This window comes from Actinomadura verrucosospora (assembly GCF_039540335.1).
Lineage (GTDB): Bacteria > Actinomycetota > Actinomycetes > Streptosporangiales > Streptosporangiaceae > Spirillospora > Spirillospora verrucosospora.
In genome coordinates this window covers 1-57,377 of record NZ_BAABEV010000003.1, presented here as the reverse complement: position 1 = coordinate 57,377, position 57,377 = coordinate 1, and the positions used below count along the sequence as shown (strand labels likewise).

General features: G+C 72.3%; 50 protein-coding genes (1 of these 50 running past the window's edge). 20 read left to right on the top strand and 30 right to left on the bottom strand.

Translation table 11 applies throughout. The features are described 5' to 3' along the window. The 8 genes from ABD944_RS04330 to ABD944_RS04295 form a co-directional block, all read right to left on the bottom strand. On the bottom strand, positions 1-277 hold the 5' portion of the coding sequence (locus tag ABD944_RS04330) for a SigE family RNA polymerase sigma factor (RefSeq protein ID WP_345172614.1). Its footprint begins 257 nt before the window's first position; only the first 277 of its 534 coding nucleotides appear in the window; the start codon lies at positions 275-277; its stop codon lies beyond the left edge, outside the window. Next, positions 274-1,728, bottom strand: coding sequence for a glycosyltransferase family 39 protein (locus tag ABD944_RS04325; RefSeq protein ID WP_345172613.1), 1,455 nt, complete (start codon positions 1,726-1,728; stop codon positions 274-276). Before ABD944_RS04325 ends, ABD944_RS04330 begins: the two co-directional genes overlap by 4 nt. Before the next feature lie 264 nt (positions 1,729-1,992). Beyond that, entirely contained in the window at positions 1,993-3,678 is a 1,686-nt protein-coding gene (locus ABD944_RS04320; RefSeq protein WP_345172611.1) for a SulP family inorganic anion transporter, read from the bottom strand. 11 nt (positions 3,679-3,689) lie between these two features. Beyond that, the gene (locus tag ABD944_RS04315; protein WP_345172609.1) at positions 3,690-4,367 is read right to left on the bottom strand and encodes a GAP family protein; all 678 of its coding nucleotides are present in this window, start codon (positions 4,365-4,367) and stop codon (positions 3,690-3,692) included. An 11-nt stretch (positions 4,368-4,378) separates the two neighbouring features. After that, positions 4,379-5,812, bottom strand: coding sequence for a DUF1254 domain-containing protein (locus ABD944_RS04310; protein ID WP_345172607.1), 1,434 nt, complete (start codon positions 5,810-5,812; stop codon positions 4,379-4,381). A 4-nt stretch (positions 5,813-5,816) separates the two neighbouring features. Beyond that, positions 5,817-7,409, bottom strand: a complete 1,593-nt coding sequence (locus ABD944_RS04305) for a DUF1254 domain-containing protein (RefSeq protein WP_345172606.1) — start codon at positions 7,407-7,409, stop codon at positions 5,817-5,819. Between the two features lie 247 nt (positions 7,410-7,656). Beyond that, positions 7,657-7,830 carry a hypothetical protein gene (locus ABD944_RS04300; protein ID WP_345172604.1) on the bottom strand — a complete coding sequence of 58 codons (174 nt, stop codon included), beginning with the start codon at positions 7,828-7,830 and terminating at the stop codon, positions 7,657-7,659. Position 7,831: 1 nt separating this feature from the next. Continuing rightward, positions 7,832-8,131, bottom strand: coding sequence for a hypothetical protein (locus ABD944_RS04295; RefSeq protein WP_345172601.1), 300 nt, complete (start codon positions 8,129-8,131; stop codon positions 7,832-7,834). Between the two features lie 217 nt (positions 8,132-8,348). Here ABD944_RS04295 and ABD944_RS04290 point away from each other — a divergent pair, with 217 nt between their 5' ends. Continuing rightward, positions 8,349-9,293, top strand: coding sequence for a helix-turn-helix domain-containing protein (locus ABD944_RS04290; RefSeq protein WP_345172599.1), 945 nt, complete (start codon positions 8,349-8,351; stop codon positions 9,291-9,293). A gap of 56 nt (positions 9,294-9,349) precedes the next feature. Here ABD944_RS04290 and ABD944_RS04285 read toward each other — a convergent pair whose 3' ends face one another. Then, a complete protein-coding gene (locus ABD944_RS04285; protein ID WP_345172597.1) occupies positions 9,350-10,378 on the bottom strand; it encodes an RNA polymerase subunit sigma-70 in 1,029 nt (342 codons plus the stop codon). Positions 10,379-10,480: 102 nt separating this feature from the next. Then, positions 10,481-11,473, bottom strand: coding sequence for a zinc-binding dehydrogenase (locus ABD944_RS04280; RefSeq protein WP_345172595.1), 993 nt, complete (start codon positions 11,471-11,473; stop codon positions 10,481-10,483). A gap of 229 nt (positions 11,474-11,702) precedes the next feature. Here ABD944_RS04280 and ABD944_RS04275 point away from each other — a divergent pair, with 229 nt between their 5' ends. Then, positions 11,703-13,172 (top strand): serine/threonine-protein kinase, encoded by a 1,470-nt coding sequence (locus ABD944_RS04275; protein ID WP_345172593.1) that lies wholly within the window; start codon positions 11,703-11,705, stop codon positions 13,170-13,172. Here ABD944_RS04275 and ABD944_RS04270 read toward each other — a convergent pair. Beyond that, positions 13,158-14,312, bottom strand: coding sequence for an epoxide hydrolase family protein (locus tag ABD944_RS04270; RefSeq protein ID WP_345172591.1), 1,155 nt, complete (start codon positions 14,310-14,312; stop codon positions 13,158-13,160). The two genes, ABD944_RS04275 and ABD944_RS04270, sit on opposite strands and share 15 nt — an antisense overlap. A 62-nt stretch (positions 14,313-14,374) precedes the next feature. On the opposite strand from ABD944_RS04270, the gene ABD944_RS04265 reads away from it, so the two are divergent. Further along, positions 14,375-15,445: a helix-turn-helix transcriptional regulator gene (locus tag ABD944_RS04265; RefSeq protein ID WP_345172589.1), complete on the top strand. Its 1,071-nt coding sequence runs from the start codon at positions 14,375-14,377 to the stop codon at positions 15,443-15,445. Between the two features lie 70 nt (positions 15,446-15,515). On the opposite strand, the gene msrA is transcribed toward ABD944_RS04265, so the two are convergent. Then, complete coding sequence (gene msrA / locus ABD944_RS04260) at positions 15,516-16,025, bottom strand: peptide-methionine (S)-S-oxide reductase MsrA (RefSeq protein WP_345172587.1); 510 nt, start codon at positions 16,023-16,025, stop codon at positions 15,516-15,518. 73 nt (positions 16,026-16,098) lie between these two features. After that, on the bottom strand, positions 16,099-16,842 hold the full coding sequence (locus ABD944_RS04255) for an SDR family oxidoreductase (protein ID WP_345172585.1): 744 nt from the start codon (positions 16,840-16,842) through the stop codon (positions 16,099-16,101). Between the two features lie 81 nt (positions 16,843-16,923). Here ABD944_RS04255 and ABD944_RS04250 point away from each other — a divergent pair, with 81 nt between their 5' ends. The 3 genes from ABD944_RS04250 to ABD944_RS04240 all read left to right on the top strand — a co-directional run bounded on the left by ABD944_RS04250 (position 16,924) and on the right by ABD944_RS04240 (position 19,554). Continuing rightward, the gene (locus tag ABD944_RS04250; RefSeq protein WP_345172583.1) at positions 16,924-17,397 is read left to right on the top strand and encodes an RrF2 family transcriptional regulator; all 474 of its coding nucleotides are present in this window, start codon (positions 16,924-16,926) and stop codon (positions 17,395-17,397) included. A 61-nt stretch (positions 17,398-17,458) separates the two neighbouring features. Beyond that, the gene (locus tag ABD944_RS04245; protein ID WP_345172581.1) at positions 17,459-18,748 is read left to right on the top strand and encodes a VWA domain-containing protein; all 1,290 of its coding nucleotides are present in this window, start codon (positions 17,459-17,461) and stop codon (positions 18,746-18,748) included. Between the two features lie 2 nt (positions 18,749-18,750). Next, a complete protein-coding gene (locus ABD944_RS04240) occupies positions 18,751-19,554 on the top strand; it encodes a hypothetical protein (protein ID WP_345172579.1) in 804 nt (267 codons plus the stop codon). Positions 19,555-19,616: 62 nt separating this feature from the next. On the opposite strand, the gene ABD944_RS04235 is transcribed toward ABD944_RS04240, so the two are convergent. Then, positions 19,617-20,852 carry an epoxide hydrolase family protein gene (locus ABD944_RS04235; RefSeq protein ID WP_345172577.1) on the bottom strand — a complete coding sequence of 412 codons (1,236 nt, stop codon included), beginning with the start codon at positions 20,850-20,852 and terminating at the stop codon, positions 19,617-19,619. A gap of 72 nt (positions 20,853-20,924) precedes the next feature. After that, a complete protein-coding gene (locus tag ABD944_RS04230) occupies positions 20,925-23,897 on the bottom strand; it encodes an AAA family ATPase (protein ID WP_345172575.1) in 2,973 nt (990 codons plus the stop codon). A 625-nt stretch (positions 23,898-24,522) separates the two neighbouring features. Here ABD944_RS04230 and ABD944_RS04225 point away from each other — a divergent pair. Next, positions 24,523-24,894 (top strand): hypothetical protein, encoded by a 372-nt coding sequence (locus ABD944_RS04225; RefSeq protein WP_345172573.1) that lies wholly within the window; start codon positions 24,523-24,525, stop codon positions 24,892-24,894. A gap of 54 nt (positions 24,895-24,948) precedes the next feature. On the opposite strand, the gene ABD944_RS04220 is transcribed toward ABD944_RS04225, so the two are convergent. The 5 genes from ABD944_RS04220 to blaOXA all read right to left on the bottom strand — a co-directional run bounded on the left by ABD944_RS04220 (position 24,949) and on the right by blaOXA (position 29,261). Beyond that, complete coding sequence (locus tag ABD944_RS04220; protein WP_345172571.1) at positions 24,949-25,734, bottom strand: MerR family transcriptional regulator; 786 nt, start codon at positions 25,732-25,734, stop codon at positions 24,949-24,951. Between the two features lie 12 nt (positions 25,735-25,746). Then, positions 25,747-26,610, bottom strand: a complete 864-nt coding sequence (locus ABD944_RS04215) for an alpha/beta fold hydrolase (RefSeq protein WP_345172569.1) — start codon at positions 26,608-26,610, stop codon at positions 25,747-25,749. A gap of 60 nt (positions 26,611-26,670) precedes the next feature. Further along, positions 26,671-27,201: an isoprenylcysteine carboxyl methyltransferase family protein gene (locus ABD944_RS04210; protein WP_345172567.1), complete on the bottom strand. Its 531-nt coding sequence runs from the start codon at positions 27,199-27,201 to the stop codon at positions 26,671-26,673. Positions 27,202-27,205: 4 nt separating this feature from the next. Beyond that, the gene (locus tag ABD944_RS04205) at positions 27,206-28,267 is read right to left on the bottom strand and encodes a type III polyketide synthase (protein WP_345172565.1); all 1,062 of its coding nucleotides are present in this window, start codon (positions 28,265-28,267) and stop codon (positions 27,206-27,208) included. A gap of 103 nt (positions 28,268-28,370) precedes the next feature. Then, on the bottom strand, positions 28,371-29,261 hold the full coding sequence (gene blaOXA / locus ABD944_RS04200) for a class D beta-lactamase (protein ID WP_345172563.1): 891 nt from the start codon (positions 29,259-29,261) through the stop codon (positions 28,371-28,373). Positions 29,262-29,815: 554 nt separating this feature from the next. On the opposite strand from blaOXA, the gene ABD944_RS04195 reads away from it, so the two are divergent. The 5 genes from ABD944_RS04195 (at position 29,816) to ABD944_RS04175 (ending at position 36,104) form a co-directional block, all read left to right on the top strand. Further along, on the top strand, positions 29,816-30,664 hold the full coding sequence (locus ABD944_RS04195) for a glycoside hydrolase family 26 protein (RefSeq protein WP_345172561.1): 849 nt from the start codon (positions 29,816-29,818) through the stop codon (positions 30,662-30,664). Between the two features lie 300 nt (positions 30,665-30,964). Next, entirely contained in the window at positions 30,965-32,080 is a 1,116-nt protein-coding gene (locus tag ABD944_RS04190) for a glycoside hydrolase family 25 protein (RefSeq protein WP_345172559.1), read from the top strand. Between the two features lie 84 nt (positions 32,081-32,164). Then, positions 32,165-32,323 (top strand): hypothetical protein, encoded by a 159-nt coding sequence (locus ABD944_RS04185; RefSeq protein ID WP_345172557.1) that lies wholly within the window; start codon positions 32,165-32,167, stop codon positions 32,321-32,323. Further along, positions 32,320-33,036 carry a CHAP domain-containing protein gene (locus ABD944_RS04180; RefSeq protein ID WP_345172556.1) on the top strand — a complete coding sequence of 239 codons (717 nt, stop codon included), beginning with the start codon at positions 32,320-32,322 and terminating at the stop codon, positions 33,034-33,036. The genes ABD944_RS04185 and ABD944_RS04180 overlap by 4 nt, the downstream gene beginning before the upstream one ends. A 167-nt stretch (positions 33,037-33,203) precedes the next feature. Further along, the gene (locus ABD944_RS04175) at positions 33,204-36,104 is read left to right on the top strand and encodes a hypothetical protein (protein ID WP_345172554.1); all 2,901 of its coding nucleotides are present in this window, start codon (positions 33,204-33,206) and stop codon (positions 36,102-36,104) included. A 48-nt stretch (positions 36,105-36,152) separates the two neighbouring features. Here ABD944_RS04175 and ABD944_RS04170 read toward each other — a convergent pair whose 3' ends face one another. The 8 genes from ABD944_RS04170 to ABD944_RS04135 all read right to left on the bottom strand — a co-directional run bounded on the left by ABD944_RS04170 (position 36,153) and on the right by ABD944_RS04135 (position 49,040). Continuing rightward, positions 36,153-36,743, bottom strand: a complete 591-nt coding sequence (locus ABD944_RS04170; RefSeq protein WP_345172552.1) for a TetR/AcrR family transcriptional regulator — start codon at positions 36,741-36,743, stop codon at positions 36,153-36,155. 85 nt (positions 36,744-36,828) lie between these two features. Further along, positions 36,829-38,976 carry a hypothetical protein gene (locus ABD944_RS04165; protein ID WP_345172550.1) on the bottom strand — a complete coding sequence of 716 codons (2,148 nt, stop codon included), beginning with the start codon at positions 38,974-38,976 and terminating at the stop codon, positions 36,829-36,831. Between the two features lies 1 nt (position 38,977). Continuing rightward, positions 38,978-41,293 (bottom strand): AAA family ATPase, encoded by a 2,316-nt coding sequence (locus ABD944_RS04160; RefSeq protein ID WP_345172548.1) that lies wholly within the window; start codon positions 41,291-41,293, stop codon positions 38,978-38,980. A gap of 42 nt (positions 41,294-41,335) precedes the next feature. Then, positions 41,336-42,865, bottom strand: coding sequence for a hypothetical protein (locus ABD944_RS04155; RefSeq protein ID WP_345172546.1), 1,530 nt, complete (start codon positions 42,863-42,865; stop codon positions 41,336-41,338). After that, entirely contained in the window at positions 42,843-46,313 is a 3,471-nt protein-coding gene (locus tag ABD944_RS04150; protein WP_345172544.1) for a DEAD/DEAH box helicase, read from the bottom strand. The genes ABD944_RS04155 and ABD944_RS04150 overlap by 23 nt, the downstream gene beginning before the upstream one ends. After that, the gene (locus ABD944_RS04145) at positions 46,310-47,659 is read right to left on the bottom strand and encodes a protein kinase domain-containing protein (RefSeq protein ID WP_345172542.1); all 1,350 of its coding nucleotides are present in this window, start codon (positions 47,657-47,659) and stop codon (positions 46,310-46,312) included. Before ABD944_RS04145 ends, ABD944_RS04150 begins: the two co-directional genes overlap by 4 nt. Before the next feature lie 22 nt (positions 47,660-47,681). Next, positions 47,682-48,359 carry a vWA domain-containing protein gene (locus tag ABD944_RS04140; RefSeq protein ID WP_345172540.1) on the bottom strand — a complete coding sequence of 226 codons (678 nt, stop codon included), beginning with the start codon at positions 48,357-48,359 and terminating at the stop codon, positions 47,682-47,684. Positions 48,360-48,584: 225 nt separating this feature from the next. Further along, positions 48,585-49,040 (bottom strand): DUF6069 family protein, encoded by a 456-nt coding sequence (locus ABD944_RS04135; protein ID WP_345172538.1) that lies wholly within the window; start codon positions 49,038-49,040, stop codon positions 48,585-48,587. A gap of 44 nt (positions 49,041-49,084) precedes the next feature. On the opposite strand from ABD944_RS04135, the gene ABD944_RS04130 reads away from it, so the two are divergent. The 7 genes from ABD944_RS04130 (at position 49,085) to ABD944_RS04100 (ending at position 55,667) form a co-directional block, all read left to right on the top strand. Continuing rightward, positions 49,085-49,510, top strand: coding sequence for a TetR/AcrR family transcriptional regulator C-terminal domain-containing protein (locus tag ABD944_RS04130; RefSeq protein ID WP_345172536.1), 426 nt, complete (start codon positions 49,085-49,087; stop codon positions 49,508-49,510). Beyond that, the gene (locus ABD944_RS04125; protein WP_345172534.1) at positions 49,507-49,899 is read left to right on the top strand and encodes a nuclear transport factor 2 family protein; all 393 of its coding nucleotides are present in this window, start codon (positions 49,507-49,509) and stop codon (positions 49,897-49,899) included. The genes ABD944_RS04130 and ABD944_RS04125 overlap by 4 nt, the downstream gene beginning before the upstream one ends. Positions 49,900-49,989: 90 nt before the next feature. Then, a complete protein-coding gene (locus ABD944_RS04120) occupies positions 49,990-52,398 on the top strand; it encodes a molybdopterin oxidoreductase family protein (RefSeq protein ID WP_345172532.1) in 2,409 nt (802 codons plus the stop codon). After that, positions 52,395-52,880, top strand: coding sequence for a hypothetical protein (locus ABD944_RS04115; protein ID WP_345172530.1), 486 nt, complete (start codon positions 52,395-52,397; stop codon positions 52,878-52,880). The genes ABD944_RS04120 and ABD944_RS04115 overlap by 4 nt, the downstream gene beginning before the upstream one ends. A gap of 87 nt (positions 52,881-52,967) precedes the next feature. Then, on the top strand, positions 52,968-53,903 hold the full coding sequence (locus tag ABD944_RS04110) for a LysR family transcriptional regulator (RefSeq protein ID WP_345172528.1): 936 nt from the start codon (positions 52,968-52,970) through the stop codon (positions 53,901-53,903). 56 nt (positions 53,904-53,959) lie between these two features. Next, positions 53,960-54,502 carry a DapH/DapD/GlmU-related protein gene (locus tag ABD944_RS04105; protein WP_345172526.1) on the top strand — a complete coding sequence of 181 codons (543 nt, stop codon included), beginning with the start codon at positions 53,960-53,962 and terminating at the stop codon, positions 54,500-54,502. A gap of 112 nt (positions 54,503-54,614) precedes the next feature. Beyond that, positions 54,615-55,667, top strand: coding sequence for a sporulation protein (locus tag ABD944_RS04100; RefSeq protein WP_345172523.1), 1,053 nt, complete (start codon positions 54,615-54,617; stop codon positions 55,665-55,667). On the opposite strand, the gene ABD944_RS04095 is transcribed toward ABD944_RS04100, so the two are convergent. After that, positions 55,628-56,206: a phosphatase PAP2 family protein gene (locus tag ABD944_RS04095; RefSeq protein ID WP_345172521.1), complete on the bottom strand. Its 579-nt coding sequence runs from the start codon at positions 56,204-56,206 to the stop codon at positions 55,628-55,630. The two genes, ABD944_RS04100 and ABD944_RS04095, sit on opposite strands and share 40 nt — an antisense overlap. A gap of 106 nt (positions 56,207-56,312) precedes the next feature. Here ABD944_RS04095 and ABD944_RS04090 point away from each other — a divergent pair, with 106 nt between their 5' ends. Beyond that, the gene (locus tag ABD944_RS04090) at positions 56,313-56,774 is read left to right on the top strand and encodes a tellurite resistance TerB family protein (protein WP_425550300.1); all 462 of its coding nucleotides are present in this window, start codon (positions 56,313-56,315) and stop codon (positions 56,772-56,774) included. 16 nt (positions 56,775-56,790) lie between these two features. Here the strand turns inward: ABD944_RS04090 and ABD944_RS04085 are convergent. Continuing rightward, positions 56,791-57,377 (bottom strand): M56 family metallopeptidase (locus ABD944_RS04085; protein WP_345172519.1); only part of this gene is annotated, 587 nt, incomplete at its 5' end.

The following is a 57,377-nucleotide window of genomic DNA, read 5'->3' as shown; positions in this document are numbered from 1 at the left end:
GGCCCCGGCGGCGCAGCACCGACCGGCAGTTGTTGAGCACCGACGACCTCAGGTAGGTGAGGGCCTTGCCGGGGTCCTTCAGCCTGCCCCACCGCTGGTACAGCCCGAGGAAGGAGTCCTGGACGACGTCCTCGGCCGTCGGCCTGTCGCCGACCATCACCAGGGCCAGCCTGACGAGTTCGAGGGCGTGCGCTTCGTACAACTGCGTCACCGCTCTCTCGGGCGAAGGCGCCATCAGGTCCGGGGGGCCGTCCTTGCGGAAGTTGAGGAGGCTCACGGGGAAGAGACGCGTCCGGGGCGCCGATGTTGCACGGCCGGCCGCACTTTTTCCGGGCGGGCCGTCCGCCGCTGGAACAGTGACAGCGTGATGCCGCGGACGCGCCAGACGCCGGCCTGCCGGAAGTGCCGCTGGAGGACGTCGACTTTCGCCTGGTCCCGCGGAACCAGGGACGGCATGCGCCAGGGCCCCTCCAGCAGCCACACCCGGTCCGTCGCGGCGCCGGTCAGCCGGTGGCCGATCTCGGCCGGTTCGAACTCGGTGCCGCCGAAGTTGCCCGCCTGGGCGGGGGTCCGCCGCAGCGCGACGTCGCGCAACCCGCGGAACGCGTCCGGGTACGCCTCGGCGATCGACCGCCGGTCCGCCGTGAGGAAGAGGATCGCGTCCCCCGGCCGGGCCTCCCGCTCGACGACCGCCGCGGCCCCGCGGAGGTCGTCCCACCAGTTCTCCGGACGGCGCTGCTCGACGTGCAGCGGCGCCACCAGGACGGCCATCGCGACGAGCGGCACGAACCACGTCCGGTAGGGCAGCCGGGCGAGACCCGCGGCGGCCAGCAGCGCCATGGCGGGGAGGCTGCCGATCAGGTAGCGGCTCGTGTAGAAGGGATGGAGCTGGGAGACCAGGAGCAGCACCGTCGCGGGCAGCAGCAGCCACGGGACGGCCAGTGCCCGCAGGCCGATCGGGCCGCGGCGCCGCGCCGTGACCAGTCCCACCGCCATGGCGGCGCCGAGCAGGTACGCCACGATCGGGGGGCCGGTGAACGCCTCGGCCAGATAGAGCACGTCGCGCCATCCCGGGCGCGTCAGCCAGTCGAGGGCGTTGCGCTGGGTCACGGCCAGCGCGATCAGCGGGCTCACCGCGAGCACCGCTCCCGCCGTGGCGGCGCACCACCGGCGCAGCATCGTCCTGGTGCGGCGCGCCATCAGCAGGGTCGCCAGATGGGCGGGCAGGACGAGCAGTGCGAACAGATGGACCAGCCCCAGCAGGGCGACGCCCGCGCCGTAGGCGGCGTACCGGCGCCGGGAGCCCCGTTCCGCAAGGTCCACGAACAGCACGGTCAGCCACACGGTGAGCGCCGCGACCAGGGAGTAGGACCGGGCCTCGTGCGCGTAGTGGCTGGCGAACGGGGCCGCGGCGCAGAGCAGCCCGGCGACCAGCCCCACGGGCGCGGACATGATCCTGCGGCCGAGAACGGTGATGCCCGCCGCCGTGGCCGCGAACGCCGCGATCGAGGGGAGCCGCAGCGCGAACTCGCCGGCCCCGAACACCTGCACGACGCAGTGCATGAGCAGGTAGTAGGCGGCGTGGACGGCGTCGATGTGCCACGCGCACCACAGGATGTCGGGGATCGATCGGCGGGCGATCTCGGATGTGATCGCCTCGTCGCGCCACAGCGGCAGCCCTCCGGCGCCCCAGAGGCCCATCCCCAGCGCCAGCAGGGCGGGCGCCAAGGGAAGGAGCCAGGCCCTCCGCCGCTCTCGCCCCGCCTCCCGGCGCCGACCTGCGACTTCGGTGGGCGGGCCGGGACGCCCGGTCGTCGCCCGGCGTTCGCCGGGCAGAAGATCCAGTTTTGAGTTCACGCCAAGAGACGCGAAAAGCCCCGCGATGTTGCATCCCCAAACCCTCGTTCACCATCGCCGCCGCGGGCGCAGCTCCGTCCCGCCTGTCCTCGGCCAGACGGCTTGTGCGCACGGCGCGGCCTTGCCCGGCCAGGGTCAGGTTCCGGTGCTGGACGCGTCGACGGCCGCCTGGACCGTGGGATAGACGTGCCTCAGCTCCGCCCTGGCTCCGGCGGTGCGCAACACGTCCCGGACCTGGCCCACATCGCCGGCCAGCAGGAGCCTGACTCCGCGGGCCTCCAGCTCCTCGGTCAGCTCGTCGAGCATGCGTACCGCGCTGACGTCGACGAAGGGGACCGTCTCGGCGTCGATCACGACGGCCGTCGCCCCCTCCCGGCCGGCGGCGCTCCGCACCGTGGACCGGATCCGCTCGGCGTTGGCGAAGTAGATGCCCGCCTCGACGCGCAGCACGACCACCCCCGGGATCCTGCGGCCGTCCGTGTGCCTGTCGAGCGCGGCGAAGTGCCCGTCCTCCGGCAGCCGCCCCAGCTCGCTGATGACCGGGCGAGACGAGCGGTAGAGGAGCAGCAGCAGCGAGACGCCGATGCCGATGAAGAGGCCGGGCAGCGTGTCGAAGATCATCACGCCGAGCATCGCGGCGACCGCGGTGACGAAGTCGGGCCGCGCGACGACCCCGTAGGCCCGGCCCAGCCTGCGGGTGAAGACGCGGTGGAGGGCGACCAGCGAGGGGATGTCGACCAGCTCGACCACCGCCGCGACCACGACGCCCGCGAGCACCGCCTCGGGGAGCCTCTCGAAGAGGCCGGTGAGGAAGAGCAGCGTGACCAGGGTGAGGAAGGCGACGAAGACCCCGGACAGCTGGGTGCGTGCGCCCGCCGACCAGTTCACGGCGGTCTTCGAGAGGCTGCCGTTGACGACCATGCCGCCGGACAGGCCGGCGCCCAGGCCGGCGGCCCCGAGCCCGATCAGCTCGCGGTCGGCGTCGACCTCGTAGTGGCCGCGGACGGCGTAGCTCTTCGCCGCCGCGAGTCCCTCGGCGAAGGCGACGAGCAGCACGCCGGCACTTCCGGCGGCGAGGCCGCCGAGGGCGTCCACCGAGACGTCGGGGAAGCCGAACGGGGGCGGCCCGGTCTCGATCCCACCGACGACGGCGACACCGCGGTGCTCCAGATCGAAGGCCTTCGCCGCCGTGATCCCCAGCGCCACCGCGAGCAGCGAGCCCGGCACGAACGGGGCGACCCGCCTAAGGACGAGGATCAGAAGGAGGCTGCCCCCGCCGACCAGGAGGGTGAGGCCACTGGTCTGGCCGAGGTCGCCGATCAGGGCCCGGACCTTCTCGAAGAAGTCCCCCGGCGCGGCCTTGACGCCGAACAGCTTCGGCAGCTGTCCCGCGATGATCGTCAGTGCCAGGCCGACGATGAAGCCCTTCAGGACCGGCTCGGAGATGAAGCTCGCGAGGAAGCCGAGGCGCAGCAGTCCGGCGAGGAGCCCCGCGACGCCCACCGTGACGGCCAGGGCCGCCGTCATCGCGGTGTGGGCGTCCGCGCTCGCACCGCCTGCTGCCTCACCGACGATCGCCGCCGAGAGCGCGGCCGTCGCCGCCATCGGCCCGACCACCAGGTGCCTGGAACTGCCGAAGGCTGCGTAGAGGACCAGGGCCGCGGGCGCGGCGTAGAGGCCGACCACGGGCGAGACGCCGGCGATCGTCGCGTAGGCGAGCGCCTCGGGCACGAGGACCGCCCACACCGTCACCCCGGCCAGGGCGTCCCGCCCCAGCCACTGCCGCCGGTATCCCCGCAGCGAGGGGAACAGCCCGAGCATGCTCGGCCTCATCAGGAGGAGAGGTCGCTGATGGCGTTGCCCGCCAGCTTCGCGGCGAGGATCAGGCAGATCACGGTCATGATCGCCGAGTTGTGCCGCTCCATCCAGAGCTTGAGGTCGTCGAGGATGTGCTGGGAGCGCTCCTTGAGGACGAAGTAGAGCACGACCGGCGCTCCGGTCCCGGTCGCCCCGATCACGACGAAGACCGCGAGAGCCGCGGCCTGCGCGCCGGCCGAGGTGTCCGTCCGCGCGATCGCCGCCGCCGCGGCGATCACGAGCAGCAGGTTCTTCGGGTTGACGGCGGACAGCGCGAACCCGAGCGCTCCCGCCTTGACCGGTGTGAACGAGTCGACGGTGCGCATCCACTTCGGCAGCGACACCTGCTCGTCGCCGCGCGGACGGCCGCGCCACTCCCTCACCGCCACCCCCAGCAGCAGCACGCCGAGCGCCAGGTCGAGCGCGCTGACCCAGTCCGCCGGCTGCCCCTGGTCGCCCGGGCCCGCGCCGCCCGAGGCCAGCAGCACGATCGCGCCGACCAGGGACAGGCCCAGGATCCAGCCGAGGAGCAGCGCCGGCCCGTTGGAACGCGCCCGGGGAGTCGCGAGCATCAGCACCACACCGATGATCGGGAACGGGCTCAGCGCCACGCCGACGCCGTACGACAGGATCTGACCGATCGCCTCGCCCACGGCCGCCTACCTCACACCGGTTCGACCTCGCCCGGCCGCCAACTCCGGTCGAACCAGCCTTCGAGCGGGCCGTAGAGGCGCAGGACGACGAACCATCCCTTGCCGGGGACCGTCTGGATCCAGTTCGCCTCCCCGCCCGGCGGCGCGGCCGGGCCGAAGTGGACGACCGTGTCGCCGCGGTCATCGGTCCGCACGGCGTCCGAAAGGCTGTTCACGCTCGGGTAGGGGTCGCCGGTGCGCAGCAGCGACCGAGTCTGGGGGTCGTAGACGTCCACGGCCCAGAAGTCCTTCGCCGGGATGTCCTTGGGAAGGGTGAGCGTGTAGCTCTTCTCGCCGTCGAGCCAGGCGCCGGTGGAGTCCTCCGCCGTGTAGGCGTACTGCGATCCGGCCCCGACCGTCGCCCTCGCCATCGCCGGCGTGATCACGAGCGCACCGTGGTGGAAGACGGCGCGAGCGTCCAGGAGCCGCGCACCCTGCGGTGAGAGGAACTCGTGGCTTCCGGACGGGAACATGTTCTTCCACGAGCTGCCCGAGTAGTAGAAGAAGCCCGGGTCGCGCGGTTTGAAGGTCAGCGTCCGCACGAGGCCCGACCCGACTCGCGCGGCGGTGTCGAGGATCGAGCGCATGCGGTCGTCCGGCCGGAAGGGGCGGCCGGGCACGATGCCGATCGAGGCGAGCTGTCCCGCGCGCTCGGGGTCGAGCGCCTCGGGCGGCTCCTCCTGAACGATCTCGTCGACCTCCTCGAAGAACGAGAAGTCGTTGGCGGGGACCGTGGTGAAGACGGAGTCGGCGAAGTCGACGAAGCGCTGCTCGGGCGGGTCGGCCGCGGCCGAGAGCGGGTACATCCGCGTCTTGAGCAGGCTCTCGACGCCCCCCAGCACGCGGAGCGCCGCCCAGCAGGAGAAGGTCGGCGACCGCGAGACGAAGTAGCCGTCCGGGACGTCGCCGTCGTAGCCGGGGGGCAGGAAGAGGTACCTGCCTCCCTTGCCCGCGTCGGGTCCGGCGATCCCCATGTCGGCGACGTAGCGCTGCCAGAGATCGTCGACGACGCTCAGCGAGCCCTCCGGCGCCTCGATCACCGTCGGGCCGTCCTGGTCGAGCGCCAGGAAGGCCATCCCGTACGTGGTCTCGGTGTTCGCCGTGAGGATCAACGGCGCCGAGCCGCAGCGCGGGGCCGTGTACCCGATCGTGCGGGAGTCGACGCCGAGGCTCCGCAGCCCGCGCCGCATCGCCACCATCGCCGCGCCGGGCAGGCAGTTGAGGAAGACGTCGATCCCGCGCAGCAGGTCGAGCGCGTCATAGCTCCGGGCGACCGTGTCGGGCAGGGGCAGGCCGTCGAAGAAGCCCATCGGACCGAAGACCGAGTCCAGCCGGTCCGGGATGCTGATGGACGCGAGGGTCTCGGCTGATACGCCCGGGCTGGGCGCGTCGCTCAGGTGAGGCATCGCGTCAGCCCGCCGCCTCGACCTCGCCCGGCCGCCAGGTCTTGTCGAAGAACGGCGGCAGCGGGCTGTAGAAGCGCAGGACCACGAACCATCCCTTGCCCGGCACGGTCTGGATCCAGTTGCCCTCAGGCACACCGTCGGGCCGGTCGGGCCCGAAGTGGACCGTGGTCGTGCCATCCGCGTCGGCGACCGCCGCAGGGGTCGGATAGTCCTGGCTGCCCGCCCGGGGGAAGCGCTGCGGCGTGGAGAGCATCGAGCGGGTCTGGTTGTCGTAGACGGTGCACGACCAGAAACGGGCGGCGGGAATGTCCGGCGGAAGCACCAGACGGTAGTGCCTGCCCCCGTCAAGGGCCCGGTCCTCCTGGTCCGCGCACGCGAACAGGTACTGCGAGCCGATGCCGGGCAGGGGCGCGGTGAACGCCGGGCTGATGCCCACGCCCAGGTACCACCACCAGTTCCGCAGGTTGAGCTTGCGGGCGCCGTCGCTCGCACGGAGCTCGACGCCCCGGTCGGTGATGTCCGGGGGCGGGGTCATGAAGTCGTACCCGGCCGGGAGCAGACCGTTGATCCACTGGGAGGACGCCCCGTAGAAGTGCGCCCCCTCGTCCGGACGCAGGCGGCAGGCGAGGGTGCGGGCCGTCGCGTTCCCCACCGCGGCCGCCTCGGCGAGGATCTTCCGCATCCGCGGATCCGGCTGGAAGGGCCGTCCCTTGGCGATCCCGATCGCGGCCAACGCACCGGCGATCTCGGGATCGAGCGCCTCGACCGGCTGATCGTGCACGAGCTCGCTCGCGAGGTCGAAGTACGTCGAGTCCGCGGGCGGGACCGTGTTCACGGCGAACCCGGTGCCCTCGACGAAGCGCGGCGGATCGGGCCTGCGGAGCGCGGCGGTCCACGTCTGAGCGGTCCACGGCGACGGCGGGGCCGCGCCCCCCATGACGATCTCCCCGATGCTCGTCCCGAAGAACCCGGGGGCGTAGCGGTGGATGCGCAGCCCCTCCTTGATGCGCTCGACCGCGGGCCTCGGGTCGTCGTTCTCCAGGAACGCTCGCCCGCCCAGGAGGAGCCGCGTGGTGCGGGTCGGCTGGGGGAAGAAGCCGCCCTCCGGAAGAGGACCCTCATATCCGGGCGGCACGAAGAGGTACTTGCCGCCGGCCCCGCGATCCGGCCCCGCCATTCCCGGATCCGCGACCCAGCGGAACCACATGTCGTTGACGAAACAGAGGGAGAGGGGCGGCATCTCCACGACCAGCGGCCCCTCGGTCAGGTCGAGGAACGTCACGAAGTAGACGGTGTCCGCGTTCCCCGTGAGCACGAGCGTCTCGGGATCCATGAACTCCGAGAAGAGCAGGACGTCGTGGTCCATGACGCCGGCATCGAGGAAGCCCCTGCGCGCCGCCCACACATTGACCCCGGAGTACGCGTCGAGGAAGGCCCGGACGGCGTGCAGATGGTCCAGATGGTCGTAGACGCGCTCGGCGGTCTCGGCGGTGGGCCTGCCCAGCGGGAACTCCAGAGTCCCCAGACCCGTCTCCACCCGCTCGGGCGTCGAGAGCGACTCCATGACCTGTGGCGAGATCCGTCCGGCTTGCTGCAAGGCATCGCTCCGTTCTCGGGAGAGGTCTCCTCTCGCCCACAGGGCCGTACCTGCCGCAGACCGCCATTAAACACAGCGCCCTAATTCATTGTTTTCATATTACTCGGCAGGCCGCGGGGATGCCGGGCCAAAAAGCCTGAGCCAATGATTTCTTCAAAGAAGAACGCTCGGAGTTGACCGGACAGGCCTTGCAGGAAGATGGGTCGGCCAGGGGGATGGTGAGCCACGCCAGGCGGGGTCGGCGCCTTCAGCTCGCCTGGCGCCGCTTCTTCCATTCGGCGACGACGGCCACGACATGTTTGCGGATGTCGTCACTGCGGTCCGCGCTGCCGTTGACCTCACGGCACGCCTCGCCGTACTCGTCCCACAGGACGTCGTCGGCGAGGCGGAACCTGCGTTGCGGGTTGCCCGGTGTAGGCATGTCAGCCGCCGAGCTTCACGACCAGCGAGCGCAGGTGCTGCGTCGCGGCGTTCTCCCGGCCGCGCTTCACCCACGCTGCGATGTGTTCGCTGACCAGCTCGGCGAGGCTCGCACGCTCGTCATCGCTGAGCTCGACCGTGGTCGTGGTGCTGGTCCGGCAGTCGTAAGCCGTGAAGAGGATGTCTCCGACCGCCTGCTCGGCCGCAGGCGGCTTGCGGTTGCGCTGAGCATGCCACCCGGCGCTGCTGTTGACGACGCCCCAGCCATGCAGGGCCTCGTAGTTGGTGAGTTCGAGCCTCATGGGCCGATGCCTCTCGCTGAAAGGGTGTGGCCACACCCTGCTCCTCACCTTACGCGGGTCTGGCCGCAAGACCGGCCGGACGACACGCCCCAGCACGTCCGGGGCCCTCTCACGCGTGCCGGCGCCTCGGGCTTCGTCGCGCCGGCGGTTGCGTCGGCGAGGGCGCCCGGGTGATGCTGCTGGTCGGACCCCGCAGCGTCAACAGTTTTGGTGACTCATGGACTTCGCTTTCTGGCGCGAGATGAGTTCGAAGATGTGGATGCCGCTTGATGCCCGCAGCGAGCCGCATCTGGAAGGCACGTTTCAGGCCCATGTCGCTCTGGGCGGGCTCGGCTCCGTGCAGGCGACCCTGTTGAGTGCGAAGTCGCTGACGATCCAGCGCACGCACAGGCTCATCCGCCAGTCCGACCCGGAGACCTTTTTCGTGACCTGCGTCGTGCGTGGTCACGCCACAGGGGAACAAGCCGATCGGGATGCGGAACTGCGTGCCGGGGATCTGATGCTCCGTGACAGCTCGCGTCCCTACCTGACCAGGTTCGGATCGGCGGACCCTGCGGGCGGCCAACTGCTCTCGTTGCAGTTTCCGCGGTCGGTGCTGCCCCTGCCCGAGCGGGGCCTGCGGGAGCTCAGCGGGGTCCGGATCCGGGGCGATCAGGGTGTCGGCGCGCTGGCTTCGCAGTACCTGCTGGAGCTGGCTCGGCGCCTTGAGCAGTTCAGTGCGGCCGAGGCCCTGCGAGTGTCCGCCCTGACTCTGGACGTCCTGGCCGCCGCGCTGGCCAGCGCGCTGGACGCCGACAGCGACGTACCGCTGGGCAGCCGACGGCGCGCGCTGCTCGCCCAGATCCATGCCTTCATCCGGGCGAACCTGAGCGACGTGCACCTGACCCCGGGGGCGATCGCCGCCGCCCACCACATCTCGTTGAGCTACCTGCACCAGTTGTTCCGGGCCGAAGAGCACACCGTCGCGGGCTGGATCCGCGAGCGCCGCCTGGAGCAGTGCCGCCGCGATCTGAGCGACCCGCTCCTCGCCGCCATGCCGATCGGCGCCATCGCGGCTCGGTGGGGTTTCACCAGTCCGGCCCACTTCAGCCAGGCCTTCCGCGCCGCCTATGGCTTGTCACCCCGTCAGTTCCGCCGAACGGCCGCGATCGGTTCCTCGTAGGCCCCTGCTGTGTCACCGTCCAGGTCGGACGGCCGTGGCCTCGACCTCGGCCGTTCCTACGAGAGGTGGGAGGTCGGCCAGCCGGCGGGGCGGTCCGCGAGCACGTCCGGGAAGCCGAACGCCGCGGCCAGCGCGGGGTCATGGAACTTGACCACGCGGGTGACGCCGGTGGCGGCCGGGGCCAGCACCACGACGCCGTCGGCGCGGAGCGCGCCGTCCCCGTCCCGGTGGTACACGACGGCGGCGGGCTGGCCGTTGGCGGCCGTGGCGATCATCCGCCAGTCGCCCGGTGTGCCCAGCACGTACGCGTCGAGCATGTGCACGCACATCGCCCGGCCCGCCTGCCACTCGCGGAACGGCGTCGCCTCAAGCGTGGCGTCCGCGCGCAGCACCTGCTCCAGCAGGGCGGCGTCGGAGCGTTCGAAGGCCGCGATGTAGCCGTCGAGAAGCGCGCGCGCCCGTTGGTCGGTCGGTTCGAGCAGTTCCTCGGGCTTCGGCTCCAGCTCGTCCAACCGGGCACGGGCGCGCTGCAGACCGCTCTTGACCGCAGCCGTGGTGGTGTCGAGGATCTCCGCGGTCTCGGCCGCCGAGAACGCCAGCACCTCGCGCAGGATGAGGATCGCGCGCTGCCGGGCGGGCAGGTGCTGCAGGCTGGCGATGAGCGCGAGCCGCAGCGACTCGCGTTCGACCGCCACCGCCGCCGGATCGTCGGCGGGCGGGGCGATCCACGCGTCCGGCAGCGGTTCCAGCCACGAGACCTCGCCCGGCGCGGCGGGGCTCGGCGGGCGGTCGGGCCGGTCCTGCGGGCCGCCCAGCCCCGAGGGCAGCACCCGGATCGGGCGCGGCTTCATCGCCGTCAGGCAGACGTTGGTGGCGATCTTGTAGAGCCAGGACCGGACCGACGCCCGGCCCTCGAACCCCGCGTAGGACCGCCACGCCCGCAGATAGCTCTCCTGCACCAGGTCTTCGGCATCGTGCGCCGACCCGACCATGCGGTAGCAGTGCGCCAGCAGCTCCCGGCGGAACCGCTCGGTCTCGGCGGTGAACCGCTCTCGACTCGGTGTCGCCCGCGGATCCGATGTCACGCCACGAGCCTAGTCACGAAGCGCTCTCGGCCTGGTCCGCGTGCCGCCGCCGCCGGGCCCCGCGATCAGATGCGGCGTCACCGGCTCGGTCTGAAGGGTTCTTCACGGCAGCAGAGCCAGCTTTCCGACGGTGGCCCTGGCCTCCAGTTCCGCCAGCGCTTTCGGGCCGTCGGCCAGGTCGTACGCGGTGGGGAGACTGGGGGTGAGCACACCGGCCGCGACCAGCGCGGACAACTCGCCCATCACCTCGCCGAAGATCTGCGGAGCCGCCTGGATCAGCGCGCCGATGTTGAGCCCGATGATCTGAACCTGGTGCTCGTACACCAGCTCCCAGTTCGTGATCGAGGCCTCGCCGCCCGCCATCCCGAAGACGATGACCCGGCCCGTGACCCGCCTGGCCGCGGCGAGGCTGGCGGCGAAGGTGGCACCGCCCGCCGACTCCAGGACCACATCGGCGCCGGCGCCGCCGGTCAGCTCCCTCACCTCGGCGGCGAGGTCGCCGCCGAGGGAGTCCAGGACGTGGTCGGCTCCGAGGGCCCGCACCGTCTCGTGCTTGCCCGGCGAGGCGGTGGCGATGACCGTCGCGCCGTAGTGCTTGGCCATCCTCACCGCGGCCTGGCCGGTCCCGCCCGCCGCGGCGTGGATCAGCACGGCCTGCCCGGCGGCGACACCGCCCAGAGGCCTGAGCGCGGCCAGCGCGGTGGGCCAGTTCACGACCATCCCCAGCGCCTGCTGCTCCGTCCAGCCCGGGGGGACCGGCACCGCCCCGGCCGCGGGCAGGACCATGTACTCGGCGAACGCGCCGTCCCCGACGCCGACGACGCGGGCCCCCGGCCGCGGGCCGGCCGTCGCCTCGCCGACCGCGACGACCTCCCCGGCGGCCTCGAAACCCGCCACGTACGGGGGCCGCGGGCCGTCTCCGAACGTTCCGCGCGCCTTCGAGACGTCGGCGAAGTTGACCCCGGCGGCGGTGACGCGGACCAGGACCTCGCCCTGGCCGGGGGTCGGCACCGGCGCGTCGGTGATCAGACGCATGTCCCGCGGGCCGTTGAAGGTGGTCTGTTGTAGCGCACGCATGGTCGCGGGAACGCTCATCGGCGATCGGCCTTTCCTTCTCGGTGTGCATGGGAGAGACCGACCGGCCCGCCGCGCGGGCCGCGCCTCCCACCATGTAGACCTCGCGCCCCGCCGAAAGGAATCGGCCGAGACTTCGAGTACACCTGGAGGAGGTTCGCGGACGTCCAGGCGCTGTCGCTTCCCGAAGTTCAAGTGAACGTTAGTGTTTTTTAGACGGGCCGTGCGGCTTTTGGGCTACGGTCCTGACGTGGCTGAGGACCTCGGGCGAAGGTTGCTGGGCCGGTACCGGCTCATGGATCCACTGGGACGCGGCGGTATGGGCACCGTCTGGCGCGCGCATGACGAGCGGCTCGGCCGCCAGGTCGCGGTCAAGGAACTGCGGCTGCCCGAGGGTCTGGACGCCGAGGAGCGCGACGCGTGGACGGCGCGGGTCGACCGGGAGGCGCGGGCGGCGGCCCGGCTCCGGCACCCGGGCATCGTCACCGTCCACGACCTCGTCACGACCGATGACGGGCAACCCTGGATCATCATGGAGCTGGTGCCCGGTCCGTCCTTGGCCGATGTGCTCGCCGAGCACGGTCCCCTTCCGCCGGACCGCGCCGCCGCCCTCGGCGCGGGGGTTCTGGACGCGTTGCGCGCGGCCCACCAGGCGGGCATCGTCCATCGCGACATCAAGCCCGCCAACGTGCTGCTGGAAGGTGACCGGGTCGTCCTGACCGACTTCGGCATCGCCGCCGTCGAGGGCGACGCGACCCTGACGCGTTCGGGCGCACTCCTCGGGACCCCCGCCTACATGTCCCCCGAGCAGGTCCGCGGCCTGCCCGCCGGGGCGGAGTCGGACCTGTGGTCGCTGGGGGCGACCTTGCACACCGCGGTGGAAGGCCGTCCGCCTTTCGCGGGCACCAGTCCCGGGGCCGTTCTCGTCGCCGTCGCGACCGAGGAGCCCGCCCCCGCTCCCCACGCCGGTCCCCTCGCACCTGTTCTGCGGGGCCTGATGCGCAAGAGCGCGGCCGAACGCATGCCGCTTGACCAGGCGCAGCGGATGCTGAACTCGCTCGCGTCCCGACCGGCCGGGCCCGCTCCCGCGCCGGTTCCCGGATCCGCGGGCGGCGCCGCACCACCGCCACCGGGCCAGGCCCCCTGGCAGCCGCCGGCGCCCGAACCGGCGACGCGCGTGACGCGCCCGCGCGGACGCCACGGCCGCTGGCCGGGGTTCGTCATCGCAGGCGCGGCGGCACTGCTGATGATCGCGGTGCTGCTGCCCTGGCAGACGGTGACCGTCTCCATCGCGCAACTCCCCCGCGACATGACGGCCACCTCCACCGGAATCGATCTGGTCTGGGGACGGGTGACGCTGCTGTGCGCGGCGGCGGCCGCCGTGCCGGGCGTGCTCGGCGGCGTCCGGTCCAGGGGCCGGCTCGCGGCGACGGCGGCGGCGCCGGCGCTGGTCGGCCTGCTCATGCTGGCCACCGCGGCCGTCCTGCCCAAGATCAGGAAGCCGGCGGTCCCGGAACCGGGAAACCTGCCTCCGGCGCTGCACCAGATGGTGAAGGACCACACCGAGACCTCCGTGGGACTCGGGTGGTACCTGGCGGTGCCGCTGACACTGCTGATCATGGGCCTGAGCATCGTTTCCCTCGTGCTCGCGCTCGACGCGCTGCGGCGGGAGCGGGCCGTGCCCGCTCCCGCCGCGGCCGGGGGTTCAGCCCTTCCGTAGGGCGGCGAAGAAGGTGCGCAGGTCGGAGGTCACCGCTTCGGGCACCTCCAGGGAGGCGTAGTGGCCGCCGGTGGGGAACTCGCTCCAGTGCACGATGTTGGTGTTGTCGCGTTCGGCGAGGGAGCGGATGGTCTGGAAGTCGTCGGCGAAGACCGCGACGCCGGTCGGCGCGGTGTTGATGGCCGGTTCGGCGCCGGAGTGCGCCTCGGCGTAGTGGTAGCGGCCCGCGGTGGCCTGGGTGTTGGTGAGCCAGTACAGCGTGACCTGGGTCAGGATCTGGTCGCGGGTCACCAGGCTCGTGCCGTTGCCGAAGGAGTTGAACAGCTCGCTCCAGGCCAGCTGGCCGACGGGCGAGTCCGCGATGCCGACCGCGACGGTCTGCGGTCGAGAGGCGTTGATCGCGTTGTAGCCGCCGACCGACTGGAACCACTGCATGTGCTCCAGCGCCGCGTACTCCTTGGGGCCGAAGCCGGCGAACTCGTCCGGGTCGCCCGAGGGGAAGGAGAACAGCTGCAGGACGTGCATGCCGAGGTATCCGGGCGGCTTCAGCAGTCCGAGCTCGCGGGAGATCATGGTGCCGGCGTCGCTGCCGTGCGAGCCGTAGGTCTCGTAGCCGAGCCGGCGCATGAGGGCGTCGAAGGTGCGGGCGACGCGCGCCATCGTCCAGTCCCCGTCGGACAGCGGGGTGCTGAAGCCGAAGCCGGGGATCGAGGGGACGACCACGGAGAACGCGTCCTCGGCCCGTCCGCCGTGCGCGACCGGGTCGGTGAGCGGGCCGATCATGTCGAGGAAGTCCACGAACGAGCCGGGGTAGGTGTGGATGAGCAGCAGGGGGGTGGCGTCCGGCTCGGCGGAGGGGACGTGGATGAAGTGGACCTCCTGGCCGTCGATCTCGGTGAGGTAGTGCGGGAACTCGTTCATCCGCGCCTCCTGCTCCCGCCAGTCGAAGCCGTTGCGCCAGTGCTCGACGGTCTCGCGCAGGTAGCTGTTCGGCGTGCCGAGGTCCCAGTTGTCGACCGCGGCGGGGCGGGGCAGCCGGGTGTTGGCCAGCCGCAGGGCGAGGTCGTCGAGCTCGGCCTGCGGGATCTCCACGCGGAAGGGGCGGATCTCGGCGGAAGCGGACTTCTTCGTCGTCGTCATGGCTTCACAGTAGAACCCATATAGGAAGACTTGATTCCTAATGGTGCGGCATCATGCAGACCATGCTGGAAACTTCCGCGAGACTCCTCGCCCTGCTCTCACTCCTGCAGTCGCGACCGTCCTGGCCGGGCTCCGAGCTGGCCGAACGCCTCGGCGTGAGCAGCCGCACGATCCGCAACGACATCGGGCGGCTGCGCGAGCTCGGCTATCCCGTGGAGGCCACGCGCGGCACGACCGGCTCCTACAGCCTCGGTGCCGGCACGAAGCTGCCGCCGCTGCTGGTGGACGACGAGGAGGCCGTCGCCATCGCGATCGGGCTGCGCGCCGGAACCGGCATCAGCGGCATCCAGGAGAGCAGTGCCCGCGCCCTCGCCAAGCTGGAGCAGGTGCTCCCGCACCGGCTGCGCCGCCAGGTCGCGGCGATCCACGAGTCCACCTCCCAGGGGCCCCACAACACCGCCTCCAACGTCGAGGACCCCGAGGTCGACGCGGCGGTCCTGGCGCAGATCGCCACGGCCGTCCGCGACCACGAATGGTTCCGCTTCGACTACACCACCGGGCCCGACGAGCGGGAGGGCGAACTGCCCTCGGGCACGGCGGCGACGTCGGGGCCCAAGCTCGTGGAGCCCTACCGGCTCGTCAGCTGGACGCGCCGCTGGTACCTGGTCGGACGCGATCCGCAGGCCGGCACCTGGGCGACGTTCCGGGTCGACTGGATCACCCCGCGCATGCCCACCCACCGCGTGTTCACCCCCACCCCGTTGCCCGGACTCGACTACACCAGCTTCGTCCTGCGCGACGTCGCCTCGACGGGCTGGAAGGTGCACGCCCGGATCACCGTGTTCGCCCCCGCGGAGGAGGTGCTGTCGCGCATCAACGCCACCGTCGGCGTGGTCGAGTCGGTCAGCGACGAGAAGTGCGTGCTCGTGACGGGAGCCGACAGCCTGGAGACCATCGCGGTGTACATCGGCATGCTCGGACTCGACTTCGAGGTCACCGGACCCGCCGGTCTCGTCGACCACCTCGCTGTCCTGGGCGAACGCTACCTGCGCTCGATCGGCAGGATGAGCAGGAGCAGCGAGGCCGAAGGCGGCGGTGATGCGGGCTCGGTTCGGCCGGGTAGGCCGTCGTAGGACAGGTCGAAGTCGGCAAGGTGCCGGCAGCGCGGACGGCACGCATGGCCGTCCGCGCTCTCCCGCGGGCTCAGGCTTCGGCGGTGCGCTTGGGCAGCTTCCAGCCGGGGCGGGGGAAGTGGCACGTGTAGCCGTTCGGGTACTTCTGCAGGTAGTCCTGGTGCTCGGGCTCGGCTTCCCAGAAATCGCCGGCGGCCGTCACCTCGGTGACGACCTTGCCCGGCCACAGGCCGGAGGCGTCGACGTCCGCGATGGTGTCCTCGGCGACCTTCCGCTGCTCGTCCGATGTGTAGAAGATGGCGGAGCGGTAGCTCGTGCCGATGTCGTTGCCCTGCCGGTTCACCGTCGTGGGGTCGTGGATCTGGAAGAAGAACTCCAGCAGCGCCCGGAAGTCGGTCAGGTCGGGGTCGTAGACGACCTCGATGGTCTCGGCGTGGGACCCGTGGTCGCGGTAGGTGGCGTTGGGCACGTCGCCGCCGCTGTAGCCGACCCGTGTGGAGACCACTCCGGGCTGCCGGCGGAAAAGCTCTTCCATGCCCCAGAAACAGCCGCCCGCGAGCAGGGCCCTCTCGGTTGCCATGTTCACTTCCCCCTCGTGTCCTTCGTCGCTCACTACAGCGGGCGTCGCAGCGGCCTTATTCCATGGGCCGCCCCTACCGCTGTTCGGCGAGCCACTGGTCGAAGGTGGTCGGCATGATGCGGGCGTCCGGGCCGGGCAGCAGCACGTTGCCCGCCGCCTCCGGGCTGAATATCGCCGACCACGTCGGCACCAGCTTCACCGTGCGGCCGCGCGCCTGGCCGGTGCGCCTGGCCATGTCGACCAGGTCCTGCGGTTCGGGCCCGGCGACATCGCGGTAACGCCCCTGCGGCCGGCCCGTCGCGATCTCGGCGAGCACGGCGGCCACGTCCGCGGGCGCGACCGGCCGCACCAGCAGGGGCGCGATCGCGGCGACTCCGTCCCGCTCGGTCCAGCTCGTCACCATCGCGGCGAAGTCGTGGAACTGCGTGGCCGGGACGATCGTCCACGGCACCGGACCGGCGGCCACCAGGCGCTCCTGCTCCCGTTTGCCGGCGTAGTGCGCGTTGCCCTCGATGCGGTCGACCCCCACGATCGACAGCAGCACGTGGTGACCGACGCCGGCCCGCTCCTCGGCGGCGAGCAGGTTCCGCGTGACGGCGCCGAAGTAGGCCACCGTCTCGGCCGGGTCGGCCGCGGTGCTGTTGGTGGCGTCGACGACCGCGTCGACGCCGGCCAGCACGTCGTCGAGGCCCTCGCCGGTCGTCAGGTCCACGCCGAGCGAGCGGCTGATGCCCACGACCTCGTGGCCGTCCCGCTGGAGAGCGGCGGCGGTGAGGGTTCCGATGTTCCCGGTCGCGCCGGCGACGGCGATCCGCATGGTGTCCTCCCATGTCCTGGCGGTCGAGCGGAGAATATCATGGATAAAACAGATCCATGATATCTGCGATACGCTTCGGGTGTGAAACTGCCTGTTAGCACCGAATGGGTCCTGCACTGCGCGACCACGCTGGCCCAGCTGGATCCGGGAGTCAGCGCGTCGACGGCTCAGCTGGCGCAGTACTACGACCTGCCGGCGCCCTATCTCGCCAAGCAACTGAAGGCCCTCGTCAAGGCAGGCTTGCTCACCGCGACCGCGGGCCCGCGCGGAGGGTTCCGTCTCGCGCGGCCGGGCTCCGAGATCACGCTCCTGCAGGTCGTCGAGGCCGTCGACGGCACGTCCTCACCGTACGAGTGCCGCGAGATCCGCCGGCAGGGCCGGGGAGCGCTGCCGGCCGCCGAGTGCCGGAGCACCTGCGTGCTCGCCGCGAAGATGGCGGACGCGCACCGGGCCTGGCGGGACAGCCTCTCCGGCGTCACCCTGGCCGACGTCCTCGACACCCTCCCGCCGTCGGCGCCCTCCCGCACCCGCGCGCGCCTGGCGGAGATCACTTAGCTCGGGAGGAGGCTTTCCGATCTCCGCTCGGGGGGCCTCCGGGCGTCATTAGGATCCCCTGGTGATCTTCAAACGATCGTTCGCGGGCGGCTGTCTGCTCGCCCTGCTCGCCCCCCTGGCGCTGGTCGGCGCACCCCCCGTCTCCGCCGATGACGGCGATCCCGCGGAGCCGCCCAAGGTCGAGCTGGTGCTCGACGTCAGCGGCTCCATGCGCGCCCGCGACATCGACGGGCTCAGCCGGATGGCGGTCGCGCAGCACTCCTTCGGCGCGGTGGTCGACTCCCTGCCCGAGGGGACGCAGCTGGGCATCCGCGTCCTCGGGGCGCGGCACCGGTTCCCCGGCAGCCCCAAGGCCGTCGGATGCACCGACACCCAGCAGCTCTCCCCGGTCGGCCCGGTGGACAAGGCGCGGGCGAAGGCGGCGATCGCGACGCTGCGCCCCACCGGCTGGACGCCGATCGGGCTCGCGCTCCGCGCGGCGACCAGGGACCTGGGCACCGGGGAGACGACACGAAGGATCATCCTCATCACCGACGGCGAGGACACCTGCTCGCCCCCCGACCCCTGCGAGGTGGCGCGCCAGCTCGCCGCCCAGGGCACGCACCTGGTCGTGGACACCCTCGGGCTGACCCTCAACGACAAGGTCCGGCAGCAGCTCACCTGCATCGCCGACGCCACCGGCGGGACCTACACCGCCGTCCAGCACCAGGAGGAGCTGACCGGCCGCCTCAACCAGCTCGTCCAGCGCGCCGGCACCACCTACAAGAGGACTCCGGAGAAGGTCGCCGGGACCGCGGGGTGCGCCGACGCGCCCACGCTCGCGCCCGGCGTGTACACCGACCGGGAGCGGTTCAGCGAGCACCGCTGGTACCGGGTGTCGGTGGCTCCGGGCCAGGAGCTGCGCGCCTCCGTCAGCGTCTCGCTCGACCGGACCCTGAACCCCGACCACGGCGTCCTGCTGCGCGCGGTGTCCGGGGCCGGACAGGAACTCGTCCGCGGCACGGACGCGGGCAGCGGACGCACCGACGTGCAGTCCACCGGCCTGCGCTGGTCGGACCAGCGGACCGGGGCGGACGCCTCCGCCTCGCCGTCGCCGGACGGCGGTTCCGGCGGCACGCCGGTCTGCCTGGTGGTGAGCAACTCCTTCTCCGCCCCGCCCACGGTGCGGACGGCGCCCGGCATGCCGCTGGAGCTGACCGTCGACCTCGTGCCGTCCTCGGACACGCCGGGCGAACCGGACCTCGGCCGCGGCTGGCTGCTGCTCATCGTGCTCGCCGCGACGGGCCTCGTCGCCGGCCTCGCCACCGGATGGCTCGCCCGGTGGCGGGTGGCCGTCTGGAAGGAGAACTGACCATGCGCGCCTCCCTCCTCCTCGCGTCCGCGGCCGCCTGCGCCGTCCTGCCGGCGACCGCCGCGCCGGCCGCCGCGGACCCCTCCCCGAGCCCGCGACCGACGATCGGCACCGCGGGAACGTCCTTCCTGACGGCGACCACCGTGGAACCCGGGCAGCAGGTCCGCGTGCCCGCCTCGACCGGCGACTACCTGTACTGGTCGTTCGCCGCCGCGGCCGGGCAGACCGGGCGGATCGCGGTGACGGTCGCGCTGCCCCCCGCGGCGAGCCGCCACGGCGCCGCGACGTACGGCATCGACGTCTTCGACGGGCTGCGCCGCCGCCAGGCGTGCACGGCCGGTCCGCAGAACGCGACGGCGGCGGCCGGGGCCGCGAGCGTCCGGCTCCGCTGCACGCTGCGGCGGGTCCGGGCGTGGGCCGAGCCGTGGTCCGACGACCCGCTGCCCGGCACCTACTACCTGCGGCTCGCGGCGAGCGGCCTGCCCGAGCAGGACCTCGGCCTGCCGATCCGGGCCGACGTGCGGATCAGCGCGAAGGACGGGGACGCCCGGCCCGCGGGCGCGAAACTGAAGGCGCCGCTGTCCCCGGCCGTCGACCCCGGGGCCACGCTCGCCCCGGGCGCCGCGCCGTCGGCGGGCCCCGTGGACTCGGCGCCGAAGCCGGCGGAGCGGGTCAAGGGCTGGTTCTCCTGGCCGTCCGGCCGGTGGTGGTGGACGATCGGCGGCGGCGTCCTCGCCGCCGTCATGTCCGTGGCGGGCTACAGCCTGACCCGGCATCCGCGCCGCTGGTTCTCCGCGCCGCGCTGAACCGGTCCGGGCCGGGGCCGGGGGGACGCCATGGCGTCCCCCCGGGCCCCGCCGCCGTCGACTCAGGGCCTGCGGCCTCGGAAGGTGCGGCGCAGGTCGCTCACCCAGGCGTCGGGGTTCTCCCAGGGGATGAAGTGGCCGCCGTGGTCGTGGGCGTTGACGTTGACGTGGTTGAACCAGGCGCTCTGCGGGCCCGTCTCGAACGCACGGACGCGCTCTTCGGCGGTGTGGACGCCGGGCGGGTTCTCGTAGGTGACGAAGGTGAGGCCGACCGGGGCCTGCACGACCGGGGTGCGGTCGTGGGCGGGCGTCCAGGGGTAGCGGTTGGCGTTGGCGTAATACCGCATCGACGTGGCGATGGAGTTGTTCACCCAGTAGATCGTGGCGTGGGTGAGCAGGTCGTCCTTGCTGAAGACGGACTCGACGTCGCCGCCGCTGTCGCTCCAGGCGTTCCAGCGCTCCAGCAGCCAGGCGAGCAGTCCGGCGGGCGAGTCGCTCAGGCCGTGGGCCAGGGTCGCGCCGTCGAGCATGTGCACGGTGAGGTGGGACGCCGAGCGGTGGTCCATCTCGATGATGCGGGCGCGGACGTCGGCGGGCTGGTCGTCGGTGAGGGGACGGTTCCGGGCGAAGTCCCAGGCGCGGGGGCCGTTGAAGAAGTCGAGCGGCAGCCCGGAGCCGATGTGGATGCCGTACAGCTCGTCGGCGTACTTGTGGCCGAGCTGGCTGGTGACGATCCCGCCGATGTCGCAGCCCCCGGCGGCGTACTTCTCGTACCCCAGGGTCTCCGTCATCAGCGTGTGCCAGAGATCGGAGACCTTCCAGAAGTTGACGTCCGGGAAGCCGGTGAGCGGGCCGGGGAAACCGAAGCCGGGCAGGGACGGCACGATGACGTCGAACGCGTCGCCGGGGTCACCGCCGAACGCGGCCGGGTCGGCGAGCGGGTCGATCACCTTCGACCAGTGCCAGAACGTCCACGGCCAGCCGTGGGTGAGGATCAGCGGGACCGGACGGGGGCCGCGGCCCGGCTTGCGCATGAAGTGCACCGGCACACCGGAGACGCTCACCTGGTAGTGCTCGTAGGCGTTGATGGCGGCCTCGGCCTTGCGCCAGTCGTAGCCGTCCCGCCAGTAATCGACCAGCCCGCGGAGGTAACCGGCCGGGACGCCGTAGGACCAGTCCTCGTTCCCCTCGTCCAGCGGCGGACGGGTCAATGCGAGACGAGCGCGCAAGTCGTCGAGGGCCTCGTCGGGCACGTGGATCGCCGTCGGTTCCAAGGGGAAGGCGTTCGAGGTGGTCATAGCGTGGTTCCTTACTGGTGGAGGGACAACGACGTGCTGTCCCCGACCTCGCCGTCGAGAATCCTCGGAGGACTAGGTGATGTCCTCGGGGAGGAGGGTGGCGAGTTGTTCGGTGGTGAGTTCGATCCCGGTGTTGGCGAGTTGTTCGGTGCGGCGGGCGTGGGCGGTGATGGCCGACCGGACCAGCTTGTCGACTTCACGGCCGTTTCCTTCGCGGAACCGATCCCGGTGGGCGTTCAGGTAGACGGTCAGAGCCTCGCGAGTGGCCTCGGGGACGCGGTAGTCCGCAGCCTCCGCTTTCTTGACGAAGATGGAGGCCAGACCGTCGACGGGGTAGGGCTGGAAGGTCAGCGTGCGCGCGAACCGGGACGCCAGGCCCGGGTTGGTGGCCAGGAACCCCTCCATCTCGTCGGTGTAGCCGGCGGCGATCACGATGACCTCGTCGCGGTGGTCCTCCATCAGCTTGACCAGCGTGTCGATGGCCTCCTGCCCGAAGTCGTGACCCGACCCGCCCGAGCGCGACAGGGTGTAGGCCTCGTCGATGAACAGCACCCCGCCCCGGGCGCGCTGGAACACCTCGGTGGTCTTGTGCGCGGTGTGCCCCACGTACTGCCCGACCAGATCCACCCGCGCCGCCTCCACCACCTGCCCCTGGGCCAGCACACCCAACGCCGTCAGCAACTCCCCGTACAGGCGCGCGACGGTCGTCTTGCCCGTGCCCGGCGGACCCGCGAAGATCAGATGCCCGGTGAACGGCTCGGCCTCCAACCCCGCCGCCCGGCGCCGCCGCGCCGAGGCCAGCAGGTCGAGCAGGTCCTTGATCTCCCGCTTGACCTCCTCCAGCCCCGTCATCCCCGAAAGGCGCGCCAGCACATCGGTGACCTGACCGGCGTCGCGCGCCTCCCCGAACCGCGCCGCCAACCCCGCGTCCACGTCGAGGTCCTCGGCGACGAGCAGGCTCAACTCCTCACCTGAGGGCAGTTCGGGCAGGTCTGCCAGGCGCTGCGCCTGCCGCTCCACCGCGGCCTCGAACACCTGCCGTGCCGCTCGCCCGTTCCCGAACGTCGCGTCGCGGCGCTGCCCCGCGAAGTGCGCCAGGATCGCCGCGCGCGCGTCATCGGCCAGCCGGTACCCGTCCCTGGTCGCATTCGACTCCACGATCTGGACGAGTTCGGCGGGGCTGTAGTTCTCGAACTCCACCGTGCGCGTGAACCGCGACTTCAGCCCTGGGTTGGCGGCCAGGAAGTCGCGCATCTCCGCCGAGTACCCGGCGGCGATCACCACGACCTCGTCGCGGTGGTCCTCCATCAGCTTCACCAGGGTGTCGATGGCCTCCTGCCCGAAATCGGTCCCCGTCGCCTTACGCGACAACGTGTAGGCCTCATCGATGAACAACACCCCGCCCAGCGCCCGCCGGAACACCTCCGTGGTCCGCAGCGCCGTCCCGCCGACGTTCTCCGACACCAGATCGGCCCGGCTGACCTCCACCACCTGGCCCTTCTCCACCACACCCAGCGCCGCGAGAATCCCGCCGTACAACCGCGCAACCGTCGTCTTGCCCGTCCCCGGCGGACCCGCGAACACCATGTGCCGAACGATCACCGGCCCCGGAGGCAACCCCGCAAGCCGCCGCTGCTCGGCCATCTTCTGCAGACTCGTCACCTTCCGGATCTCACGCTTCACCCCCGCCAGACCCACCATCGCCTCCAACCGGCCCAGCAGCGCGTCCGCCGACCCGTCAACCGGTTCCTTCGCCACGGGCGGCGCGGTCTCGGGTGCGGCCGGCGCCTGTTTCCCGGGCTTGGCCGGCGCGTCCTCGACCGGCTCGGCCGGCGCGCGCTGCTTGGCCTGCGCGGCGGCCAGATCGAAGTCGAACAGATCCGGCCTGCCGTTGCCGACACTCGTCAGGTCTTCGACATGCACGGTCGTACCCAGGCAGGTGAGGATTCCCCGGCCGATATTGTCCGCCAAGGTGCAGCCGCGGATGGCGAGCGTGCCCCCCGGTTCGACGCTCACGCCGCCGAGCTTGCTGCCGGTGACCGTCGTCCCCTCCATCCGGACGCTCGCGCCCCCGTCTATCTCGACGCCGACCCGCCCCGAGTCGGTGACCCGTCCCCGGACGATCGTGACGTTCGAGTCCCGGGCGAGGAACATGGCGTTGCCGGGCGTGTCGGCGACCTCGCAGTCCTCCAGGAGGGCGGTGCCCTTCTCGATGACCACGCCTGCCCGGTGCGGCGCCTCCGTCCTGACCCGCCGAGCGGTCAGCGAGCCGCCGGTCGCCACCCAGATCCCGTCGGTTCCCGCGCCCGTGACCAGGCAGTCGTCCGCGGTGAGACCGCCCTTGTCGACCACGGCGACGGCCGTCTTGCCGGTGCCGCGGATCTCGCAGTCGCGGAGCACGACCTCCGCGCGCTCCTCGATCCGGAGCGCCGAGCTGGCCGGGTCGCTGATCGTGCACCGCTCGAGCACCGGCTTGGACCCCTCGGTCGCCCAGACGGCGTGCCCGCCCGCCTCGCTGATCTGGCACGACCGCAGGGTCACCGTGCTGCCGCTGCGGACCGCCACCGCGTTGCCGCCCGTCCCGGTGACCGAGGTGGCCTCCATGAGCCCGGACGAGGCGCTGTACACGACCGCGCCCTCCTGCACCTCGCAGTTGCGCAGGGTGAGGTTGGCGCCCCTCGACGCCCGCACGGCGAGCCGGCCCCGGGTCATGAACTCGCACCGCTCCGCCACGATGGTGCCCCGGGCGACCTCCAGCGCGAGGCCCTCGTCGCTCCAGTTGCGGACGATGAGCCCCTGCAGCGTCACCTTTCCGCTGACCTCGACCGTGCCGACGGTGCGGCCGTCGAGCGTCACCGAGCCCAGCCCCTCGACGGCCGTCATCACGAAGTCGCTCTTACTGTGGAACCCCGTGTTCGGGTACGAACCCGGCTCGATCAAGATGTGCCGTCCGGGCGGCGCGTTCGCCGGGAGCGGCGCCTTCAGCGCCTCCAGTACCGTTCGAAACGCCCCGGGGGAGGTCAGGGACACGATCAGACGATGCAACGAGACTCCTCACGAATCACCGTAATGGTGGCATGAGCAGACCCGTTCTCGCTTCGGTTGACCTCCTCGTAGTGCGGAGTCCGTTCTGACAGGAGATCTTCGGGGCCTCAGGCAGCCTCGGACGCGGGCGCACCCCACCCGGACACCGGGTCTTCTCCCGATCTTCCGCGGGCCCCGGAAGGCGACCCGCGTGCGGCATGTGCGGGGACGCCCGCCGTCAGGCGTCTTCCCCTGCCCTTCCCTGGCCGCCACAGACTCGGGGGCCCTCACCGGCCGACCCCCGCGCACCCGCCGCAGTACCGGGCAATGGCCGCATTCGATATCTGCGATTTCAGCAGCGGAGCCCCGCGCCTGATGCTGCACAAGCGCTACACCATGTACCAGGTGATCCAGGAGGCCGCCGGTGCCGCCGAGTTGAGCTGGACGGACTGCGAACGCGAGGACCGCGGCGACGGGTTCTTCCTCCTGGCGCCCCCCCGGCTACAGCGTCCACAGTCTGATCATCTCTCTGGCCCCCGAGATCAGCACACGGCTGCGCCAGATCAACAAGGGGCTGCCCGCGAAGCAGCGACTGCGCCTGCGCATGGCGGTCCACGACGGAGAGCCCACTCACGATGATCACGGTGTGGTCAGTCCCGACCTGAACCTTCTGTTCCGGCTGCTCAACGCGCCCGCCCTCCGAGCGCGTTTCGAGCAGGACGACTTCGCCCTGATCGTGTCCGACGACGTCTACGAGCGTGTGATCGAGTGGGACATCGCGATGATCGAACGTAGGGACTTCACGCCACTTCCGGTCGAGCTGACCAACCCTGGGCGGCCCGGGCCGAACGGTAAGGACGAGAAACCGGTCCACGTCGCCTACGCGTCGCCGCCGCCCCAGCCGGATCCCGGGCCCATCGATCGGTCGGCGCATCACGAGGGGCCAGACGTCCATGCCCAACTCGAACAGCTGGTGCAGCGGATGCAGGACCTCCTGGACGATGACCCGCCAAGCTGATCGAGGGAGTCGCGGTGACGACGGCCGGCGCCGCCGGTGCGTTCGCGAGCCGGGTCATCGCCGGTCATCGGTGAGGGGGATGCGCTCCAGCTTGGTCCAGCCGGTCCAGCCTCTCCGCCTCAGCAGCTCGATCAGGCGGCGGGCCTGCGGCACGGTATCGAACACCCGTGCGTCCATCAGCTCGACCAGCGGGGGATCGAGGTCGGTGTCGTCGACGTAGTCCTCGCCCTGTTCGTCGGCCATCTGCGTGATGTAGTCGGCCAGCTCGTCGGTCGCCTCGACCAGCCGCAGGTCGTCGCCGCTCTGGTCGAGGGCCTGGCCGAGCGAGCGGTAGAAGGCGACGAGCCGCGGGTCGTCGATCTGCCGGCGCTTGCGCGCCGTCCACTCCGCGACACGCTCGGGCGAGTGCGCGGCCAGCAGGATCCAGCCGTCGCGCTCGACCCGGACGATCCGCTCGTCGATGCCGAGCGCCCGCAGCCGGTCGAGATACTCGACCACCTCCGGCGGTAGCGCCAGGTGGTCTCCCGAGGCCAGCCGGGCGATCTGCGCGCGGTGGAGCCGTCGCTGCCGGATCTCGGCGCACAACCGCCTGTCGATGTCCGCGACCGCCGCGGCGAACTCTTCCTCGTCGGCCCGCAGTAGCTGCCGCACCCGTGCCAGCGGGACCCCCGCCTGGGCGAGCGTCCGGATCCTGATCAGCTCGATCACGGCGCCCGCGTCGTACCGGCGGTACCCGGAGCGGTCCCGCTCCGGCTCCGGCAGCAGTCCCTTGGCGTGGTAGTGCCGCACCGTGCGCACCGTCACTCCGGCGTAGGACGCCAGCTCGCCGATGGTCAGCATCCGACCAGTCTCCTACGGGACGGGCGTCGAGCCGGCCCGGCCGGGCGTGCTCCGGATGATGCGGGCTATCTCCGGGGCATGGGTGAAGACCAGTCGGTGGTCGGCTTCGAGCCAGAAGGCGGGGATGTGCGGCTGCTCGCGAACGAGCCGGTCGATTCCGGCACGCCAGTTCCGGTTGAGCCGGGGCGCATGCTCTCCCCCGCCCTCACCGGCCATCGAGCTCGACATGATCATGCGGACCGGCCGGTCGATCTTCCGGTAGCGGTCGAGGATCCCGGACCGGGCCGCGTCGATCTCGACGTTCAGGTCGAGGATGTCCTGGCCGGTGAGCAGCACCTGGCGCGCGGTGCCCCGTGCGGCCTCCTGCCGAGCCGCCATGTCCTCCCACATCGCGCGGAGTTCCGGCAGGAGGGCCTCGGTGACGAAGGGTTCGGGCACCGGGTTCGCCCCGTCGACGAGGACGAGCCCGGCCACGGCGCCGGGATGCTCGGAGGCGAAGTGCACGGCCAGGTCAGCGCCCATCGAGTAGCCCACGAGCACGGGGGCCTCGTCCAGGCCGAGGCGGTCCGGCTCCGCCATCACGGCGTCCAGATCGCTCAGGAACGCCTCGAAGGAGTACCGGTCGGCGGCCGAAGCGAGGCCGTGGCCTCGCAGGTCGAAGGTCACCACGTCGTGGTCGCGCCGCAGCAGCCCGGCCAGCTCGTGCAGGTCGGCCTGCGTCGAGTTCAGCCCGGGGCACAGGACGAGCGGCCGTCCCCTGCCGCCACGGGACACCGGGATCGTGATGCCCCCGTGCCGGATCGTGAATTTCCGCGTCGTCCTGCCGCCGGGTTCAGCCCATTCGCCGTGGTCCGGCGCACTGGTCGTCCTGTTCATGGCGACCATGCTGGGAGGTTGACCCTGCGTCAGGGTCAACCGCCGCGGTGGTGTGGGACGTCACGGGGGTGCGGGGCTGGTGTCGGCGGCTTGTTGGAGGGCGGCGTTCTCGGTTCTGATGCGGGTTCTCAGGAGGCCCAGGTTCACGACGGTGAACAGCAGGGCGGTGAGCCAGCAGGTGTGCACCAGCGGCAGGGCGACGCCCTCGGCGACGACCGCGACGTAGTTGGGGTGGCGCAGCCGGCGGTAGGGGCCCTCCGCCACCAGCGGCAGGTCCGGAACGATGATCACCCGGGTGTTCCACCGGACGCCGAGCGTGGCGATGCACCACCAGCGCAGCCCCTGGGCCAGGACGGCGAGGCCCAGCATCGGCCAGCCCAGCGCCGGGATGAAGGGACGGTCGAGGAACCGCGCCTCCAGCAGCGCGCCGCCGAGCAGGCCGACGTGGGCGGCGACGATCGCCGGGTAGTGCCCGCGTCCGTACTCGACGCCGCCCCTCCTCCGGGCCCAGGCCTGGTTGCGGCGGGCCACGACCAGCTCGGCGAGCCGCTCGGCCCCAACGAGCGCGACGAGCAGCGTGAAGCCGGTCACGGGTTCACCAGCGCAGCAGGAGCAGTTCGGCGGAGAACCCGGGTCCGAGCGCCATCAGCAGCCCGGGTTCACCCTCGGGCGGGCGGCGGCGCTCGATCGTCTCCTGCAGCACGTTGAGCACCGAGACCGAGGACAGGTTGCCGAACTCCCGCAGGGAGTCCCATGTCAGGTCGAGTTCGCCGTGGACGAGGGAGAAGGCCTCGGCGATCGTCTCGATCACCTTCGGCCCGCCGGGGTGGCAGACCCAGGAGGTCACCTCGCCGGGCGACAGACCGTGCTCGCCGAGGAAGGCGGCGACGTCGCCCGCCAGCGTCGCCTCCACGTGGTCCACCAGGTCGGCGGCGAGGACGATCCGGAAGCCGTGCTCGCCGACGTCCCATCCCATGAGCCTCCCGGTGCCGGGGTAGAGCTTGCTGCGGGTCGCGACGACGCGCGGCCCCCAGCGGCTCGGGCCCCCGGCACCGGTGCTCCGGTCGCCTCCGACCGCCACGACGGCCGCGGCGCCGTCCCCGAACAGTCCGCTGGCCACCAGGTTGGCCAGCGACTCGTCGTCGCGCTGCGCCGTCAGCGAGCACAGCTCGACGCAGACCAGCGCCGCCACCTGGTCGGGCCACGCGCGGAGGTAGTCGTGCAGCCGCGACAGTCCCGCGGCGCCGGCCGCGCACCCCAGACCGAAGATCGGCACCCGCTTGATGTCGTCCCGCAGGCCCAGACGCTGGGCCAGGGTCGCGTCCAGCGAGGGGGTGGCGACTCCGGTCGAGGAGCAGAAGACCAGATGGTCGACCTCCGACGCCTCGATCCCAGACGCCTCCAGCGCCCCCCGGACGGCTCTTTCCCCGAGGGACAGCGCGGCGTCGACATAGGCGCCGTTCGCGGTGGTGAAGCCGTCGAGGTTCGCGTACTTCTCGATCGGCAGGGCCAGGTACCGGCCCGTCACCCGGGTGGCGGCGTGGAAACGCTCCACCACCCGCCGGTCGGCCCCGGTCGCCCCGACGACGGCCTCGGTGATGTCTCGCTGCTCGTAGTGATGGTCCGGCAGGACGGTCTGCACACCCGCTACACGCACGGCTCCCCCTAAGCCTCCCCTGCCGCCTCCTTACCCATCAGCGCGGCTTGTACCGGCGGACGGGGTTCGGCGCAGCGGTCACCGCGGTCCGCGGGCCGGCCCCTCACGCGTCGGGCAGCACGTCCAGACGCTGCAGCAACTCGCGCGCGACCGTGGCGCGCTTGCCCGCGTCGCCGTCCTTGACGATGTCGATGTTCAGCGCGAACGTGGTCACGCGCCCGCCGCGGTCGACCCATCCGACCCACCAGCCGGTGCCGGGGTTGGGGGCGTTCTGCCAGCCCGACTTGGCGTACAGGGTGTACCCGCCCTTCTCCTCCTGCTTGATGATGTCGCGGACGGTGCGCTGGTTCGCACGCGAGGCGGGCAGGCGCTCGGCCGCGAGCCGCTCCAGGAACCGGGTCTGCTCCACGGCGGAGATCTTCAGCGGGCCGTCCAGCCAGAACCGGTCCACCACGGTCCCGGTCCGGCGGTTGCCGTAGCCGAGCCGGTGCAGCCACTGCCCCTCGCGCTGGAGCCCGACACGACGGGCGATCACCTGGAACGCCGCGGCGTTGGAGATGCGGACGGCCTCCCGCATCGTCATGTCGTGCTCCCACTCGGGGAACGGCTGCGGCGTCCCGTCCCAGGGGATCACCTCGTCGGGGCTCTTGACCACCCCGGTCTCCAGGGCGACCAGGGCGTGCGGGACCTTGAAGCTGGAAGCGGGCACCAGCGGCGTCTCGGCGAGCCGCCGGTCCACCACCGTCGTGGAGCGGGTCTTCACGTCCAGCAGGGCGAACGAGCCGTGCACGCCCGCCGCGTCGAAGACGGCCCGCAGATCGTCGCGCTCGACGACGCCGGGACGGATCTGATCGGCCGCGGCGACGGCGGCGGCGGCGCGCGGGGCGGTGTCATGGGCGGTCGCGCCGCACGCGGCGGTACCGAAGAGGGTGAGCGCGGCGAGCGCGGTGGCGCCCAGCCGGAAGCGCGCGGTGCGGGAAGAGGGCTTGATCATGCGGCTTACTCGATCACCGGACGATGCGATCTGTCCAATATGGATATCGATCAGCGACTGATACCGATTCACGTATCAGCGCAGCTCATCCTTGACGACCAGCCGGTCATGTGACGTGACGTGTCGTGCCGGTCACCCTGGCACCCCTCCCCGCCAGAAAAAGGCTGTATTTCATTCTAAAAGCGGATATTGCTCGACCTGAAAGCCGCCCCATTAGCCTCGCCATCACCTTCAGGACCGCCCTTGAGAACGCTTCAGATATTTCCCCTGCCGCCCCCCATTGCCATCGGCGTTTGGCCTGGGAATTTAATCGATACATATCCCTTGCTCGACAGGCCGGAATACTCTCGGAGCCACCTCTATTTCATCTCCGCCGACCACTGCGAGCATTACGTTAGGGAACGACTAGGGCAATCCCGGACGCGGCGTTGAAGGTCGAGCACGTGAAACCGGAGTGCCTCCCGCAGCACCGGTTCCCCGTTCACCGGCGACCCCGGTGTGATCAATTTTCGGGCCCGCCCACCGGCGGGCCGATCGAAGGCGGAGGCAGTCCCATGGCGAAGAACCGGAACGCGATCCTGTGGGGGACATGCCCCCAGAACCTGTCCGGTTCCGACTTCGCCGCGAAGGACGCCTCCTACGGGCCGCTGACCATTCGCCGCTCCTACCAGCCCGCTGCCGCGGGCATGCCCGTCTCCTGGGCCCGGAGTACCGGCGGCGTGGACGTGGGAAAGCGGGCCAGCTGCTGGAGCGCGAAACCGTCGATCACCGCGATGGCCGGCGGGCGCCTGGACGCGCCGACGCTGAAGTTCCTGCGGTCCATCCCCAAAAGCCACCTCGCGTTCGTGTCGATCTGGCATGAGGGCGACGGCAAGATCCGTAACGGGGCCTTCCGCCTCGCGACGTACACGGCGGCTCTGAAGCGCTTCTGCGAACTGGTGCGGCAGGTGCAGTCGGAGGGCTGGACGCACCTGCACACGGTCCAGATCCTCACCACCTGGTCGGGCACCTCCCCCAGGGCGGGCAGCACCTATGCCGACACCTGGCCGGGCGACGGGCTCGTGGACGTCCTCGGCGTGGACGGTTACTCCCACCTCGGAAGCGGCCCCACCCTGTGGGGGCCGGCCGTGAAGTTCGCCCGGTCCAAGGGCATCCCGTGGGCGGTCCCCGAGATCGGCTACGGCAGAACCGGCACGAAGAGCGTGACCTGGTTGAAGGACCAGGTCGCCTACCTGACGACGACGCCGGGCGGCGGCGAGCACACGAGGTGTGCGTTCGCCTGCTGGTTCGACACCGCCGGCCCCATCTCGTCCCCGACGCCCGGAAACGTCTCGAGATGGATCGCGGCGGCCAAAGACGCGTCGCAGACCTACTACAGCGATTACACCGACTTTGCGCTCTGATCGAGATGGGACGCTGATGCCGTCATCCACGCGCGGATTCCAGCGCCCGCTACCGCAGCGCGCGACGCCGTGCTTCTGCGCGGCGCTCGCAAGAGCGATCAGCTTTTTACCCGGATGAGCGCCTGCTGACGTTCACGCGTGACTTCACCGGCGAGCGACCACGCACTCCTCGTCGAGGCGGCCGAACTCGCGGTCATCCCCACGAGCCGCGTCATGCATTCGAGCGCACTCCCATCCTCGCGATTCGCACATGCCCGCAGGGCGGCGCCGGCATGCCGCCCGTCCAGAAAGGAGGCAGTGTTGCTGTACGGGGTCGATGTGGCCAGCTATCAGGGCACTCCCAACTGGCCGGTGGTGCACCGGTCAGGAATCCGCTTCGGATTCTCGAAGGTCACCGAGAACACCAACTACACCAACCCCACCTGGGGGCACAACCGATCGGGAATGCTCGCCCTGGGGGCCGGCTTCGTGCCGGGGGCGTACCACTTCCTGCACGGGGAGAGGGGTGCCGCGCAGGCCCGCTATTTCCTCGCCAGGGCCGGCGATGTCTCCCGTCTCGCGGTCGCGCTCGACATCGAGGCGTCCGGCGCCAACGCGACCACGGCCAGGGAATGGGTGGCCGAGTTCAAGGACCGCACCGGCGGCCATCCCGTCATCGGCTACTTCCCGCGCTGGTACTGGGAGGCCCACGGCAGGCCCGATCTCAGCTTCTTCGACACGATCTGGCAGTCGCGGTACGTCTCCGGCTCCGGCACCCCGGCCGCCCTCTACAAGAAGGTCCCCTCCTCGTGGTGGGTGCAGTTCGGCGGGGAGCCCATCTCGATCCTGCAGTACTCGTCGAGCGGCGCGGTGCCGAGCATTCCGGGCCGCTGCGACGTCAACGCCTTCCGCGGCTCGCTCGCGGGACTGAGGAAGCTGGCCCTCGGGCCGCACCAGGAGGACGAAGTGCCCATCCGCAGCAGCTACGGCAAATCCAGGCCCCAGACTCTCGCATGGGGGCGGTTCACCCGCCTCAACTGGGACGTCACCCACGCCGACCCGGCCAAGTCCCATTCCGAACCCGACAGGGACCACCCCGACGGCTATCCCGGCTACGTGGCTCCCACCTCGACCTGGGCGGACATCGACACCGTCGTCCGCATCGGAGGCCTCGGCGAGGGCGACGAGTACCAGCTGCAGTTCGAGGTCCACGACTGGAAGGACGGGAAGTCCGCCGGATCGTGGACCGAGGTCCGCGCCGACGCCAAGGCGACCGGCGGCGACCAGTTCGCCACCGGCACCATGCCCAAGGGGCTCCGCAAGGGCCAGCACGTGTACGTCTCGGTCGCGGCGTTCCCCGCCGGCGGAAAGACCGATGACCGGCCCGCCCCCCGGGCGTTGTCAGGCCGATGGACGATCGCCCAGGACCGCAACTGACCCGGACCGACACGACGCCCGCTCTCCCCCGCGGAGCGTGCGTTCCCCCGACGAAGGAAACAGCCCGACGGACGAAGGAGACCGATGGCTGAAGCCGACCGCATGGACGAGGTGGATGTGAACCCCGCAGTGCACAGGGCGACCGAGACCGACGAGGTCCAGGTCCTGCGTGCGCTGTACGGCGAGCCCGACGCCGACGGGATCTTCCGCGGGCGGGACGACGACGGCGAGGAGGGCCGATGAGCGCCGCGAAGATCATCGCGGCGGCGCGCAGGTCGCTGGGGATGTCGGGGCGCCCGAACCCCATCACGCGGGAGTACGCGGCCCGGAACGGGAAGGAGTACCTGCGCGCGTCCTGGTGCGACATGGCCGTCACCTACTGGGCCCGGCACTCCGGCAACGCCTCGGCGGTGCTCCCGGGCGGAGACCGCGCCTACACCGTGTGGCACGTCGACGACTTCAAGAAGGCCGGTCGCTGGCGCGCCGGCACCGCCTCCGCGGTCGACCGGGCCAGGCCCGGCGACATCGTCTTCTTCGACTGGGGCGGGAGCAACCGCGGCGGCGCGGTCGACCATGTCGGCGTCGTGGAGAAGGTCCTCGGGGGCGGGCGGCTCCAGACGATCGAAGCCAACACCGGCGACGCGGTGAGGCGCCGCGTCCGCGCGGCCGGCGTCATCGCCGGCTATGGACGGCCCGCTTACGGAAGCGGCTGGATGGAGGACGCCGTGAAGGACCTGCCCACGATCTCCAAAGGCGCGAAGGGCTCGAACGAGGCGGTGCAGACCGCGCGCGGCCTGCTTCTCGCCCGCAGCCATCCCGAGGTCGGGACCCGCATGGACCGCGACTTCGACGCCACCATGGACAGGGCCGTCCGCGCCGTCCAGAAGTGGGCGAAGGTCGAGAGCGACGGGGTCATCGGGCCCGACACCTGGAGCGTCCTCCTTCGCGTCCACTGAGCCGAGCCCGCCCCGGCCGGGGCGGGTCGCCGTGCGGGTCCTCCGCAGAGCGTGTGCCGATTCACGGCGCACACTGTGCGGCAGGGTCCCGCGTCGCGGAACCGATCAGGCGGTCGGATCGTCGCAGGGTTCGTGGGCGTTCAGGAGATCAGGGACGAAGGGACGAGATGACTCGGTTTCCGCAGTTGCCGGCGCCGGCGGACCTCGCCGCCGCCGGGCCCAAGGGCGCCAAGAAGATGCTGGCCAAGGCCGCGGACCCGCTCCCCGCCGCCGAGCTGGCACCGTTCTTCGAGGACGCCTGCCGGGAGCTGGTGCGGGCGGGAGAGGACGAGCTCGCGTTCTGGGCGTTCGGCCAGGCGCGCAAGGTCGAGAAGGACCATCCCGCGCTGCTCGACCTCGACCGGGTCCACGCCGTCTTCCTCGAACTGGTGCCGACGGGCGGCGTCGGGCCGGCCGCGATGCGCGACTACGCCAAGACGCTCGCCGCGGAGCTGCCGGGGGAGGAGGCGCACGCCCGCTTCCGGGAGCTGGTCTGCGCGGGGTTCGACGCCGGGGTCATCCCGTACGCCCGGATCTTCCCCGACCTGCGGGCGCTGGCCCGCGGCGCGAAGATCAAGAAGCGGGACGAGGAGGAGTTCCTGGCCGAGCGGCTGCTGCTCGCCGGGCTCATGCCCGTCGCGTCCCACCAGGTCTGGGCGGCCGCCCGTGAGCCGCTCGCCGCGGTGGCCGCACGCGACGTCTCCCTCATGGAGCGGCTGATCGCCGCCGAACCCGACCTCGCCCACCACGAGGAGGAGAGCGGCGAGGGGGTCGCCGAGGAGATCCGGCAGATGTGGCTGGAGTGCCTGGCCGAGAGCGGGGCGGGGGCGCATCTGTCGGCGCACTGGTTCGCCGGCGAGGGGCGCGGCTGCGCGGCCGCCGTGCTGCTGAGGCTCGCCGACCAGGCCGGGGACCGGCTGTTCCCGGAGGCCGAGGTGGCGTTCGGCGAGGAGACGGACCCGGCGCTTCCGCCTCCCGACCACCGGCACATCATTCCCCAGACGGAGATGGGCACCGACTCGCCCCGCTGGTGGGGCCCGAACTTCGACCCCGCGGCGCACGCCGCGGACGCGGCGTCCGGGCCAGAAGGACGCGAGCGTTTCGCAAGCCTGCTGGACGCGTTCGTCCGCGACATGGGGTACTACGGCAACGTCGACTACCCGGCCACCGTCAGGGCGCTCTGGGAGCTGCCGGAGACCCGGGAGGCGCTGCGCGACGCCGTCGACGGCTGGAAGGCCGACGCGGCCCGCCCGGACCTTCCCTTCCTGCACACCGCCCTGCACCGCCTGGTCCGGCTGACCGGCAGCGGCCGCTACCTCGACCTGGAGCCGGGCCTCGCCGAGGGGATCGACCCCGCCGACCCCGTGGACGCCCTCCTGGCGGCCCTGCGCGGTGGCATTCCCGCCGAGCTGGCCGTGCCGAGCACGGGAAGGCCGCACAAGTCTCCGAAATCCGGCCGGACGATCCTTCAGCACCTCGGCTACCTCACCATCACGGAACGGTCCTGGAACGCCTACGCGTACGTCACCGGCGACGCCGACCTGACGCTGAGGCTCTCCCAACTGCCCGACGGGCTGCTGCCCTGGTACGACGGCAAGACCGGCCTCCTGTCACGCGTCAAGGACGGCGTCTGGCAGACGTTCCGGGTCGAAAGGCAGACGGGCGAGAGCGTCGCGCTGACCCTGGACCCCGACACCGCCACCGCCCGGCCTCAGGCGCCGGGGACCTCCGAGGTGACGTTCCCCGGCGCCGCCGGGCCGAGCGAGGTCCGGCTGAGCCGGGGTGCGATCACGGTCACCGCCCCCGACGGGACCCGGACGGCGCGGCTGCCCTTCTCGCCCGTCATGAGCACGAAGGGCGGGCTCGTTCCGCCGCCCGGCTGGTGGCCGCGGCGGGACCCGGCGGACCCGGACGGGTCGGCGGCGCTGCGGCGTCTCGACCGCGAAGGCGCGGCGCGGCTGCTGGAGGCGGCGCTGACCGGACCGAGCGCGGCCGCCGACGCGCTGCGGGCCGTGCTGCCCGAGGTGACCGCGCCGGAGCTGCGCGACGGCGTCCTCGAAGCGACCCGGGCGGCCGTCGAGTGCCTCCTCCTGGGCATCGAGTTGCGCGACCGGACCGGCCGTCCCCAGCCGCCGGCACTGCCCGCGCTGGTCTCACCGGCCGCCGATCTCCCGTTCCGGCGCACAACGGCGCAGACGCGGTGGCTCGTGCGCCAGCGGGTCCTGGCCCGCGCGCTGGAGTCGGCGGCGACCGGCGAACCCGCGGCCGGCAGGCCCTACCGCGTCCGCACGGTCGGCCTGCCGCCCGGCGGTCACGTGGGCGCCGACCTCGACACCCTGGCGGGTTTCGCGCTCCCGGCCGTCCTGCCGTGGACGCCCGACCCGCACCGCGAAGGCGTCCTCGACGTCCTGCGCCTCTGGGCCAACGCTCCGATCGGCGACGGGACGGGAGCCTGCCGCATACTTCGCCTCACTCCGGCGGGTGGCGAGGGGCAGTCCAACGCCGAACGCCAGATGGTCGACAGGCAGCTGGAGAAGGAGGCGCCCGGGGAGCTCTGGCGCACCCCGCACGGCGCCATGCTGATCTTGAGTTACCGGCGAAGCGACCGGATCGCGACGGCCGTGGAGTACGCGCCCGGCGGGACGTTCGACCCGGCCGGCCCGCCCGGCTGGCAGGCGGCCCGGCCCCCCGTCCCCTGCTGGGGCGGTGCCGACCGCGTCGTCCGGCTCCTGCGGTCGCTGGACGACCGCGGCCCCGCGCCGATCGACGCCACCGCCACCGTCCGCGCTCTGGCGGAACGCGCGGGCTTCGGCCTGGCGGACGCCGTCGCGGTCTGCAGGTTCCCGGCGGACGTCCTGGACGACGACATTCCCATGACCGGCGCCACGCTTCCCTTCCCCATGCGGGACGCGGTGCGGGAGCGCCTGCTGCCCGACGACCCGGCCGACCTCTGGACCACCGGCCTGGCCGTGGACGCGGCGGCCGAGTGGTGGCGGGCCCACGGCGAGGGCCGCCCCTCGACACCGTGATGCCCTGACCGGGTGAGGGGCGAGGATCGACGGCGACGGGTCCGGCGCTCAGAGGGCGCTGCGCTCCAGCATGTCGTGCATGTACGCGCGGAAGCGGCGGAGGGTGGGGGGGTGATCCGCGAAGCGGCGGATCCCCTCCTCGTCGACGACGCCCACGTGGACGAACCCGTTGACGATCCAGATGATGTTCCAGAGGCCGAGTTCGAGGTCGTAGTCGGCGCGGACCGCGCCCCGGAACATCTCGACCACGGCGGCGAGCAACGGCCGGTACAGCTGCTCGACGTCCTGCACGTCGGCCGCGTCGTTGAGCCAGCGGTGCACCCACAGGGCCCGCAGCTGCGGATGGGCCACCGAGTAGTCGAGGTAACTGTCGACCAGCGCCACCAGACCCGATATGTCAGGCGGGACGCGCGCCATCACGCCCCTCATGTGCGCGGCCTCGGCGTTGGCGTACCGGGTCATCACCTCCAGGTAGACATGCCGCTTGTCCTGCGCCAGGCGGCTGACCCTCTGCGCGCTCATCCCGGCGACCTCGCCGATCATCTGCAGCGAGGTCCCGTCGTATCCGAGCTGCACGAAGAGCCTTCCCGCCGCCTCGACGACCAGCTCATATTCCTCTGCGTCCTCCTGGGCAGCCACAGTCCCTCCCCGGAAACGCGCTCTCTCCCATCGTTCCCCGACTCGTCCGGGGCATCCGGCGGGGCGGCCCGGAATGACCCCGCATTTACCGACCGTCACCGGCGCAGCGCTCGCATCGGAGGTTCCTGGGAGTTCTCGCCTCGCCGCATTCGCCGCAGTGCGGGCAGTAGGCCACCGTGGTCCTGACCCAGCATTGGGCGCTGAGGGCCTCACTGCCGAATCTGTGGTCCATGGCGTCGCCGTCGGTTTCGGCGGTCGTCCCCTCGGCCCGGCCGTTGCCGTTCAGGACGGGGTAGCGGCGATCGCACGAACCGCACCGCCTCAGTTCCCAGGTCGCCTTACAGACGTCGCACGTGCTGCGGAACGTGGACCCGTCCCGCGCCTGGAAGGTTCGCGCGGGGTCGCTTGAGGCGTTCCGGCACAGGGGGCACCGGACGAGTTCCGCCAGGCTCTCCGCGGCGGCCCTCACCTCGTCCCGCAGCCGGTCGACCTGCTCGGCGTTGTCACCGCGTTGCATGAACTGGGCGGTGCGGTGAGCGAGCGTCCCGATCCGGCGGAGCACCGCGGCGAGTTCGTGGGGGGCGGGCGGTCTCACGATGGTGAGGCCGTTCGCGGCGGCGGCGATCCAGTCCGCCCCGTCCGCGACGGCGTTCGCGTCGCGGCTCGGGCAGTCGATGCGGGCCGGGTACCTCTCGAACAGGTGCTGGGCGAGGGCCCAGCGCAGGCTGCGGGCCAGCCGGGTCACGCTGTCGATCTCCAACGGCGACACCGGGAGGAGCGCCGGCGCCCGGCCGCCGCCGGAGGGAGCGGGCGCCTCGCAGCCCTGGAACGTCCTGAGCCGGATGCGGAGGGGCAGCTTCTCCCGCTTCTCGCGCTGCCCCGGGTAGACGACCAGCGTGCGCGGGTCGGTCGCGGCCGCGGCGGCGAGCGCGTCGATCTCCTCGGCCGTCCGGCCCGGCTGCTCCGCGGCGACGAGGGCGTGCGCCACCGGAACCACGCGCAGGACGGCCTCCCCTCCGCAGTGCAGCACGAAGGTTCCCGTCCGCTCCCAGCGAAGGCCGACGGCCTCCCGGTGCTCGGCGACGCATCGGACTTCTCCGCCGGGCTTGAACGGGCCTTCGGGAACCAGGTCCAACTGCGCCAGCGCATGCATGAGGAGCAGGCCGGTGTACAGGGTGAACGACTCGCACCACTCCTGGATCCGGTCGTTGGACGGCCCGGACGCCCCGTTCCCGCTCCTCTCGGCGACCCACGCCCGCCAGAGTTCCGCGGCCCGCCTGTACCTGTCGTCGTTCGTGAAGACGTTGGTGCTGCGCAGGACGGTGCCGACATCGGTGTGACGGTGGACCCCCGGCAGGATCGTCGGCCCGCGGAGTTCGACCAGTGCGTTGCGCAGCCTCTCCAGGTCCTCACGCAGCCGTCTGGCCCTGGTGCGCCGGGTGCTGCTCTCGACGAGCCCCTCGATGAGGAGGAACATGTACTGGCTCACCCGCCACGGGCGGCCGCTCGCGTCCTCCGCGTAGGTGCTCACGTCGTCGAGCATGGCCTCGATCTGTTCGACCTCGACCAGCCGTCCCTGCACGTGGTCCCAGAGATGGTCGACGAGCCTGGCGAGCACCCGGTTCTCGTAGAAGTCCAGATCGGTCTCGCGCGCGGGGTCGAGGAGGCGCGCCGGGCGGATGCCGTCGGGACGCAGCGCCGCCCAGTCCTCGCTGCGAGCGGTGAGCCGGGTGATGGCGGCGGGAGTGACGCGCCGTGCCCGCGAGGCCGGGACCAGCCGGTTCACCGCCCGCAGCCTGGCCACGGGCAGGTGGCACGCCGCGCGCAGGTGCGGGAGGCAGCGCTCGATCACCTCGTCGATCTCGCGGGGCCGCAGCCGCTCGTCCATGTCGGCCCCGCCCATCAGCGGAGTCTCCGACAGCCAGCCCTCAGCGGTGACGTCCCGCGCGACCAGCGAGTCGAGCCTCCTGCCGACGGCCGTGACGATGTACGTCGTGATGTCGTCGGGCATGGCGTGGTGCCCGAAGTCGCCCTCGTCGCGGTGGCGCCGCGTCTCGTCCCACAGCGTCCACGTCCCGCTCGCGGCGAGGTACCGGCCCGGGCGCACCGCCGTCGCGTTCAGGAAGAGGGGGCGGTCGCCGGGCGCGAAGAACAGCCTGCCGAGGGGCATGCGCCCGCCGGGCGGCCGCTCCACCTCGCGTCCCAGCAGCCGGTCCCAGATCCGCGCCGGCATGTCAGACGCCTCTCCGCAGGTGGATCTCCTCGTCGAGCCGTTCGAGCGACCTGGACGGCACGGTGCCGAACGGCTTCCAGAGCCCGGTCAGGTCGTCGCGGAGCGCCTGGATCAGATCGAACGGGATCTCGAACCGGCCGCGGAGCTTGCGGAGGACGCGGGTCGCGAAGGCGTGGTCGGCCGCCAGCCCCTGGCTGCCGCCCGCCGCGCACACGACCGGGACGAAGGCCTCCAGGTACTTCGCGGTACGGGACCCCGACGCGATCCGGAAGTCGCGGAAGAGGCGGTCCCGCAGCTCACCGTCCAGGAAGGCGGACACGCTCCGCGCGGCCTCGGCATGCGTCCGGCGGGCGCGCTCGAAGGCCGCTTCGAGCGCGCCGAGCGCCAGCGGAGCCGGCAGCGGCGGGACCGGCTCGGGCTCGAACGTCCGGGGACGGGCGGGCAGTTCCAGCACGTGCGACCGGTCGTAGGTCTTGTCGGCGAAGGCCACCGTCGTCTCGTCGTGGTTGGCCGTGCCGACGAACCACACGTTCGGCGGGATGACGAGCTTGCGGCCGTCCACCAGCCCGCGGGGGGCCGGCCGGACCTCGGTCGTCATCAGCTCCAGGCTGGGCGGGGTGCCGTTCGGCTTCCTCGTCTGCCCGATCTGGTACAGGACCTCGCTGAAGTACTGCTCCGGGTGCGACAGGTTCATCTCGTCCAGCACGACGAAGAACGGACGGTCCGCGTGCGCGGGGCTCCCTGCCTGGTAGAGCGCCTGGGTGAAGGGCGACTCGTAGAACCTGCGCTCGAAGGCGTTGAAGTACCCGACGAGATCCTGCGGGGTTCGCCAGTCGGCGCTCACAGGGACGAGGGCGGTCTCCGCCTGGAGGGCCTTGGCGAAGACGATCGGAAGCTGCGTCTTGCCGATGCCGCTGATCCCCTGGAGGAGGTGCAGCCGCGACGCGGCCAGCCCGCCGAGGAAGAGGACCAGGTCCTCCTCGGCGTAGAACATGCGGTATTGCTGGGCGACGAAGTTCCGGAGCCAGTAGACGAAGTTGTCCAAGGGCGGGACGCGGCCCAGAAGGTCGTCGCGCTTCTCGTTGTACCGCGTGTCCATCGCGTGGCATTCGGGGAAGGGCGACTCGCCCTCCTTCCGGGCCGTCAGGCTCTGGATGTCCTGGTGCAGTTCCTGGACGCGGACGCGGTAGGCGTCGACCGACGCCTCCATGGCCTCCTTGGTGACCTTGAGCCGTTCGAGTTCCAGAGCGGTGATCTGATGGCCGGTGAGCTGCCGCTGCAACCGCTCGTTGTCGGCGATGAGGACCGCGCGCTCCTCGCGCCAGCCGCGCTCGGCCTCCTGGAGCCTGGCGAGCCGTTCCATCACGTCCTCGGGCACCTGGCGCTGGAGGCGGAGCTCGGCGTTCTGGGCGCGTAGCTCCTGAAGCTCCTTCAGCACCTCGTCGGGCGACCGGTGGCCGAAGGCCCGGTCGACGCGGTTCCGCTCGTCGCGCTCCTTCTCCATGTCGGCGGCGTGGTCCTGGAGCGCCCTGCAGCGCTGCTCCAGTTCCCTGGAGCGCAGCTCGGCCCGTTCCACGGCCGCGGCGACGGCGTGCTCCACGCGTTCGCTCAGCAGCGCACGCGCATCGGTCAGGTCCTCGTCGCGGGCGTTGAGCTCGACCTCGAACGCCCGGAGGCGCGCCCGTTCCTCGGTGAGCCTCTCCGTCCGCTCGGCCAGTTCCCGGCGTTGCGCCTCCAGTTCGGCGCCGAGCGCGGCCCGGGTGCGGGCGTGTTCCTCCGCCAGCTCCCGCTGCCGGGCCTCGACCTCCCGCCGGGTGCCCTCCAGCGCCTTCCTGGCTTCGGCGAGCGCGGTCTCCTTCGCGCGTTCCCGGGCGGCGACGAGCTTCCGCTCCTCGTCGATCAGCCGTTCCTCCCGCTCGTCGAGTTCGCCGCTCCGTTTCTGGACGAGGTCACGTCGCGCCTTCAGATCCCGGGCATCCTCGTCGAGGGCCGCGAGCCGCTCGGCCACCTCCTCGGTCTGGCGATCAAGGGCCTGCCGCGTTTCGGTCACGCGCTCGGCGGCCTGCGTGAACAGGGCCACGGCCTCGGCCGCTTCCTGCCATCGGGCGGCGACGGCCTTGTCGTCCACCCCGCCGGCCGGAGGTTCGGCGGGCGCGGGCAGGGACTCCTCACCTCCGGCGGCGGCCACCGCTTCGGTGCGGCGCGCTTCGACCTCCTCCTCGATCGCCTTCTGGTTCACCGGCCTGGCGGCGGCGGAGGGCCTGGTCCGGCGCTGGGGCGTCTGCCGACGCGCCTGGGCGGGGCGCTTCTTGGCCATCGTGGACTACTCGTCCTTCCTGGGGGCGGAACGGATGCGTCGTTACTGCAGGGCGATGAGTTCTGGGACGGCGAGGGCGGCGAGTTCGCGGCACCACTTCGCGTCCTGCACGGCGGAGGGGTCGCGTCCTCCGTGCGAGACGCGGTTGCGCATGGCGCCGAGCGCGGCGAGGGCGCTGAGCAGGTCGGGGCGCCGCGCCGCCAGCCGGTGCAGGGGATGCTCGGCGTTCCTGTGCGCCGCCACGAGGGCCAGGGCGCCGACCTCCTTCAAGGTCACGTTCTTGCCGGCCTCCACGTCCCTGGCGGCCTTGCAGAGATCCTGGACGAAGAGCTGGGGAACGGCCTGGAACCCGACGCCGTGTGCGGCCTCCTCCACGGCGGCCCGTCTGAGCGCCTGGGTCGACGAGACGGCCCGGACGGAGCCGGCCGGCACGGGATAGCCGCGCGCCAGGCGGCGGAAGAGTTCCTCGTACAGGCGGTGCGTCGCGTGCACGACGCGCTCCAGCGCTCCGGCCTGGTCGCCCAGCATGACGGCGAGGTCCACGTCGGTCATCAGGTCCAGCGCGTCCTCGTCGCCGCGGACGTCCGCGCCGAACTCGGCGACGAGCACGGATTCGACGTGGGCGCGCGCGGTCGCCTCCGCCCGGCGGTAGGTGCGCTCGGCGTTCTCCGCCCTGCTCCGGGCCACGCCGCGGATCCGCTCCGCGAGCGCGCCGCCGTCATGCAGGCGCCGCTCCAGCAGTTCGCCGAACATGGCGCTGGTCCCGACGCCGAAGGGGTCATGCGCGACCAGCTCCCCGCCTCCGCCGACCACGGCGAAGCCGGCGACCAGGACGGGCTCGGGGGCGTCGATGAAGGCGATCCGGCTCAGGTCCGGGGGCCGGTCCTCGTCCGGCCCCGGGCGGGCGCCCGGCTGCGCCGCGGGCGCCAGGCCCTGGACGCGTTCGAACTCGCGCACCCGCTGGGCCTCCCGCGCGTCCCGGTCCAGCCGGGCGACCTCGACGACCTGTTCGGGGCCGGGCCGGCCGGGGACGTCGGCCCCCGGCGCCGCGTCGGCGACGTCGACGATCGCGGCCTCGATCGGGTCCGGGTGTCCCGTGGTGCCGAGCTGGAGCCCGGCCCTGCCCGGCGCCCGCCAGGTGACGTGCGCGTCGACGAGCCGCTCGGCGGTGCGGGGCCACAGGTCCCCGCCGGCCTCGGGCGACTGGAAGACGTAGCGCACCGACCAGGACGTCTCCTCGGCGACGCTGCCCGTGCGGAGCGCCCGCCTCCCCTCCTCGGTCAGCTCCCCCTGCCGGTCGAGCAGCCCCTGGCGGACGGCCTGGTCGATGATGTGCGCGCACAGCCGCACATGCAGGTTGATCCGGGCGGCGATCAGGTCGGGTTCGCGGACGCCGGCGTGGCAGAGCCCCAGCACGACGCGTTCGAACAGGTCGAGCCCCCTGCGGGGCAGGATCGGGGCGGTCACGCGGTGCGCCCACGCCGGGAAGGCGACGCAGATCCGCTCGTCGCGCCTCGGCGGCGCCGGGCACAGCTGGACGATCCTCGCGCTACGGGGAAAGGACGGCGCCATGGCCACCTCCCGACCGGCACAGCCGGAGGAACTCGGTCAGCGGCTCCACCTGCGCGGGAGCCGCGGCCCCTTCGAACATCGCCGAGTCGCCCACGGTCACGAGCAGGCGCTTCTGCCGGCTCATGGCCACGCACAGCCGGTTGCGCAGGGTGAGGTGGCCGTAGCGGCGCCGCACCCAGCGGTCGTGGGCGGCCGTGCCCGCGTCCGGCGGGTCGGCCGGAGGCGACGACCTCGTCGTGGACAGGAACACCACATCGAACTCCTTGCCCTGGAAGGCGTCGACGCTCCCGACGTGCAGGCGGTCCAGGCGGCGGCCGCCCGCGTCGTACTGGAGGCCCTTGGCCGGCTCGTAGCCCTGGTCGGTGCGGCGGGCGAGCTCGCGCGCCGCCAGCTCCCGCCAGATCTCGTCCACCTGGTCGGAGTAGAACGAGATGACGCCGAAGGTGAGGTCCGGGGCCGCGGGCAGCAGCCTCTCCAGCTGGTCGGCGACGGCGCGCGCCTCCGCCCGCCGCCGCTTGCTGCGCTTGCCGGATTCGGCGCCCCGGGAGTTCGGGACGTCGATCCACGCCGCGTGCACGCCCTCGTAGCCGGGCAGGGCATGCGCGAACTCCGCGTCCGGACGCGGAGATTCGAGGATGCCGCCGTAGAAGCAGCGGCTGACGAACTCCCCGAGCGTCCGGTGCATCCGGAACTGGGCGTTGAGGGTGACGACCCGGTCCACCGGGGCGCCGGGAGCCCCCAGGTTCTCGAACAGGCGCTGGAACAGGCTCTCGCGCAGCCTTCCCCGCGCGCCCGCGTCGAGCCGCTCCACCTGCCGCTCGACCTCCGGCTCCAGCATGTGCGGGAGCTGGTTGTGGTCGCCGACGAGGACGATGCGCCGCCCCGCGTGGATCAGCGGGATCATGAGGTCGAGCGGGTTGGCGCGGGCCGCCTCGTCGATGATCACGGTGTCGAAGACGACGTCCTCGATCCGCGCCTCCTGCTTGGCCCCCGCGACCGTCGGGGACGCGGCCTGCTGGCAGGTGGCCGCGTAGGAGGCGGTGTAGGCGCGCAGCGTCCACTCGACGGCGGCCGGGTCGCCCCGCAGCCCTTCGAGATAGTCCAGCATGGCGAGCTGGGGACCGCTCTCGCCGGAGTCGCGCACCCGCTCTTCGAGGTCTTCGGCGATCTCGGCGAGCAGGTTCTCCACCTCGGGGTCGGCGGCGGCGGGGGCCAGGGGCCCGCTCGCCGGCCGGAGCGCCTCCAGCAGCCGGTCCCGCGCCTCCGCGAGCTCGGCCAGGAACGGGACGGGCTCGTCGACGTCCCAGGAGGCCGCCCTGGCCAGCAGGTCCAGGTCGGCCGCGCGCTCGGCGTCCCGCCCGTCCAGCGCGCGGACCCGGCGCAGCGCCTTCGCCGCCGCCGCGGGTCCGTCGTCGGCGAACGACTCGGCGAGCGTCCGCACGCCGCGCAGCGCCCGGATCGTCAGCTCGCGGTCGTCGTCGAGGTCGAACGGGACGGGCCGGGACGCGGTCCGCGCCCGCAGCCGCGTTCGGTGCAACCGGTCGGCGAGGTCGGCCGGGAGGAGGTCGCCCGCGAGCTCCTCGATCTCTTCGAGCAGGCGCGCGGTCTCCTCCGGCGGGGTCGGCGTGAGCAGGTAGGCGGCCGCGCGGGCGGTCACCGTCCGCAGCAGGCCGAGCGCCCGCCCGAAGGAGTCGGCGTTGATCTCCTCGGTGAGCCAGTCGACCGTCTCCTGGAGCCACCGGTCCGTCTGGACGGTCGTGCCGCGGCCGGCGCGGTCCACCTTGTTGGCCGGGAGGCCGAACACCCGCGAGCGCTCCACCAGTTCGTCCACCGCGGCGTGCTGGAAGCTGGTGAGCAGGATGCTGCCGCGCAGCCGCGCGTAGCCGCGCCCCTCCTCGGCGAGGCGCGTCTGCAGGGCGGTGATCACCTGGGTCTTGCCCGTGCCCGGCGGGCCCTGGATCACCGCGATGTCGGGCGTGTTCAGCGCCACCTCCAGCGCCCGCTCCTGCATCGGGGTCGGCTCGCCGCCCCGGAAGCAGTCGCGGACCGCGTCGGAGATCGGCCTGGTCCTCCTCCCGGGGGGATCCGCGCTGACCGTCTTGCCCTCGAACAGCGCCAGCAGGTTCGGGATCCTCGTCCCGTCCGCGAGGATCCGGTCGAAGGCGTCCTTGCGCCTCTGCATCTGGCGCCGGTCGCCGCGGAACGAGCGGTAGAGGAACCCCTGGAGCGGAGGGGCGACCGTCCGGTCCCGTCCCACTCCGGAGACGCGCCGCCGTCCGAGGTCCACGAGCCTCAGGTCGATCGTGCCCGCCGCGACGTCGGCCGCGACGACGGTTCCGCTGACCACGTCCCTGCCGAGCCGGTCGCCGATCAGCGCCCATGCCGAGTCGTCCTCCTCGTCCGCCGCCGCCAGGGCGGCGGGGAGGGTCTGCGCGGCCTCCAGCTCCAGGGTCTCGCGCGCGTCGAGGGCGCGCCGGGCGCGTTCCGCCAGCGTCAGCTCCTGGTCGTCGACGTGGGACGACCCGTCGAGCCGGAACCGGTACACGCCGTCGCCGAGCGGTTCGCGCCCGGTGTAGCGCCCGAACCCGATGTCGCGCACCTGCCGGCGGACGAAGCGGGTTTCGAGCCGGTTGTACTCGTGCCACATGGCGAGGAAGCCCTGACCGGTGGCCAGCCGGTTGAGCTGGTGCTTCATCTCGGCGCGCAGCTCGCTCGCCCGCGAGACGTCGGTGAACGCCAGGCGGCACTCGGTCAGCCGCAACCGCCCCTGCCCGTCCTCGCCGCCGGTGCGCCGCAGGCGATGCAGCACCAGCCGGTCGCCCTCCGTCCGGACGTCCCCGGTCACGCCCCGCCCGTGGATCCGGTAGCCGGCCGGCGCGCTCGGGTCGCTCAGGCCGATGGACACGACCAGGCGATGGGGCGCCTCCGGCCCCGCGCCCGCCCTCGGGGGGATCAGCAGGCGCTCGGCGAGCCACCGGATGATCTCGTCCGGCCTGTCCCTGAGCTTCCTGTCCCACTTGCCGACCGTGTCCATGACGCGGTCGCCCACACCGACGGACTGCGGTTCCAGCGGATCCGCCTGCTCGTAGGTGTAGAGGTCCAGGCCGATCCGGAGGCGGCGCCGCTGCCCCTCGTCCTCCACCTTGCGCGTCGACAGGACCGCGATCCGGGCCCGGTTCGAGATGGCCCGCGCCAGGCGTTCGCGGTCCTGCTCCCCCGCGGGTCTGACCCCGCCTCGGACGGTCCCGTCGACGCCGGCGACCACCTGGCCGCTCGGCAGCTTGGCCAGGGTCACCTCGTGCCAGCCGTCGCCGAGATTCCGGAGAGCGTCGGGGGCTCCGTCCCAGAGCAGCCAGACGAAGTCCGAACGTCCGGGCAGGGGGTCGTTGACGGCGCCGGCCGCTCCCCTGGGCGCGGGCGCACGGCCGCCGCGGCCCGGCGCGCTCATGCCCGGCCCGTTCCGAGCAGGCGGAACCGCAGCACCCGGTGGAGCTGCGACCGGTGCCCGAAGTGGACGCTCCACTCGGGAACCTCCTCGTACACCGGAACCGTCAGCTCGCCGCCCGGCTCCACGACGCGCGGCGAACCGCCGGTGCGGCGGCTGAGCCACAGCGGTTCGCGGCCCCTGTTCCGCACGGCCAGCCTGCTGCCCGGCTCCCACCACAGCCAGGCGACGGGACGGTCCTGGTCGGCGTCGGGCGCCAGCTGCGCGGTGCGCGCGGTCACGCACAGCCATTCGCGCGGCGGAACCGCGAGGCCGTCGCGGGGCGCGGTGTACGTCTCCTCTCCGGGGACGGCGAGGTGCATCAGGCCCATCAGCTGGCGGGGCGTTCCGGCTCCGCACCACGGGCAGGCGGCGGCTCCGACGATGAACGTCTGCGGGCAGTGCGCGCACGTGAACGTGAGGTCCGCGGCGGTCTGGAGCTTCGTGCGCCATTCGGCGACCGTCGCGCGCTCGGCCGGACGCGACCGCCCGGCGCCGAAGGTCCGCTCCGCCAGCGCCAGGAGGCCGGGGGTGAGGACGGCCCGCCTCGGCAGCCCGTAGCTCGACCGGTTGCGGTCGTCGCCCGGATCGTCGATCCAGGGCAGCTCGCCCGCGAACGCCCGCTCCTCGTCCTCGGGCGCGCCGTCCTGGACGTCGTCGCCGAGGAACGGGTGCACGAGCGCGAGCAGCTCGAAGGCGATGACCGCGAACGCGTGGGCGTCGCTGAGGCTGGAGATGCCCATGCGGCCCGCGACCACCTCGGGCGCGCCGTACCCGGGCGTCGTGAACGACTCGTCGGGGACGACCGACTCGACCTCCAGGTTGTCGGCGTCCACCAGCCAGACCTGGGAGTGCTCGGCGGACGCCGAGGCCATCATGTTCCCGGGAGAGGGGTCGCCGTAGACGATGCCCCGGGCGTGCAGCGCCGCCAGGACGTCCGCGGCCCTCGCCAGCAGCCGGAGCCGGCGCCGCAGCCCGCCCGTCTCCCCGTACCAGTCCACGAGGTCCGTGCGCGGCGGCGGATGGGCGAGGACGCGCAGAGCGGTCATGTCGCCGAGCAGTTCCATCGTGTAGCCCACGTCCGGCTCCGCGAGCATGGCCAGCGGACGGGATATGGCGAGCCCGTCGAGGTCGAGCCGTTTCACGGTCCGGAGCCGCTGCCGCAGCCGCTCCGCGGCCCGCCGCGTCCGGACGCGGAGCACCTTGACGGCGACACGGTCGCCGGCCGCCCAGACCTCGCCCTGCCCACCGGTTCCCAGCAGGCGGGTCAGCTGGAGCGGACGTCCGTGCTCGTCCTTCACCACGCGCATTTCGCCGACGTCTCCGTCCGTCTCAACCCAGCAGGTCCTCAAGCTCGTCGAAGGACATATGCGACGTGTCGTTCGGACGGTCGCTGCGCGCTCTCGCGGTGACGCTCATGGTCACCCAGGAGAAGTACCGGGACAGCAGGTGCGCCTCGTCGGCGCGGACGGGCTGGATGACGGGATCGTCGATGAAGGCCCGCAGGACGTCGAAGGCCTCCTCGTCCATGTCCTGGCCGACGCCGACGGCCAGCCGCACGGCCTTGCCCCCGCGCGGCGAGGCCAGCAGACGCTCCAGCGCGTCCCGCCAGTCGTCGTTCGGCAGTCCGTCGGACACCAGGACCAGGGTCGGCGTGAAGGCTCGCCGGGAGATGACGTTCTCGTCCGCCAGGAGCCCGTTCACCAGGTCGAGGGCCTCGCCCAGCGGTGTGCGCCCGCGGGGCAGCATGTCCTCCCAGACGACCTCGGCGGCCGGGGCCGGGGGCTGGTGCAGCGCCGCGCCCCCGCCTCCGAAGGTCACCACGCCCACCGTGATCTCACCGCGGACGGTGTCCTCGTCGGCGAACGACCTGATCATCGTGGCGATGCTGCGGTTGAGCACGTCGATCTTCCCCGCCTCCGCCATGCTCCCGCTGACGTCGGCGAGGACGAGCACGGGCAGGGGACGGGGCGGGGGCGCGGACGGCCGGGCCATGAGGGGGTCGGGCATGGCGGTTCCCTTCTGGTGTCCGGAGAGCGAAACATTCCAGAATGGGAGGCACCACACCTTCCGTCAAGGTCTTTCCGGAAAAGGGTTAACTACAGCCATTAATCGGTCCGACCATAATCCGTTCCAGGACTATACGGACAAAAACGCCCAATCGGCGTGCACTCGGCCGATCGCCTTGTGCACGCCGATGAGGACTGCCCGGACATCGCGGTTCTGGTCGCGGCGCTACCGGGTGCGGACGGGCAGGCGGCCCGCGACGAGCGGGACGACGATCGCCGCGGCCACGAGGTGCGCGGCGATCAGGGTGAGCCTCGTCGCGACCGTCGCCGAGACGAGCAGGTCGGGCACGACCGACAGCGCGGTGAGGACGGCGGTGGTCGCGAGGAACGCGCGTCTGGGAGCGGCGGCCCACCGGCGCAGCGCCACGGCCAGCAGCACGCCGATCGCACTGAACAGCAGCGTGAGCTGGGTGAAGCCGAGCAGCGGGATCGGCTCTCCGGCGACCTCCAGGGACACTCCCGCGCTCCGGGCGACGGCGGCGACGGCGGTGGTGGCCGCGGCGGCGGCGACGCAGGCGATCAGGGCGGTGCGCCACATCGGGACGGCGCGGGGAGCGGTCGTGGCGGCGGTCGCCGGGGCCGGGACGGTGCCGGGGCCGCTGGTGGTGACGTTGCTCGTCATGGTCGGGCCTGACGGCGGCGGGAGAGCCGCCCGACCTGAGCGGGGTGCCCGGCGACTGGCGGGCCAGGCTGGAGGAGTTCGTCCGGCGGCTCGCCGAGGTCTGGCGGCGGCACCCCTGGCTGCCCGCCGTCACCGTGGGCACCCGCGTCATGGGCCCCCGCGAGGCCGGGTGGACCGAGAGCGCGATGGCCGCGCTGGCCGGAACGGGCCTCACCGGCGACGAGCGCATGGCGGCCGCGTTCCTGCTCTTCGGGCACATCCGCACCACCCACTCGATGGCCACGGCCGGCACCCAGGCCTGGTCGGGCGGCAGCGAGACGGCCGAGCTGATCCGCGGGCGGGCGGACCTGTTCCCCGAGCTCAGCAAGGCGTTGAGCGGCCCCACTCCGGTCCTGGACGACAACGCCCGCGCCTTCGGCCTGGCCCGCCTCCTCGACGGGCTGGCCGCCCTCATCGAGGAGCGGTCATGACCGCGGAAAGGCTGGCCGCGGACTACCTCGCCGCCCTGGAGCGCGGCGACCTGGAGGGCGTCCTCGCGCTCTTCCACCCCGAGGCGGTCGTCCACTCCCCGCTGTACGGGCCGCTGCCCGCCGCGGAGTTCTACCCGAGGCTGCTGGCCGACACCGGCCGCTCCGAACTCCGCCTCCGCGGCGTCACCCGGGGCGAGCGTCTCGTCGGCGTCTGGTTCCGCTTCGACTGGACGCTGTCCTCGGGCGCCGAGGCCGGCTTCGAGTGCGTGGACATGCTGGAGCTCGACGGCGACGGCCTGATCACGGCGCTGCGCATCTTCTACGACACCGCGCCCACCCGCGCCGCGTTCGAACGCGCGACGGGCGGTTCCTGGCGCCGCGAGCCCTGACCCGGCGCTGCGCCCTGGGCCGGCAGGGGCCGATGTTTCGCGTCGGCGGGCAGAGGGATGAGTCCTTTCTCCAGAGGTGGGGAGGCTTGGATGGCGCGGATCGATCGGATCGCCGAGCCATGGGGGACGAGGACGCCCTACGGCCCCGGCGAGGACTGGCCCGTCAGGGTGGACTCCTTCCTGGAGGAGGGCGTCTCGGCCCAGGACGTGGACCGGTGGGTGCCGACCGCGTCGATCCTGCATTCCAACGGCGACGGGATGGACATCGCGGTCAGGGACGGCCGGATGGTCGGTGTCCGCGGCGCGGCCGGAGACAGGATCAACCGGGGGCGCCTCGACCCCAAGGATCTGTACGGCTGGCAGTCGGGTTCCTCGCCGGACCGGTTGACCCGTCCGCTGGTCCGCCGGGACGGCGGGCTCGTGGAGACCGACTGGGACACCGCGATGGACGCGATCGTCCGCCGGAGCCGGGAACTGCTGGACGAGCAGGGCGGCAGCGCGTTCGGCTTCTACACCAGCGGGCAGCTCTTCCTGGAGGAGTACTACACACTGGCGACCCTCGCCCGCGCCGGGATCGGCACCAACCACCTGGACGGCAACACCCGCCTGTGCACCGCGACGGCGGCCGCGGCCCTGAAGGAGTCGTTCGGGTGCGACGGGCAGCCCGGGACGTACGCCGACATCGACCACGCCGACGTCATCGCGCTGTTCGGGCACAACGTGGCCGAGACGCAGACCGTGCTGTGGATGCGGATGCTCGACCGGCTGGCCGGTCCGAACCCGCCGCAGGTGATCTGCGTGGATCCCCGGACGACGCCGGTGGCGCGCGCGGCGGCCGTGCACCTGGCGCCGCGTCCGGGCACGAACGTGGCGCTGATGAACGGCCTGCTGCACGAGATCATCGCGGCGGGCAAGGTCGATCGCGACTACGTCGACGCCCACACGGTCGGGTACGAGGAACTGGAGCAGCGCGTCAAGGAGTATCCGCCCGCCCGTGTCGCGGAGGTCTGCGACGTGCCCGAGGAGCGGATCCGCCGGGCCGCGGGGCTGCTCGGCGACGCCGGACGGCTGGTGTCGACCGTCCTGCAGGGGTTCTACCAGTCGCACCAGGCCACCGCCGCCGCCGTGCAGGTCAACAACCTGCACCTGATCCGGGGGATGCTCGGCCGCCCCGGCTGCGGGGTCCTGCAGATGAACGGGCAGCCCACCGCCCAGAACACCCGCGAATGCGGCGCCGACGGAGACCTCCCGGGCTTCCGGAACTGGGCCAACGACGACCACGTCGCCGACCTGGCCCGGATCTGGAACGTCGAGCCCGAGCGCATCCCGCACTACGCGCCCCCGACCCACGCCATGCAGATCTTCCGGTTCGCCGAGCAGGGATCGATCCGCTTCCTGTGGGTCAGCGGGACGAACCCCGCCGTGTCGATGCCGGACCTGGCGAGGATCCGGACCATCCTGGCGCAGGAGCGGCTGTTCCTGGTGGTGCAGGACATCTTCCCGACCGAGACCACCGAGCTGGCCGACGTGGTCCTGCCGGCGGCGACCTGGGGCGAGAAGACCGGCACCTTCACCAACGCCGACCGGACCGTCCACCTCTCGGAGAAGGCCGTCGAGCCGCCCGGCGAGGCGCGCCCGGACCTGGAGATCTTCCTGGACTACGCCGCACGGATGGGCTTCACCGGCAGGGACGGCACTCCCCTCGTCGGATGGACCGGCCCGGAGCCGGCGTTCCGCGCCTGGCAGGAGTGCAGCCGCGGACGCCCCTGCGACTACACCGGCCTCAGCTACGAGAGGCTCCGCGCCGCGGGCGGCGTCCAATGGCCCTGCGACCGGGAGCATCCCGACGGCACCGAACGCCTGTACTCCGACGGCCGTTTCTGGTCCGCGCCCGAGTACTGCGAGAGCTTCGGCCACGACCTGGTCACCGGCACCCCCGTCGAGGAGGCGGAGTACCGGTCCCTCGACCCGTCCGGCAAGGCCTTCATCAAGTCGGCCGGCTACCTGCCGCCGCACGAGGCGCCGGACGAGCTCCGCCCCTTCCACCTGATCAACGGCCGCACCGTCTACCACTTCCACACCCGGACCAAGACCGCCCGCGCACCGCAGTTGCGGGACGCCGCCCCGGACGTGTGGGTGGAGATGAGCGCCGCCGACGCCGAGGCCCACGACGTGCGGGAGGGCGACCTCGCCGAGATCTCCAGCCCGCGCGGCGTCGTGCACGCCAAGGTGCGCGTCACCGGGATACGCTCCGGGGTCCTGTTCCTGCCGTTCCACTACGGCTACTGGGACCTGCCGGACGGCGCCGGCAGGACGCGCGCGGCCAACGAACTGACGATCACCGACTGGGACCCCGCCTCCAAGCAGCCGCTGTTCAAGTCCGGCGTGGCCACCCTCCGGCTGCTGGAGCGCGGCGGTGGACCCGCCTCCGCCGATCGGGCCTCCGAGGCCGGACCGGCCCGGAGCCGGACCGCGATGACCGACGAGGAAACGCGATGAACGGGATCGGCCTCGCCCTGCGGGGGCTGCACCACGGCGAACGCGGTCTCGCCCAGGATCTGCTGCGCGTCTCCGAACGCCACGCCGGCGAGCACGAGATCCACCACGTGGCCCGGGACCTGTCCGCCTGGTCCCAGCGGCACCTGCGCGAACTCGCCGAGATCGGCGGCCGGTACGGCGCCCGCCTGGGGGCCGCGCACGCCCTGGAGACCGGGCTGGCCGCGAAATTCCGGGGGAAGGGAAGCGAACTGGTCAAGCACCGCGGCCCGCCCGGCATGCTGCTCCTGCACGACCTGCGGCACATCCACGTCCAGGCCGCCGGAGTCTCCCTCGACTGGGAGATGATCGCGCAGGCCGCCCGGGGCAGCCGCGACACCGCGCTCCTGCGGCTGGCCCGGCGCTGCCACCCCGACACCCTCCGGCAGATGCGCTGGGCCGACGCCCACCTCAAGCAGCTCAGCGCCCAGGTGCTGAACAGCTGAACCCGCCCTCCGGCCCGCCGGAGGGCGATCGGACAACCGGCCGGCGGCGCGCCACAACCGTCGGTTGTGCGGCCCTAGGGTGATCTCGTGGACACCGAGGCGCTGCGATCGTTCGTCCGGGCGGCCGAGCTCGGGCAGCTGGGGCATGCGGCCGACGAGCTGGGCGTGACGCAGCAGGCCGTCTCCAAGCGGATCGCCGCCCTGGAGCGCGAGCTGGAGGTCAGGCTGTTCACGCGGACCGCCCGGGGAGTCGAGCTGACGCTCGACGGCCAGGCGTTCCTCCCCCACGCGCGGAGCGTCGTCGCGGGCGTCGACCGCGCCGTCGCCGCGGTCAGGCCGGGTTCCCGGGCCCTGCGGATCGACGTCCTCGGCTTCCGCAGCGCCCAGGCCGTCGTCCTCCACGAGTACTGGCGGTCACGCCCCGGGACCGACCTCGACCTGGTGACCCTCAGGGTCGACGACCCGCGCGCGGCGGTCGCCGCCGTCGAGGCGGGCGACGTCGACGCCTCGTTCCGTACCGTCACCGACCCGGCCGTCCTGCCTTCCGGCGTGCGGATGGTCCGCGCGTTCGACTCCCCGCTGGAACTCCTCGTCGGCCCGAGGCATCCGCTCGCCTCCGCGCGGAAGCTGACGCCGCCGCGGTTGCGCGGGCACCGGATCTGGGTGCCGGGCATCACGCCGCGGAGCGAGTGGGGAGAGTTCTACGATCAGCTCGCCACCGAGTTCGACCTGCGCATCGACGCGGCGGGCCCGCATTTCGGAGACGACGTGCTCCTCGACGTCCTCGCCGACTCCGCGGAGGTGGCCACCCTCGTCGGGGCACGCGACCGGTACGTCTGGCCCGCGACCCACGACCTGCGCCGCGTCCCCATCGTGGATCCGGTCCTCGCGTACCCGCTCTCGCTGATGCTGCCGAGCAGCAGTCCCCATCCGGGACTCCGCGCGATCACTGCTTACCTCGCAAGCCTGCCGAGGCTTCCTGAGACGGCCTGGCTCCCGTCCTGGGCGCGGACGCGCGCCTGACGAAGGCCGCCCGACCGGATCGACCCGTCCACCGTTCCACCAGAAAGGATCGAGGCATGCCCGGCGACCGTCTCATGCGCATCCACAGCGCCGAGTTCCAGTCCATGGCCGAGAGGGTCCTGCGGACCACCAAGCTCACCTCGCGCCTGAACGTCCTGCCCTTCGAGGACGAGGCGGGCAAAGCCGAGCTGTTCGAGCAGATCTTCGGCAGGCCGCTGCCGGCGAGGGTGACGATCTATCCGCCCTTCTACACCGACCACGGCCTCCGGCTGGACCTCGCGGAGCGCGTGTTCATCAACCAGAACTGCACGTTCCTGGACTACGCCGGCATCCGGCTCGGCGAGCGCGTGATGATCGGGCCGAAGGCCACGTTCATCACCGTCGGCCACCCGGTCGACCCCGGGGAGCGGCGGGAGTGGCTGACCGGCGGGCCCATCGACGTGGCCGAGAACGTGTGGATCGGCGCCGGCGCCACGATCCTGCCGGGCGTCAGCATCGGCCGCGACTCCGTGGTCGCCGCCGGCGCGGTCGTGGCCGACGACATTCCGCCCGCGACCCTGGTGACCGGCGGGAAGGCGGCCGTGAACCGGCGGTGGTGACGGCTTCCGCGTCGGGCGGTACGCCGGGTGGGGCCCGCCGTCTTCTGCTACAAGTGTAGTAGCAAGCGGCCGGCGGTGCGGCCGCCTGGATGACGACAGGAGAGAGGGCCCCATGGTCTTCAAGCAACTGCTCGGCGCCTTCGGTGTGGGCGGACCGTCGGTCGAGACGGTTCTCGCCGCCTCCCATGCCCGCCCGGGAGACCACCTGACCGGCGAGGTACGGGTGCGGGGCGGAGACCGCGACGTGCACGTCCACCAGGTGGCGCTGAGCCTGGTCACCAGAGCCGAGTACGAGCACGGCGACCACGAGGGGGCCGGGAGCAGGGAGTTCTACCGGGGAGCGATCACGGGCGGCTTCTCTCTGGGCGCCGGGCAGTTCCACACGATCCCCTTCCAGATGCCGCTTCCCTGGGAACTGCCGCTGACCGAGGTCTACGGGCAGCACCTGCACGGCATGGCCATGGGCGTCCGCACCGAACTCGAAGTCGCCGGCGCCGTGGACGCCGGCGACCTCGACCCGGTCTCGGTGAGCCCGCTGCCGTCCCAGCAGCGCGTTCTGGACGCCTTCGGGACGTTGGGATTCATGTTCAAGAGCGCCGACGTGGAAGAGGGGTACATCGCGGGCGTCCACCAGGAGCTGCCGTTCTACCAGGAGATCGAGTTCTTCGCGCCGCCCCAGTACGACGGCCGGATCAGCGAGGTCGAGCTCACCTTCGTGTCCGATCCGCACGGGCTCGTGGTGGTCCTGGAGGCCGACCGCCGCGGGAACGTCTTCTCCGAGGGCGACGACGTCTTCGGCCGCTTCCACGTCTCCCACGAACAGGCGCTCCACATGGCGTGGGAGCACGAGGTGGAGGGCTGGCTGCGGGCCGTCGCCGGGCACCACGAACCGCACGGGCACCACTCCGGAGGCCGCGGCGGGCCGGGCTGGGGCGGGGTCGCGGCCGGAGCGGCCGGGGGCCTGGCCGCCGGGTTCGTGGCGGGCGCCGTCGTCGGCGAGATGCTGGACGACGACGAGGAGAAGGAGGACGAGCCGTCGGTGGGCGACGCCTTCTCCGACGTGAGCGGACAGGCCGTTCAGGACGCCTACCAGGCCGCGGCCTACGAGCAGGCGTACGAGGACGCCTACGACGACGCCATGGAGACCTTCGAGGACGAAGGGTAGGGGGCGGCCAGCCAGATCCGGCCGAGGCAGGCCAGGAACGCGCCGAGCGCCCAGCCCGCGACGGCGTCCGTCGGCCAGTGGTAGCCGAGCGCGACGACGGCGACCGCGACGGCCGCCGCCGCGGTGTGGGCGGCGGCCGTCCAGGCGCGGGAGGCGCCGGTCACCGCCGCCGCGAACAGCAGGCACGCGGCCGCGTTGGCGGCGTGCCCCGACGGGTAGGACAGGAAGCCGTCGGCGAACAGGGCGTCTCGCCCGGTCCGCGGCGGCGTGCGGGCCAGAGCGATCTGCGACCCGCGCACCAGGAGTTCGCTGGCCACCAGCCAGACCCCGGCCTTGACCAGGAGCGCCTTGCTGCGCCGCCGCCGGGCGGCCAGGAGGGACGCGAGCGCGGCGAACGAGCCGACGAGCCAGTACTGGCCGCCGTTCACGACCGTCCGCCACCCCAGGTGCCAGGCGCCGCTGCGCGCCGGCAGGCCGTCGGCGAACACCCGGCCGTCGAGGTGCCGCAGGGGCCCGCCGAGCAGGACGTCCGCGGTCACCGCCGCCGCCACCGCGGCGGTGACCGCGGCGAGCGCGTAGGGCGGCCTTGCTACTACATTTGTAGCAGGACGGCTAGGGTCGGGAGAGACGGCCGACGAGCGGAGGATGACAATGCCTTTCTGGGACAAGCTGCGCGACTCCACACAGAGCATGCAGACGCAGCTGCTCAGTAAGAAGAACGAACTGAAGAGCGGAGCGTTCCGTGACGCGAGCATGGCGATGTGCGCACTGGTCGCGGCGGCCGACGGGAGCGTGGACCCGTCCGAACGGCAGCGGACCGCGTCCCTGATCGCCTCCAACGAGGTGCTGCAGAACTTCCCCGCCGACGATCTGCAGCGGCGGTTCAACGACTACGTGTCCAAGCTGACCGCCGACTTCGACTTCGGGAAGGTCTCGGTCCTGCAGGACATCGGCAAGACGAAGAAGAAGCCCGCCGAGGCGCGCGCCGTCATCCAGATCGGCATCGTGATCGGCGGCGCGGACGGGCACTTCGACGACGCCGAGAAGGCCGTCGTCCGCGAGGCGTGCTACGCCGTCGGCCTCGACCCCGCCGAGTTCGAGCTCTGACCGGCGGCGCGTCGCGTCACCGGAACGCCAGCACCGGCCCGAGGACCGTCCCGAGGATCTGGTCGAGCTGGAGGGTCGCGGCGGTCAGCGATCCGGTGACGACGCCGTTGCCCATGAACAGCAGCGGGCCGGTGACCGCGTTCTTCGCCGGGGGCGTGCCCAGCAGCGCCTCGACGCGCTCGACGACCTCGGACTCGGCGAACGCGCTCACCGGCCCCGGGTCCCGCGGCTGCGCGAGGGCGACCTTGGCGATCGTCCGGGCGACGGCGGCGCGGTCGCCGGTCGCCTCCGCGGCGTCCTCGTCGGCCCAGCGCTCGGTCGCCAGCCGCAGCCGGTCGGCCAGGGACCGCAGCGGCGGCAGGACGGCCGAGGCGAGCGCGCCGGCGGCGAGGTAGCGGTGGTGCCCGTGCCTGAGATGGGACGTCTCGTGCTGGAAGACGACGTGGAGCTCCTCGGACGTCAGGTCGCGCAGCAGGCCCCGGGAGACCAGGACCCCGCCTTGCCGGCCGGGGACCGCGACGGCGATCGGGACGTCGGTGTCGAGGGGCGCGCGGGCGTCCGCCCGCGCGCCGCGGACCACGGCCGCCCGGCGGGCCGCGGCCC

Bases quoted from the DNA above. Each gene is read 5' to 3' on its own strand.
- ABD944_RS04320 (WP_345172611.1), bottom strand. From the start codon at position 3,678: ATGCTCGGGCTGTTCCCCTCGCTGCGGGGATACCGGCGGCAGTGGCTG.
- ABD944_RS04310 (WP_345172607.1), bottom strand. From the start codon at position 5,812: ATGCCTCACCTGAGCGACGCGCCCAGCCCGGGCGTATCAGCCGAGACC.
- ABD944_RS04300 (WP_345172604.1), bottom strand. From the start codon at position 7,830: ATGCCTACACCGGGCAACCCGCAACGCAGGTTCCGCCTCGCCGACGAC.
- ABD944_RS04295 (WP_345172601.1), bottom strand. From the start codon at position 8,131: ATGAGGCTCGAACTCACCAACTACGAGGCCCTGCATGGCTGGGGCGTC.
- ABD944_RS04290 (WP_345172599.1), top strand. From the start codon at position 8,349: ATGGACTTCGCTTTCTGGCGCGAGATGAGTTCGAAGATGTGGATGCCG.
- ABD944_RS04280 (WP_345172595.1), bottom strand. From the start codon at position 11,473: ATGAGCGTTCCCGCGACCATGCGTGCGCTACAACAGACCACCTTCAAC.
- ABD944_RS04270 (WP_345172591.1), bottom strand. From the start codon at position 14,312: ATGACGACGACGAAGAAGTCCGCTTCCGCCGAGATCCGCCCCTTCCGC.
- ABD944_RS04265 (WP_345172589.1), top strand. From the start codon at position 14,375: ATGCTGGAAACTTCCGCGAGACTCCTCGCCCTGCTCTCACTCCTGCAG.
- msrA (WP_345172587.1), bottom strand. From the start codon at position 16,025: ATGGCAACCGAGAGGGCCCTGCTCGCGGGCGGCTGTTTCTGGGGCATG.
- ABD944_RS04255 (WP_345172585.1), bottom strand. From the start codon at position 16,842: ATGCGGATCGCCGTCGCCGGCGCGACCGGGAACATCGGAACCCTCACC.
- ABD944_RS04240 (WP_345172579.1), top strand. From the start codon at position 18,751: ATGCGCGCCTCCCTCCTCCTCGCGTCCGCGGCCGCCTGCGCCGTCCTG.
- ABD944_RS04235 (WP_345172577.1), bottom strand. From the start codon at position 20,852: ATGACCACCTCGAACGCCTTCCCCTTGGAACCGACGGCGATCCACGTG.
- ABD944_RS04220 (WP_345172571.1), bottom strand. From the start codon at position 25,734: ATGCTGACCATCGGCGAGCTGGCGTCCTACGCCGGAGTGACGGTGCGC.
- ABD944_RS04215 (WP_345172569.1), bottom strand. From the start codon at position 26,610: ATGAACAGGACGACCAGTGCGCCGGACCACGGCGAATGGGCTGAACCC.
- blaOXA (WP_345172563.1), bottom strand. From the start codon at position 29,261: ATGATCAAGCCCTCTTCCCGCACCGCGCGCTTCCGGCTGGGCGCCACC.
- ABD944_RS04195 (WP_345172561.1), top strand. From the start codon at position 29,816: ATGGCGAAGAACCGGAACGCGATCCTGTGGGGGACATGCCCCCAGAAC.
- ABD944_RS04185 (WP_345172557.1), top strand. From the start codon at position 32,165: ATGGCTGAAGCCGACCGCATGGACGAGGTGGATGTGAACCCCGCAGTG.
- ABD944_RS04180 (WP_345172556.1), top strand. From the start codon at position 32,320: ATGAGCGCCGCGAAGATCATCGCGGCGGCGCGCAGGTCGCTGGGGATG.
- ABD944_RS04175 (WP_345172554.1), top strand. From the start codon at position 33,204: ATGACTCGGTTTCCGCAGTTGCCGGCGCCGGCGGACCTCGCCGCCGCC.
- ABD944_RS04165 (WP_345172550.1), bottom strand. From the start codon at position 38,976: ATGCCGGCGCGGATCTGGGACCGGCTGCTGGGACGCGAGGTGGAGCGG.
- ABD944_RS04160 (WP_345172548.1), bottom strand. From the start codon at position 41,293: ATGGCCAAGAAGCGCCCCGCCCAGGCGCGTCGGCAGACGCCCCAGCGC.
- ABD944_RS04155 (WP_345172546.1), bottom strand. From the start codon at position 42,865: ATGGCGCCGTCCTTTCCCCGTAGCGCGAGGATCGTCCAGCTGTGCCCG.
- ABD944_RS04150 (WP_345172544.1), bottom strand. From the start codon at position 46,313: ATGAGCGCGCCGGGCCGCGGCGGCCGTGCGCCCGCGCCCAGGGGAGCG.
- ABD944_RS04145 (WP_345172542.1), bottom strand. From the start codon at position 47,659: ATGCGCGTGGTGAAGGACGAGCACGGACGTCCGCTCCAGCTGACCCGC.
- ABD944_RS04140 (WP_345172540.1), bottom strand. From the start codon at position 48,359: ATGCCCGACCCCCTCATGGCCCGGCCGTCCGCGCCCCCGCCCCGTCCC.
- ABD944_RS04135 (WP_345172538.1), bottom strand. From the start codon at position 49,040: ATGACGAGCAACGTCACCACCAGCGGCCCCGGCACCGTCCCGGCCCCG.
- ABD944_RS04125 (WP_345172534.1), top strand. From the start codon at position 49,507: ATGACCGCGGAAAGGCTGGCCGCGGACTACCTCGCCGCCCTGGAGCGC.
- ABD944_RS04120 (WP_345172532.1), top strand. From the start codon at position 49,990: ATGGCGCGGATCGATCGGATCGCCGAGCCATGGGGGACGAGGACGCCC.
- ABD944_RS04115 (WP_345172530.1), top strand. From the start codon at position 52,395: ATGAACGGGATCGGCCTCGCCCTGCGGGGGCTGCACCACGGCGAACGC.
- ABD944_RS04105 (WP_345172526.1), top strand. From the start codon at position 53,960: ATGCCCGGCGACCGTCTCATGCGCATCCACAGCGCCGAGTTCCAGTCC.
- ABD944_RS04100 (WP_345172523.1), top strand. From the start codon at position 54,615: ATGGTCTTCAAGCAACTGCTCGGCGCCTTCGGTGTGGGCGGACCGTCG.
- ABD944_RS04090 (WP_425550300.1), top strand. From the start codon at position 56,313: ATGACAATGCCTTTCTGGGACAAGCTGCGCGACTCCACACAGAGCATG.